Raw genomic sequence first — 51940 nt, forward strand, 5'->3', positions numbered from 1 at the left:
ATTGCATGGATGGAACCGCTGCTATTTCGGCTACTTCGACTGTGCCAATGACGGAGAGGCAGCGGCGCTTCTGCTGGCCGCGGCGGAGGACTGGGGCCGCCGTCGCGGCCATTCGGAGATCATGGGCAACTTCAACCTGACAGCAATGCAGCAGATTGGCGTTACGACCGGCGCCTTTGATCGGGCTCCCTATACCGATCTCATATATAGCCCGCCGCATATGGCACGGCTGCTGGAATCGAACGGCTACCAAGCTGAGTTTCCGATGACCACCTTTGAGCTTGATCTCACGACCGCGGAGGCGCCGGCCATTGGCCCGAAGCAGCAAGCTATTCTCGACAATCCCGACTTTGCGTTCGCACCGCTCACGCGCAAGCAGGTTCCGCAGCGCATGGAGGACGCCCGCCAAATCCTCAACGCGTCATTCGCGAACAACCCGATGTTCGTAGCGGTCAGCCGCGAAGAATTTCACTTTCAATCGCGCGACATGAAATGGGTAATGGACCCTCGCATTTCGGCAGTGCTCAATTACAAGGGAAAACCAGCCGCTTGCATCATATGCATTCCAGACCTTAACCCATTTCTTCGCAAGACGCGGTCCAGGATCGGTTTGACGACGCCATGGCACTTTTTGGTGCATCGTTTTACCTGCAAGCGTGCTGTGCTGATCTTCTCCGGCGTGATGCCGGAACTGCAAGGCAGGGGCGTTAATCCGGTGGTGCTGCGTCGAGTCATCTTGGCAATGAAGGCTGCAGGCTACGAGCGGCTTGGCAACACCTGGATCGGAGATTCCAACAAGGCGAGCCTCGCCCAGAAGGCGAAATCGCATTCTCAACCGCTGCACCGCCTGCACCTCTTCCGCAAGACATTGTAGCCCTCAGGCGACCCAACTATGATAAATGATGAAGGTGAAGAGCGCATCCAGGCGAGCTACGGCGGCAATCGTACGCGCCCTCGCCGCACTAGAGGTCAAGTTCGACTCTTCCAACCGTCCGCACCACCTGGATGAGGTACTAGGACATCTCCAGACTACGGACAACGACAGCATTTGGACGGCAAAACTGGACTTTCAACGGCCAGCTCGTGAATGGCCGCCTCGGGGTCAATTCGGGACTTCGGACCTACCGGATTGAAATGTCTGCATCCTCGCGCGTTCTCACAAGAACCGGTCAGACCGCTTCCGGCCCCTATCCAGACCTTCCGACCTGCTTCGGCGATGGGTGCTGCACATTAGCTTCCGGATCGAATAGGATAGTTGCCGATTGAGAGGGACGAGGCATTGGCCGAGGAGCAGGTTGAGCGACGTCTGGCGGCCATCTTGGCCGCGGACGTGGTGGGCTACAGCCGTCTCATGGAGGCCAATGAGGAGCGCACGCTGAATGCACTGCGCCAGCATCGTCGTGAGTTCTTCGATCCCACCATAGCCAAGCACGGCGGCCGCATCTTCAAGGTGATGGGGGACGGCTTTTTGGTCGAGTTCGGCAGCGTTCTCAACGCGGCGCGTTGTGCCGTTCAAATCCAGCGTGGCATGCCGGGGCGCAACGCGGGAATTCCCGAGGACCGGCACATAAAGTTCCGCATCGGTATCAATGTTGGCGACATCATCGTCGATGGTGAGGACTTCTACGGCGACGGCGTGAACATGGCCGCCCGTCTCGAGGGCCTTGCTGGACCAGGCGGCATTGCGTGTTCGGAGGCGGTACGCAATCACGTCGGCAACAAGGTGGAACTTGAGTTCCTCGATCAAGGTGAGAAGACCGTCAAGAATATTGCCCAGTCGGTGCGTGTCTACTTCATCAATCTGAGATCACCCGACAGCGGCGTCGCTCCGGCAGAAGTTGGGGACGGTCACGTAGGCGAGCGCTCCGACAAGCCGTCGGTGGCGGTTCTACCCTTCGCAAACATGAGCAATGACCCCGAACAGGAGTTTTTCAGCGACGGCATCACCGAGGACATCATAACCGACCTGTCGAACGTTTCGGGGCTATTCGTGCTCGGGCGCAATACGGTCTTTACCTACAAGGGCAAGGCGGTGAACCTGGAAAAGACAGCGAAGGAGCTTGGCGTCGCCTATGTGGTCGAGGGTAGCGTTCGCCGATCTGGGGATCGGGTAAGGATCAATGCCCAATTGATCGAAGGTGCCACCAGCGGCCATGTGTGGGCTGCTCGTTACGACCGTGAACTCACCGATATTTTCGCTATCCAGGATGAGATCACCAAGGCGATTGTGGACCAACTCAAGGTCAAGCTCTTGCCGGATGAGAAGAAGGCAATCGAGCAAGCGCCGACCGACAATCTCGAAGCCTACACGCACTATCTAAGGGGCCGCCAGCTACTTCATGCGACGACGAAATCCTCACTGATATTGGCTCGGCGGATGTTTGCGAGGGCGGCGGACCTTGATCCGCAATTCGCGCGCGCTTACGCGGGTATGGCTAACTGCGATTCGCGCCTCAAGTCCAGGCATGGGGTGAAGGTTTCGACCGACGATCTTCTGGCAACCACCGGCAAGGCCTTGGCGCTCGAGCCCAATCTGGCGGAAGCATTTGCAGCAAGGGCATACGCCTTGATGATCGACAGCCACCCCGAGGCGGCAGCTGCCGCTTTCGAAAAGGCCCTTGCTCTAGATCCCAATTGCTACGAAGCCAATCAGCTGTACGCCGAATTTTTCGTTACAAAGGGCGATTTCGAGCAGGCTGCGGAGCACTACCTTCGTGCAATGGAGATTCGGCCTGATGACTATCAGGCGCCGCTTTTCCTAATTGGTGTCCTTCGGTCCCTCGGACGTCTAGGGGAAGCAGCAAAGTATGCGCGCCTGGGAGTGCAACGAGCAGAGGAGGCGCTTAGGCAACATCCGGAAGATTCAAAGCCTGCGCAGCAGGGAGCCGTCGCGCTGGCATTTCTCGGAGAGCGTGATCGGGCAGAGGAATGGCTGGCGCGTGCCTTGGCTATCGATCCGGACGATAACCTCTGTCGCTACAAATGCCGCCTGCACCTATTCGCAACTTGGCCAAATCGATCGGGCCATCGAACTGCTGGAGATTTGCGTTCAGCAATTTGGAACCGATATGAAACTCTGGGTCAAAAACGATTCAGATCTCGATCCGATCCGCAATCATCCACTGTATCAAAAGTTGCTCAAACTCGCCCGTTAACGCGGCGTCCGGTTGTAGCCCTCCTAGAGCAAAGGTCGACTATTCAGCTCATCATCCCGAAGCTTATGGTGGGCTGCCGCGGCCCCATCAGACGTGGCCAGAGGGACCCGGCGAGCAACTCGCGTTGCGCCTTCGAAACTAGGGCCGGGACTCATAACCAGTAGCTGACGGTTGCGGCGATGCAGACGTCGGCGAGAAAGTTCCGGGCGAGCCGATCATAGCGGGTTTCGGTGCGGCGGAAGTCTTTGATGCGACAGAACATGCGCTCAATGCGTTGCGGTTCCTGTAGAGGAAGGGCGAGAAGCAGTTCTTCCATTTCCGGTTCGCCTTGGGCGGAATATTGGCAAATGCGCCGCGCCCGCGAACCTGCCCCCGGATGGCATTGCTGTCGTAGCCCTTGTCGGCGTGCAGGATCGGCGCCGCTGGCATCTGCTCGATCAGCATCGCGCCGGCAGTGCGATCGGCTACTTGGCCGCCGGTCAGGAGAAAGGCGACCGGCCGGCAGAATCCATCTGTGGATTTTGGTGGTCCGTCCGCCTCTCGATCGGCGATCGCCTGATTTTGCTCCCCCCTTTGCCGCCAGCAGCGCAGCGATGCGCTCTTACCGCAGATGAGTCGATGAGAAGCTCGGCCGGAGGCCCGCCCGCGTTAGCGAGAGCATGGAAAATGGCGCTCCACACGCCTTTGGCCGACCAGCGCTGAAAACGGTTGTAGAGGGTCTTCCGCGGCCCATAGATCGACGGAGCATCAACCCAGCGGCCTCCGCTCTTCACGACGTGGATGATGCCACTGATCACGCGGCGATCATCGACGCGTGGCTTGCCTCGGGTGCCGGTCGGCAACAACGTCACAAGCCGAGCAAACTGATCTTCCGTCAGCCAGAAAAATTCGCGGTTCATCGCTGGTCACCTTTTGGCGATCGTGAATCACGAATCCACGGCCAGCGGAACCCCTTTGTTCGATGGCCTTTTGCGTTAAACTGACTGAGAGTAGTAACCGTGTAGGGGGAACGCGTCATGCTCAATGCCTTTTCTTCTCTCATAGGAATTGACACCCCGATCGTTCAAGCGGCAATGGGCGGAGCGACCTCTCCCCAATTGGCTGCTGCTGTCAGCAATTCTGGCGGTCTCGGCATGCTTGCTCTCGCCTGGAGTCCACCCGATGCGGTGCGCGCCGAGATCCGGGCGACAAAAGCGCTGACCAAGCGCCCGTTCGGCGTCAATCTCCTGAGCCAGCCGCAGGAGGAGCGGTTGGCGATCTGCCTTGCCGAAGGTGTCCCGGTTATCTCCTTTTTCTGGGGTCAGGCTGGCCCGCTGACTGAGGCGGCGCATCGTGGCGGCGCAAAGGTAATTCACACTGTGTCGAGTGCCGACGAAGCGCGCATTGCGGTTGACGACGGCGCTGACGCAATTGTCGCGCAAGGTTGGGAGGCTGGGGGTCACGTGTACGGTACGGTCGCCACGATGGCGCTCGTCCCGGCGGTCGTCGACCGTGTCGCTCCGGTTCCTGTTCTTGCTGCAGGAGGCATCGCCGATGGGCGTGGCCTTGCCGCAGCGATGGCGCTCGGCGCTGCCGGAGCCTGGATCGGAACGCGCTTTCTCGCCAGCAACGAAGCTCCGATCCATCCTCGCTATCGCGACCGGCTATTTGCCGCGAAGGAAACGGACACAGTATACGGTACCCTTTTCGATGTCGGCTGGCCTGACGCTCCGCACCGGAGCCTCCGCAACAAAACGGTTGAAGCGTGGGAAGCAGCTGGACAACCGCCGACCGGCCGGCGTCCCAGTGAAGGTGCGGTGCTTGCCAGGTCCCCGTACGGTGATGTGGTCGCGTATCAGTCTCATACGCCGGGAGCGGGTGACGAGGGCGATATCGATGCCCTTGCCCTATGGTCGGGCCAAGGCGTCAGCCTCGTTCGTCGCGCCCAGCCAGCCGCCGAGATCGTCAGGGAGATAGGCGAAGAGGCAAGAGCAATCCTTGCCCGGCTTGGGAATGGTTCATCCCTCTGAAGCTATGTCGGCCGCACGCAACCCCGTATCGCGATCCGCCAATTTATGGGTCTGGACCCTAGACTGCCTCAGCCTGCAAGAATTTGATCTGTGCGCTCAGTCGGCTCGAAAGCTGGCGCAGCGTCGAAGGTAAGATCACACAAGGTCCGCTGCTGGATTACACGGCTATCGCTATGCCTAGCGTGATAGAATGGAGCGAGCAAGGCATGCGGCTGAGCCCGTTCGATTCGTGGGCCTGGGCCGCGTTTGACGCGCAAGCAATGAGCCATTTGCTGCGCGGCCGTTACGAAGAGGCCTGCCGTGCCGCCTATAAGTCCGTCCAAGCCAATCCGGCCCATAGTATCACCTATGTGCAACTGGCCGCTGCGCTGGCCAGGCTTGGCCGATTGGACGAAGCGAGGGCGGCTGCCGCTAGCGTGCTCGAGCTCCAGCCTGGCTTCCGCTACAGTCGCCAGTTCACAGGCGTAAATTGCGCACCCGCGCTCGCGGAAGCTCTCGGCGGCGCGCTACGGGCTGCTGGCTTACCAGAATAGCTCGCATAAATCTGAGCGACTCCGCCAACGCTCAAATTGGATTTCAGCGACGCAGGGCTCATACTCGCTCTACAACAGGTCGAAATGCCTAGCGCCTTACTGGAGCCGTGCTGTCCGTGAACCTGACCTCCACTGCGACTATCGACGCAGGTCCGCAGCCGACGAAATTTCAACCGCGATGGAATAGTTTCCAGCCTAGATCGGTAGATGCAGCGTTGAGGGTGAGCTTCGACTGTGGCGGGTTGCCTCCAGAAGCCGCTGTCGGAACCGGGGAGCGAAGCAGGCATTGATGACACATGGCTATTCGGCGCCTGCACTTCGGGAGGAAAGCGCTCCCATCTGGCCCAGCGGTTGCGTCCCTGACCGCTGGGCCGGTCTCGGGCGGAGGCTATGCAGAATGGCATGAGCGCGAACTTCGACGTCACACCTTATCTGGAAGATTTATGGCGTTATGCGCGGGTGCTTACGCGTGATGACTCGGATGCCGACGATCTGGTCCAGGAAGCGCTCGTCCGCGCGTTGTCATTGGCCAAGTCCTACGATACTTCGCGTCCGCTGTTACCCTGGCTGATCGCTATCGTTCGGAATACTTTTTTGTCCAGCGCAAGCCGCATGGCGGCCGACCGTCAGCGCCTTGCCTCTTACGCTGACCTGTCCGATAGAACGTCGCCGCCCACGCAGGAGCATTGTGCCGAACTGGCCGACGTTGAAAAGGCGCTCTCTGGCATGCCGGCGGAACAGGCGGAAGTTCTTCATCTGGTTGGCGTTTTGGGTTTCACCTATTCGGAAGCCGCCGAGTTGCTGGGAGTGCCCGCTGGGACAGTCATGTCGCGCTTGAGCCGAGCGCGCGCCGCGCTGAAGCGCAGCGTAGAACATGCAAGGGACCAGGCATCGGGTTCGTTGAAAGTTGTGGGAGGCCGTGATGTGGCCGAATAGCCGGATTTCAGACGAAGAGATCAACCGGTTCCTCGACGGCGAACTCTCGCCTTCGCAGCGATCCGACCTGCAAGCGCGGCTTGCGCAGGAGCCGGAACGGGCGGCCGAGGTGTTTGCGCATGCGCAGCGCATGGAGGCTTTGCGCAATGCTCAACCGCAGCGAACGTTTCCGCCGCGCGCGAGTCTGGAAAAGGCAAGACAGTTGGAGCGGGTGTTCCGCCGAAAGAAGCTGGTAGCTGTCTTAAAATTGCAGGTCGCCGCTGTCGCTCTCATTGCAGTGGGGTGGTCAGCAAATTCACTGACCGTACCGCTTCGCCAGGGCGGCAAGACGGCTGATGAAACCTTCATCCTGGCCGCGAGAGACGCCTTGAAAGTTGCGCAGCTCAATGCAGGTCCGGACAGGGATAACGAGCCGAAACAGGACAAAATTGAACGGCTGGTCGGTGCAGTCAACGTCAGCATGCCGACCTTGCCGTCGGTGTGGGTGGTGAAGGACGTCCAGGTGCAGCCCTGGAACGGAAAGCAGAGTCTTGTAGTGACAGCCGACACGCCCAGCGTCGGCCGGATCACGCTCGTCGCGGCTCCAATGAACGGCGAGGATGCCGTTCCTCCAACCTCCGCCACTGACGGTCGGGTGCCGACGGTCTACTGGCAATCGGGGGGCACGGCTTACGCCTTGATGGGCTCCGCCGCGCCCGACCGGCTCGAAGTCGAAGCAAAGCAAATCGAAGTCGCCACCCGCAGAAACGTTGCGCCAAAGACAAGAGGTTAGCCAGTCGGCAATGCCATCAGAAGGGAACCGAATGCACTCACTCTGTCACCAGTGGAACTCGGAATCATTCGCGTCTCGTCGAAGCGGCACTAGTTGGCCTTCCTCTGGTCGATTGACCGATGCCGCTCGCCAATAGGGGGGAGCCTCGCACCATGAACGTCCTGTCGTTCGAAAGGCGGTACTTTCCGTCCGCTTGCCCGATCTGCACCGGAGCGGCCTTGGAAGCCGAGGTTTCCCTTCGCAAGGTCGAATTCCAATGTGCATCTTGCGGGGCGTTTGAGATCACTTCCGCGGCGCGCTTGGCAATGAGGGGGCTCTCGCAGGACAACCGTGCTGTGTGGTTGTCGCAAGCTAGGCAGGCGGGTTCCACGATTCCTCTGGTCGCCTGCGCAAACGAAACGCTGCACCGAGCCGACCGCTCCGGTGATCACGGCTAGGTTTCAAGGAAGTGCGGCCGCGCGGGCACTTCCTAACGGCCCGGCATCAGGCTGGGGTGATGTCGGGCCGTTTCATCCACCACAGACTCAGCCCCAATGTCTCAGCCTTGAAATTCAGGCGATCACAATGCGCAGATTGGAAGAGTATGAAGAAATAGGCCTGATCGGTTATCCCGGCGACGGAGAATATATTGCAGTCCTCGGCGGCCGAGAGAACCAAAACTGGCTGCTTGGCGGTGAGCTTTGCGGACTGGATGGGACTGTCCTTGCCGACCAAGCGGCTGGCCTGCCTAGATACTACCCGCAGGGTTCGCGCCTCGTGTTGGTGACGATAAGGGACAACTGGATCGTCGCGCTGAGGGACTACGACACGGCCGAGGTCGGCCACAACCCCAACTGAAGTCGCGAGAAGTACTTTGGCTGCAGGGAATACGGATTCAAGCGAGAACCAACGGCTCGCCGATCTCGAAGCGGCGGCGATGCTGCGCATGTCCAAAACCATGACTTTGGATGCCGGTACTGAAATGGCCATCGCAGCTGTCGCCGCTGAGATGAACCTGACCCGGTTGGAGGTCATTCGCCTCGCAATTCGCGAATGGCTGGTCACGCACGAAAGTGCCCGCTTTTCGGCCGACGACAATGCACCATATTAATCTCTGGCGCCTGTGCGTTCGGACGTCCCTGGGTAGATTCTTCAACTAGCGCTGAGCCAGGCCAATGCTTCACAGACATGCAAACGGTAGGTCCGCCTTGGACTTGTACGAGCCAATCAACGTTCTAAAGCCGGTGGCCGCAGATCTATGGATCGTCGACGGATCTGAAATCAGGTTCGGTTTGGGTTGGCTGAAATTCCCTTTCTCAACGCGCATGACGATCTTTCGGCTGCGAAGTGGGGAATTGGTCCTCCATTCACCGGTGGCGTATTCCGCCGCGCTTCGGTCGGCCTCGAGATATTGGGACCAATTCGTTATCTGGTTGCGCCGAATTCGCTGCACTATTGGTGGGTGCCCGACTGGACAGCCGCCGTTCCCGCTGCAAAGGTTCTGGCTGTCCGAGGGCTCACGCGTCGGACGAAGCGTCATATCGATGTTGATACGCTGCTGGTGGGTCGTCATTCGCCCTGGCCTGACGACGTAGACCTGTTGGTGGTGCGCGGTGATATGCTGACGGAGGCTGTACTGTTTCACCGCAGCACCCGAACATTAATCCTCACTGACCTGATCGAGAACTTTGAACCAAGTCGGATTCATAGCTGGCTTTTCAGGCTTCTCGTGAAGCTCGCAGGCGCTGCGGATCCTGACGGCAAGGCTCCTATCGATATGCGAATGAGCTTCTTTAGACGCCGCTCAGCGCTAAGCATGGCCGTTCGCCAGATGCTCGACTGGGATCCGGAACGCGTCATCGTCTCGCATGGACGATGGTATGAGAAAGACGGTCTTTCTGAGCTGCAGCGGGCATTTCGTTGGGCGTTGTGAGCACCCGTCTGCTCAAAAACTTACCGCCCTTTTGATTAGGGCGTGTACTCATAAACGACGACCAGCCGATGAACGGTAAGCGGCTAGCACGTTTCATCAGTTGCCCATGCCCTTTGCTCAATCGCCCCTTGGGACCACCAAAAGTGGCTATTGAGCAAACTAGCCGACGCAGGCTTGAGAACCCATCGATTCAGGGCAGCGGGTTCGGTTTGTCACTGAGCATGCGCAAGTACGCGATCAGGTCGACCCGTTCGGTCTCGTCCCGAACGCCAGGCGTCTCCATGTAAGTGCCCGGCGTAGTGGCCATGGGCTCAAGCAAAAATTTGTTCAGGTCCTCGAGCGTCCACACACCCTCCCAGCCCAGCAGGGTGTCAGAGTAACGTATAGTTGCAAGAGATGCTTTGTCGCGGCCAACGACGCTCCACAAATTCGGTATCGTTCGGTTCCTTCCCTGTGGCTCGGCACCGTGGCAATGGTCGCACCTGCGGACGACGAAGGAGGTTCGGCCTTTGTCCACATCGGCAGAGGCCAACTTCATCGAGATCGGGGCTGGAGTTGGCAAGACGACGCCGTGCGACATGAGATAGTCAGCAACTTCGAGTTGTTCCGATTTTTTTGCCATATGGAGCGGTGTCTTGCCGTCCTCTGCCCTCGCATTTACGTCCGCGCCGGCCTCAACCAGTACCTTCACGCAGTCGAGACAACCGAGATTGACGGCGGCATGAAGGGCGGGTTGGCTGCTGCCGTCGGCATTTGGATCTGCGCCCGCATCCAGCAATAGATTTAACAGATCGATCTTGTCTATCCCCATAGCCGCCATCAGCGGGGAACCAAGAGCCGTCTGAGCGTTGACGTCCGCACCACGTTCTACGAGCAGTTTTGCTGCTTGGATGTGGCCCATAAAGATCGCAAAATAGAGTGGCGTTGCGCTTCCATCACTCTCATTTACATCAGCGCCCGCATCGAGCGCTGCCGTGATAGCCGCGACATTGCCCTCCATGGCGGCGTCGTGGATGGCGGCGGCATGCGATACAATCGGAATGTGCAAGAGCAGCAGTGGAATGAAAAGCAAGGACACGCGCATTGGCATCTCCCAAGGCAAGCCACAGTAAGCGTCACGCTTTCAAGACTGCAAGCGTATAGGCGAATGCCTGAGTTTGATAGTCCTTGAAAGAAGGAAGGTTTTCAGGAACCGCCGACCATACTCGGTCGACCCACCTTGACGATCGAATACCCATATCTGGAGGCGGAGCCAATATTTGAATGTGGGCTTGCCGGCGTGATTCAAGCTCCGAAAAGGAATCTGAACATGCGATACGCCTTTACCGACGCCGAATGGCTATTGATTGCCCCGATCCTTCCTTGCAAGCCGCGAGGGGTCCCCCGCGTGGATGACAGGCGCGTCCTGAATGGCATCTTCTGGGTCTTGCGGTCTGGAGCGCCATGGCGTGATCTGCCCAAGTGCTATGGACCATATACCACCTGTTACAATCGCTTTGTGCGTTGGCGCTGCGCGGGTGTTTGGGATCGTATCCTGGCTGCCATCTCGCATCGAGACGATGCCGAGATTCAGATGATCGACAGCACAATAGTCCGGGCGCGACATGCATCCAAAATGGCTCCGGCGAAGACCTTGGACACTCCCGCGGAGGGCTGACGACCAAAATCCACGCCGTAGTCGACGCGAATGGCCTACCGCTCCACGTCTCAATCACCGGCGGTCAGCGGCATGATAGCCTGGTCGCACGCGCTCTGCTTAAGGGCTTACCGCGCGGCGGGATGGTTCTCGCCGACAAGGCTTACGACGCGACCGGGATACGAACGTTCGTGAGTTCACGTGGAGGGTGGGCGAACATCCCGCCCCGTCGGAACCGGCGTGGTCCAATCTGCTTCAGCCCGCACCTCTATCGCCATCGAAATCAGGTCGAACGGTTCTTCAACCGGATCAAGCACTGTCGGCGCATCGCGACGCGCTATGAGAAACACGCCGCCAACTTCCTCGCCTTCGTTAAGCTCGCGGCCATCCGGCTCTGGCTTCGGGTTTATGAGTCCACGCCCTAGTCTCTCTAATTGGAGTGTCTAGACTGGGCTCCAGCCATGAACAAAACGCTGAAAATCCCACTCTTGATCGCGTTGCTGGCGGCTGTTGCCATCATCTTGTCCGTGTGGCTTTTCGAGCCTCCCGATTGGGGCGGGCGGCTCTGAAGCCCCTAAACAGCCTTGAGGAACTCTCCCGATACCGCCCGCCGCCTCCTGATTGCCTCGGCAATGAACACCCGGGACATCGCATGATAGAGTGGCTCATGCGAAATCAACCGGGCCGTCCCGTAGCCCAGCATCGCCGCGCACATCAGCGCAATGACGTTGTCGTGGTTGCCCGTCATCTCGAGGATGATAACGAAGGCCGTCATCGGCGCCTGCACGACGCCGGCGAAATAGCCGGCCATACCGAGCAGCGCGGCTAGGCTGGTGCTCGTACCGAGGATCAGGCCGAGTGTGCTTCCCAAGCCGGCGCCCACCGCCAGCGACGGTGCGAAGATACCCCCTGGGATGCCCGACACCATCGACAGCAGGCCGGCCGCAAACTTCCCCACGAAGAAGAACGCCGGCAGCGGCGTGCCTTCGATCGCGCCGCGCGCCTGGGTGTAGCCCGTCCCGAAGGTCAGGCCGCCCGAGGCAAACCCGATCACAGCCACCGCCAGTCCGCAGATTCCTGCCACTATCAATGTGCGCCAGAGCGGCTGCAACGCATTCCAGCGGCGAATGCGGCGCATAGCCTTCAAGGCGAGCAACGAAAACAGCGCGCCGACACCGCCGCCGATGACGCCGCATGCCAGCACCAGCGGCCAGTCGCTGGCGAAGGCGACGGTGTCCCTGGCAATGCCGAAATAGGTGTAGTTGCCGAGCAGCCCGAGCGAGGCGAGGCCCGCCAGGATGACCGCCGTGAGCACCAGCCCATTGGTCCGCGATTCATAGGTGCGGCCCATTTCCTCGATGGCAAAGACGATGCCTGCAAGCGGCGTGTTAAAGGCAGCCGCGATGCCAGCTGCCGAACCTGCCAGAATGAGGCCCCGCGCTTGCACCATGCCGCCCCAGCGCGCTGCCTGCAGCATCAGCGAGGCGCCGACCTGGACCGTTGGCCCCTCGCGGCCGATCGAGGCGCCGCAGAACAGGCCGACGACGGTGAGCGCAATCTTTCCCATCGCGAGCCGTAACGAAAGGATGTGGTCCCGATCTTCGTCGTCGCGCAGGTGGCGCGCGGCAATCGCTTGTGGGATGCCGCTCCCCTGCGAGCCCGGAAAGAAGGAATGGGCCAGCCAAGCGCACAGAACGAAGCCCAGCGGTGTTATCACCAGCGGGAGATAGAAACGCCAGCCGCCGGCGGTGCCGATGACGGCGTGGAACAGCGCCTGCGCCTGGTCAGCCAGAATTGCGAACAGCACGCTGATCAGGCCGATCGAGATAGCACCCGCCCAGAAGACCAGGCGCGGCTGCCAAACGCGCCGCGAAATCCACATCGCCTGCGAGCGACGCAGCATCGGATGTTTTCGCGATACGCCTGCCATGTCCGACCCCGTTCTGCTAGGCCCGGCGTAACACATCGGCACAGTCGATCAAACCCATGGTAGCAGGCCAAGCGCTGCTCGGATGACTGCTGCACGGTTGCGCCAATGCATTAGGTGCCACGGCAGACGTCAAATAAGTTCGGGCCTGTCGCGCAATTGTACGATTCCACCAGGGAAGCATCTCCTTCGCACACTTCCCAATGCGTGGCAGCGCCACTGCGCCAGAACCGAAGGTCGAGAAGATGCTTGCCCAGGCGCAAATCCTTTAAGGTGATCTCAGGCAGCTGTGGCGATATAGGTGGCTGGGTTTGGGCGCACGAATACCCGCAGGAAACATGGATACCTCCCGCTCGCAGATGACAAATTATTGTTGTCTTGCAAAGCCTTGGCGACCTTGCGCAAGAGGAGAGACTGCCTGCTTTGTGGCACGAGTGGGGCGATTCTAGCCCTGACCAACGGGGCTCACGAATTGTGCCTATTCGTAATAAGCTGTGATGGCGCCCCGTTCGATTACTCGGCCATGGCGGCGCGGCGACGCGAAAGTCTGAAGAAACTCTGCTTTCGGTGGTGCGCGGCGCAAAAGTCGTCCAATGCTTTTGTCAAAATGGCGAGTTCGACGGAATCAGCCATACCGTCTGGTGACATGCTTGCCTCGCTGTGCCGGGGCGAAAGCCTGATAGCCGCTTCCAAGCGTCCGCTTGCCTCTGTTCGGCACGGGCGACAAATGGGGCCTATGCCTTAAATGTGGCCGGTAGGGGTCATCTCAGAAGGCACCCGAAAAAGTGATAGCCCGGTCGGCACTGGAGGGGTAATGTCCCCAACCTGCTGGCTCCATATGCCTTGAGGAAGCGAGCATGGCGACAACAGCCATCGCCAGCAGGTCATTTTATTGGATTTATTGAAGCCGTGAGAGCATATTGCACCACAGCGTTCCTTTCACGAGGAATGAGTTGATGCATTTAGGCGCGAGAAGCATCCCGATCGAATATTATATTCTCAGGATCGCCGGCCCGGCCGCCCCGCTATCTGGCGTCGGGAGTGCGATTGCGGGCTATCTTGCCGAGCGGCCAATCTTCGCCATAGTCCAAGATTCAGCAGGCACTTGCTACCGTTACGTTGGGCTTGCGGCACGACTGCCTGACGGGCGTTACAATGTTCAATCGCTCGCTCCTGGTGAATGGATCGTCGAGCCGGGGCTGATTTACAGATCGGACGACGTATAGTCCCGCGCGAAGGGAAGGCGTTTCCCTCAACGATGAGAGCGCGTGGCCCAACAGCCGGACGGCCTTGTGAAGCGGATACGACAAGTGATGACGGATGACCTCTGGGCCTTGCTTGCGGCCTTGTTGCTGGCGAGTATTCAGCTCACCATCGCAAGCGTTCTAACGCTGCGTCAGCTTGGAGGAGCTTGGGTCGCGGGACCGCGGGACGAACAGCTCAAAGTAACAGGAATTAGTGGCCGCTTCGTCCGAGCCCATCACAACCTGCTTGAGATTTTTCCGCAGTTCGTCGCCGCGCTGTTCCTCGTGCACGCAGCTAATGCGGCTGGGTCTCTCTCGGCCGTTGGAGCCTGGCTGTTTGTCCTCGCTCGGCTTGTTTACGGCCCCGCATACGCCTTCGCTCCTCCGGGCGTGCGACCGATATGTTGGGTCTCGGCATGGCTCGGCATCGTTGTCATTGTGGCAGACGTGTTCGTTTGATTGGGGCCACGAGATCGGATTGATGTCGCGAGTGGAGGCAGGGGGTTCGGCAGATCCTGAGACGTTGCGTTGTGCCTCGTGATCGTCAGTTCTTAAGGAATGGCCACCGATAGTCGGGTAGCTGTATTTCGTCGGCAATTTCCCTCCCGATCACTAGGCGCGCCAGCCCGGGCACGGCGAATGCTTTTGTCACCAAGTTGCGGGTCAGCAGACCGAGCTGCGTCCTGGGCGCCAAGGCGGCGGCAAATCGCTTGGCACCGTGCTGCTTTTTCTGGATGTACTCCCGCAAGAACGCCTCGTACTTGAGGAAGCCCTCCTGATGCCGTCCGTCGGCTTCCAGGAGTTCGCCTGCCAGCACGTAGGCGGAAATCATCGCCAAGGCTGAACCCTGTCCCGCCAGCAGGGAAACGCAAAACGCGGCATCGCCGGTAAGGGCCACGCGACCTTGTGACCAGCTGTTCATCCTGATCTGGCTGACGCTGTCGAAATAGAGCTCGTCGGTGCGACCCAACTCCTGCAGGATGCGAGGGCATTCCCATCCGCCATCGGCGTACCGCTTGCGCAGTATTTCCTTTTGCAGATCCAACGCCGTTGGTAGAGGACTATCGTCAACGGTGAAAACGAACAGAAAAAGCGTGCGGTTGTGGTGAAGCGTAAAACGGCCGACCATTCGGCCCTCCAGCCCGCACATCAAATAGACGTCCTCGTCGCGTGGCCGGTAGTCCTCCACTTCGAACGCCGCGACTGCATAGCCGAGCTTCTTCTCGAACTCTCGTCGTGGCCCAAACGCGAGCCGCCGAACGGCCGAATGCAAGCCATCCGCGCCTATCACCAAATCAAATTTGCGTTCGTCTCCATGTTTAAATCGAACGCGCACGCCGTCTGACTTGTCTTCAAGCCCGACGACCTCATGCCGAAAATGACTTCGGATGTATCCTTGGCCTTTTCGAAGAGCAGTCGCGAGAGGTCGCTGCGTGCGAGCGTCACATAGCGGCTGTTTGTCAACTCACTGAAGACATCTGTGCCGAAGCCTGCGACACGTTTGCCGCGATCGTTCACGATGCGCATTTCGCGCACATGATACCCTACGCGATTGATATCTGCCTCCAGGCCCATTCTCTCGGCGATCCAATAGCCGAGACCCCAAAAATCAATGACGTAGCCCCCGGTGCGCAATTGAGGCGCCTGTTCGACCAGGGTCGGCCGGTAGCCGGTGGCTGCAAGCCAAAAGGCGAGTGCCGGCCCCGCAATCCCCCCGCCGGAAATCAAAACTGTTCGGTCGGCCATTCAGAGCCACCAGCCTAGAGGACTTCACCGGGGTAGACGCCCCACAGCCCGACTTGTTTCATGAAACCCGTTGTGGGACCGGACGCCACCGCGCACCACCGTCCGTCACACCGGGTCAGCTTGACTTCAACGCGCGGCTCGAGCCAGGCAGCGATGGGGCTGTCCGCTGCCGGCTTCGCGTACAAGGCAAGGTGATCCCTTGACCAGGGGGCGATGATGCCCGTTCTTCGCCCCGACAGGAGCGAATGATAAATCCAGCCGGTGCTTCCGTCCCAATCTCTCACCCGGCGCCAATTGCCGTACTCCTGATAGATCTCCAAGGGGATGCCACGTCGTTTGAAGACCCATTCGATATTGTAGCCGATGCCCGGTCCGACGCGCAGATTGGCGGATGGAGCTTTCAGCGAGGCAAAGCGAGGCAGAGGAAGGGGCCCAGCTTCTGCCCTGACATCTGTGGGCCTGGCGGGTGCTGCGACTAAAGCAACAACCAGAGCAGCATGGATGAGGCCGAGCCACCCCCGACCCTTAATCTGCCGTGGAACCGCTAAGGTGCCGAACGGCGCCCAACGCTCTAACATGACAGCGGGCTATCTACTCGACAAGCATGTGCGCCTCTCGGGCCGCGTCGACTAAGGCGTCCCTGGCGACGTCAGCCCCGATACCACCGTTCATAGCTTGGCGACAGGCTCTAAGAGCCGCCAGATGCTTTGGGCTTCTCGCGTTGCGCCAGTGCTTGGTAAGTACGTCGATTGCTTGATTGGCGTTGGAAAGGTTGCTGATCTCGCCAAATATGCCGGTGACCACCGGCACCGGCCTCGAAAACCACGCTTCATACATCGCTATGCCTCCATTGTGATGGCCGCCCAGCAAAACACTCGCGCTGCCGGGCGAAAACCAAGGGTCGGCGATTAGCTCTTGGTGTTGTCCTGAGCTACGCTGTTCGCCGGGATGGTGTCCATCGCGGCTAGTTTGTCCGCACACAGATCCGCGGCGCCTGGCACATCCTTCTTCACGCCGGCCAGTTTCAGCCACCCGCCATCGCTGATAAAGCTGTCTCTCTGGTATGAGGAAGTTCCCTTGAGCTTAGCCAGATTATCGCTGGCGTTCGACGCTGTGATGAACTTCTCGACACAGAGATTGGCAGCCAGTTCAGCCTTGGCCTTGATGGCGGAGGTCTTCGCCATTTCCGACGCCGTTCCAGCCGTCGTCCAACCGCCGGCCGTGAAGCCGACGATCATCGTCAGCACAGCGGCACCTACTACCGACCAAAACCAGAGTGTCTTGGACGGTTGGTATTCGTCGAAGCGTTGCGACAGTGTTTGATCGTTTGCCATGGTTTCCTCCCTTTGAGATACGCCCATCGTTTCAGGTTGATGCCGGAAATAGACCCATCGATTGACATGTTGAGGCCTCTCCGCAGGGGCGACCCAGGTCAGGAGACAGGGCAAGGGGATGCTGGGTCCGATCGGCAGAACTTTCGGTCGCGAGCACGCCGGCGCTGGTCCTTGAGCGCTCACGCTCGCCCCCCGCACTCTAGCGCCTGTGACGATATGCTGGAGCGTTCGGAAATTTTCCAAAACAGCGAGTGCGGACAAACTTCACCTCAATGCCACATATACCGTGCCCAACCGGAAACTATTCCAGACCAGTCACAACTATGTGAGGGCGCAGTAAGGTTGGCGCTGTCAGCGGCGTAGCAAGGCCCACCAATCAATTTCACAATGTCGCCGGAGCGGATGCATCTCTTCGATTCCGCTGGGCTGCGGGTCGGCTAAGAAGCCGCTTCCCGAAGCGAGGCAGCTGTCTGGATTCGCCGTCCAAAGCCCCGGAGCAGTTGCGCCACGGTGTCGACCAAGGATGCATTCGTCGGCGCCGCTGAACCATCCGGCAGTAGAAGATTGTTCTCGAAGCCGACGCGGACATCTCCACCGAGCAGCGCTCCCGCTGACACGCAGGCGGCCTCGTCGGGACCGAAAGCGCAGACCATGAAGGAACGGAAGCGCGGAATGCCGGGCGAAAGAAACGGCAGCAGATCCGTGGGCGCCGATTGCTGCGATGTCGTATAGCGGCCAAGGACGAAGAGCACGGGAACGTCGTCCCAGGGGATCATGCCCTGCCGCTGCAGATCGCACAGATACCGTGCCTCGTCGGGATCGTAGAGTATGATCTGCGGCAGCACGCGTTCGCGCTTCAGCCAGGCGAGGAACGACGCGAAAACTGGCTCGGCATGTCGGTCGGGAACAAGCTCACGCAGCGCCAGCGAGACGGCCTCGGGTCTGGTCTCGCGCACCACTTCCATCTGCCTGCTGGGCTGATAGTAGCCAAGCGCCTCACTGGTGATTTGGACCACCATCGCGTCACCGACCGCCTCGCGAATGGCAGCGGTGGCGGCGCGATAGGCGTCGGGGTCGAGAATGTGCCGGCCATCCCGGTCGCGCACATGCAGGTGAATCATGGCCGCGCCAGCCTGAAGACACTCCCCCGCCGTCCGGGCCAGTTCGGCCGGCGTCATCGGCAAGCCCGGATGATCGGCCTTGGTGCGTCTGCCGCCATTCGGCGCGACGGCGATCGCGACAGGCCTATCTGAGTGTTGAGACTGCATGCGGAGACCGATGATTGGACAATTGGATCACAAGGATAACTCGTGAAACACTTGTTGCAATCAAAATCGAAGCGCGGCAGACTGCGACGATGGATCAGGGGCCCCTGGCGGAACGCATCGTCGCGGAGTTCGACGGCATGTCGGCGCAGCTGCAGACTGCGGCTCGCTACATGCTCGACCATCCGAGCGACGTGGCCCTTCTTTCCATGCGCGAGCAGGCGCGACAGGCGGGCGTGCAGCCGGCCACGATGACGCGCCTGGCCCAGCACCTCGGCTTCGAAGGCTACGACGTAGTGCGCGATTCCTACGCGGCAGCGGTGCGGAGCGGATATCCCGGCTTTGCCGGAAAAGCGGGGGTTCAGCTGCGCAGCCAGAAGCTCAAAGGCGACCGGGCTCAAGCCTCCGAGATGTTGGACTCGCTTGCCGCCCAGTTCGCCCGGCTTGCCAGGCCAGAGATGCTGGACCGCATCGTGGCGGCGGCGAGACGGCTGTCGGCGGCGCGACGGATCTATTGCCTCGGCCTGCGCTCCAGCCATCCTGTCGCTTGGCACATCCACTATGTCCTGTCGCTCGTTGGCGAGAAATCGGTGCTGCTCGATGGAGTGGCCGGAACCGGTGCCGACGCAATTGGCCGCGCCACCAAGGACGATGTGCTGCTGGTGGCGAGTGTGCTCCCTTACACGCGTCAGACGGTCGAAGTCGCCGAATATGCGGCCGGACGCGGTGTCTGCGTCGTCGCGATCACGGACAGCGAGGTGGCGCCGCTCGCCCAGGTCGCGGCGGAGGTCATCCTCGTTCCGACGCAGACCCCATCGTTCTTTCACACCATGGCGCCGGCCTTCGCCGTTGCGGAAATCCTGGCGGCTGTCGTCGCCGGCCATGGCGGCGAGCAGGCGCTGGCGGAGATACGACGCACCGACGAGCACCATGCAGCACTCAATGTTCATCTGAAACCACGGCTCGGCAAAAAATGACCCATCTACTGCATCGCGCCACCAAAGGTTCGCTTCCAATCGCCGTCGGGGGTAAGGGCATCCAGATATTCGACAGCGACGGCCGCTCCTACATTGATGCATCCGGCGGCGCGGCGGTGTCGTGTCTCGGCCACGGCCATCCAGACGTCATTGCCGCTTTGCATGATCAACTCGACCGCATCGCATATGCCCACACCGGCTTCTTCAGTACGGAGGCCGCCGAACGTTTGGCCGATCGCCTGGTCGAAGACGCGCCGGCTGGGATCAGCCATGCCTATCTCTTGAGCGGCGGATCGGAAGCGGTAGAGGCGGCGCTGAAGATGGCGCGGCAATATTTCGTCGAGAAAGGCGAGCCGCAGCGCCGCCACATCATCGCCCGTCATCAGAGTTATCACGGCAACACGCTCGGCGCGCTCGCCGCGGGCGGCAATGAATGGCGGCGGCGGCAATTTCGGCCGCTGCTCATCGAAACCCACCATATCGATCCATGTTTTGCCTATCGCCATCAATTGCCGGGCGAAAGCGACGCCGATTACGCAGCGCGGGCGGCGCAGGCGCTGGAGGACAAGATACTCGAACTCGGTTCCGGCGAGGTCATCGCCTTCGTCGCCGAGACGGTGGTCGGCGCGACCGCTGGCGCCGTGCCGCCGGTGGCGGACTACCTGAAGCGCATACGGGCCATCTGCGACCGTTACGGCGTGCTGCTCATCCTCGACGAGGTTATGTGCGGCATGGGCCGCACCGGCACGCTTCACGCCTGCGAACAGGAAGACGTCGTTCCCGATCTCATGACCATCGCCAAGGGGCTCGGCGGCGGCTATCAGCCTGTCGGCGCCGTGCTGCTTGGCCAGCAAATCTTCGACGCGTTCGCGAACGGCTCCGGCTTCTTCCAGCACGGCCACACCTATATGGGCCATCCGATGGCCGCCGCCGCCGGCCTAGCAGTCCAGGAGGTGATCCGTCGCGATCATCTGCTCGACAACGTCAAGGCGATGGGCGTGCATCTTCAGCGGCGCCTGGCCGAACGCTTCGGCAATCATCATCATGTCGGCGACATTCGTGGCCGTGGCCTGTTCCAGGCTATCGAACTGGTCGCCGACCGCGGCTCGAAGGAGCCTTTCGATCCGGCGCTGAAGCTCAACGCACGCATCAAGCGCGAGGCCATGAACAATGGCCTTATGGTCTATCCCATGGGTGGCACGATCGACGGCATCCGGGGCGACCATGTGCTGCTCGCGCCGCCGTTCATTTCCACCAGCCAGGACATCGATGCCATTGTCGAGCGGCTTGGCGATGCCGTCGATGCAGCCTTGCGCGCTCCCGACTTGGCGGGACGTGTCTGACCAGAGCCCGGCGCAAGGCCGGGACCAAACCACCAGAGAGGTAGTCGAAATGCGTAGTCTGCTGAAAACCCTGATAGCATCGGGCACGGCGGCGTGCCTGCTTGCCGCCACACCTTCGTTCGCCGAGCAGAAGTTCATCACCATAGGCACCGGCGGAGTGACTGGCGTCTACTATGCCGTTGGCGGCGCCATTTGCCGGCTCATGAACAAGGACAGGCAGAAAACCGGCATACGCTGCTCGACCGAATCGACGGGCGGTTCGGTTTTCAACGTCAATTCGATCAATACCGGCGACCTCGATTTCGGCCTTACCCAGTCCGACGTGCAGTTTCAGGCTTATAACGGCGTCGGCAATTTCGACGGCAAGGCGGTGAAGGACCTGCGGGCGGTCTTCTCTGTCCACCCCGAACCTTTCACCGTCCTGGCGCGGCCGGATGCGGGAGTGAAGGTATTCGAGGATTTCAAGGGCAAGCGCTTCAATGTCGGCAATCCCGGGTCCGGCACGCGCTCCTCGATGGAGGAGTTGTTGAAGCAGATGGGCTGGACGCTGAAGGACTTTTCGCTCGCCGCGGAGCTCAAGGCCGATGAGCAGGGCAGTGCGCTTTGCGACAACAAGATCGACGGCTTCTTCTATGGCGTCGGCCATCCGTCTGCCGCGATTCAGGATCCGACGACCGCCTGCGGCGCCAAGCTCGTTCCGCTGACCGGCCCCGCCGTCGACGCGCTGGTGAAGGCGCACCCCTATTATTCGGTCGCGACCATCCCCGGCGGCATGTACGCCAACAATCCCGATCCGACGACGACGTTCGGCGTGCGCGCAACCGTGGTGACGAGCGGCAAGACCCCCGACGATGTGGTCTACGAAATGGTCAAGGCGGTTTTCGAGAACTTCGACGACTTCAAGAAGCTGCACCCTGCCTTCGCCAATCTCGACCCCAAGGAGATGGTCAAGGTCGGCCTCTCCGCCCCGCTGCATCCCGGCGCGGAGCGCTACTACAAGGAAAAGGGCTGGCTCTGAGCTTCAGGAGGGCCGGGCCGCCCGAGCGGCGGTCCGGCTGGAGAACCGAAAAGACCAAAATGAAAAACAAGATGGTCGAGGGGAGCAATGACAGACCGGTTCCGCAACGCAGGAGCACCTGAGGACGTCGATATCGACAGGCTGAACGAGATTGTCGCGGAAGCGGACACCGGCGGCCGCAAGCCGGCCGGGCTTGCCGCGCATCTGGTCCTGGCGGTTTCGCTGGCCTGGTCGCTGTTCCAGCTTTGGTACTCCTCGCCGATCCCCTACATGCTCGGTTTCGGTGTCGTCAGTGATGGGATTGCCCGCTCGATCCATCTGGCCTTTGCGATGTTCCTGGCGCTCGTCACCTTCCCCGCCTTCAAAAGCTCTTCACGCAGCCGCGTTCCGCTGCCTGACTGGGTGCTTGCCGCGGCCGGTGCCGCCGCGGCCCTTTACCTCGTCGTCTTCTACAGCGAGATCGCCGCGCGGCCCGGGCTTCCCACGACCGCCGACCTCGTCATCTCCATTGTCGGCATCGTGGTGTTGATGGAAGCCGCCCGGCGTGCCGTCGGCCCTGCCATCACCGTCGTCGCCGGGCTGATGCTGATTTACATCTTCGTCGGGCCCTACATGCCCGGCCTGCTGGCGCACAAGGGCGCGACGCTGTCGCGTGCCGCCTCGCAGATGTGGCTCACCTCCGAGGGCGTGTTTGGTGTCGCGCTTGGTGTTTCGACCAACGTCGTCTTCATGTTCGTGCTGTTTGGAACATTGCTCGAGCGAGCCGGGGCAGGTGGCTATTTCATCCTGCTTGCATTTTCCATCCTCGGCAAATATCGCGGCGGCCCCGCCAAGGCCGGGGTCGTCGCCTCGGGCCTGACGGGCATGATCTCTGGATCATCGATCGCCAATGTTGTCACCACTGGCACCTTCACAATTCCCCTGATGAAGCGCGTCGGCTACACGCCGGTCAAGGCCGGGGCCATCGAATGCGCGGCCGGCGTCAATGGGCAGATCATGCCGCCGGTGATGGGCGCTGCTGCCTTCCTCATCGCTGAATATGTCGGCATTTCCTACGCCGAGGTGGTCAAGCACGCCTTCTTTCCCGCCCTGCTGACCTACGGCTCACTTTTCTACATCGTCGACATCGAAGCGATGAAGATGGGATTGAAGGGCCTGCCGTCGCGTAGCCGCCATCCCGCCTTGCAAGGGGCACTGCGCTCGCTGATGGGCATCTGCGCCTTTGTCATCCTGGCCGGGCTCGTCTATTACGGCATCGGCTGGACCAAGACCGTCTTCGGCAGCGCCGCGACCTGGATCATCGTCGCCGCACTTGCCGTCGTCTATGTCGGCCTCGTCGCCTACAGGGCAAGGCACCCCGACCTGCCGCTGGACAGCCTCAAGGGCGATATTCGCGAGATACCGCATTTCGGCGAGACGGCGCGGACGGGGCTGCATTTCCTGCTGCCGGTGGTGCTCCTTATCTGGTGCTTGATGGTCGAGGAGCTTTCGCCCGGTCTCTCTGCTTTCTGGGGCTCCGCCGCCCTGATGGCATTGGTCGTCACGCAGCGCCCGCTGACGGCGTTCTTTCGCAAGCAAGATCTTGCGCCGCGCTGGCGCGAAGGTTTGGTGGATCTGGTCGAGGGGCTGTCGGCGGCCGCGCGAAACATGACCACGGTCGGCATCGCCACTGCGACGGCCGGCATCATCGTCGGCACGGTGCTCCTGACCGGCGTCGGGCTGGTGATGACCGAGCTAGTCGAATTCATCTCGGCCGGCAGCTTCATGGTGATGCTGCTGTTCACTGCGCTTATCTGCATCATTCTTGGCATGGGCATGCCGACCACGGCCAGCTATGTCGTTGTTGCCACGCTGATGGCGCCGGTGATGGTCGATCTCGCGGCGCAGAACGACCTGGCCGTGCCGCTGGTGGCCGTGCATCTCTTCGTCTTCTACTTCGGACTGATGGCCGATGTGACGCCGCCCGTCGGCCTTGCGGCGTACGCAGCGGCCGCGATTTCGGGCGCCGATCCGGTGAAGACCGGCTTTCAGGGTTTCAAATACGAAATCAGGACGGCGCTGTTGCCGTTCATCTTCATCTTCAACAACGGCCTGCTGATGATCGACATCCAGGGACCGCTGGATTTTGTCGTCGTCATAGCCACGTCCGCGCTGGCAATGGTGGCCTTCGTGGCGGTGACGCAGAACTGGTTCCTGGTTCGCAACCGGTGGTACGAGGCCATCGCGCTGTTGCTTATCTGCTTCACGCTGTTTCGGCCGGGCTATTGGCTCGATCTGCTCGATGAGCCCTTTGTTGCCAGACCTGTGTCGCAGTTGAACCAGACTGTCGATGCCACGCCTGCGGGTCAGGCGGTTCGTCTCAAGTTGAAGACGTTCAACATCAATGGTGACGAGATCGAGAAGCTGATCAGGCTCGATCTGGCCGAAGGCAAGAATGTGGCAGAGCGGCTGGAAAGCGCTGGACTGACGGTGAGCGCGCTTGGCGATACCATGACCGTCGGCATCGTGCGGCTCGGCAGCCAGGCGGCTAAGTGCGGCCTGCAGCCAGGCGACGAAATCATCGGCATCATGGTGCCGAACGACCGCCCGTCACGCTACTGGTTCGTGCTTCCAGCGTTGTTGCTGTTCGGGCTCGTTTTCTGGCTGCAGAGGCGTCGAAAAGCGCTTGGCCTACCGGCCAGGGCCGCGCCCTGAGGTGTCAGCCAGTCGGCTCCTGTCCGCCAGCGGCCTTGTCTGTCTCTCGCCAGGCATCGTGGCCGGCAAGGAAGCGGCCGCGTCGGAATTGCAGCGCGCTGAGTCCGAATAGTGCCCCAAGAACGGCCCACAGGAACGTGCTGAAAGTGAATGGACTGGTAAGCCAGTCCAGGAAAGGCACTGCATCGCCAGGCGCCGCGTAGGCGAGATAACCAAGACTGGTCGAGAGCGCTACGCCAGCACTCACAGCCAGGATTGTCTCAAGAATCGATCTCGTCACGGCGGGTAAGGGAACGCAAAAAAGCGCCCATTCAAGCGCAAGGCTATGAAATTCGATTCTTCCGGTCGCCTTGAGTGGCCAAAGCCGCATCTACCGGTCAATTGCCCCCGTACATGACTTTCGGCAGCCACACCACGATCGAGGGGAACACGATGCACAGGCCCACTCCGATCGCTTGCAGGCACAAGAACGGGACCGCGGACCTGAAGATTGTCCCCATCGAGATCTCCGGCGGCGCGACACTCTTCAGGTAAAACAGCGAATAGCCGAACGGCGGGCTGAGGAAAGCCATCTGCATGTTGACCATGAAAATGACGCCATACCAAAGCGGCACGTCTTCGGGAGTTACGCCGGCGAACCCGAACGCGCCGCCGAACTGAAGCGATTTTAGGATCGGCAGAAAGATCGGCACGGTCAGAAGGAGGATTCCCACCCAGTCCAGAAACATGCCGAGGACGAAAAGGATCACCATCATCAAAACAAGAACGCCATAGGGCGCGAGACCCGTTCCAAGAATGGAGTCGGCCACGAAGTTCTGCCCGCCCTTCAGGATGAAAAAGCCGACGAACATGGTGGCACCGAAGAATATCCACATGACCATCGCCGTAGCCTTCAGGGTCGATACGCTGGCGTCGCGGATTGTGCCCCAGGTCAGGCGCCGGTGTGCGGCGCAGACGATGAAAGCACCGAACGTACCGATGCCGGCGGCCTCGACAGGCGTGGCAATGCCCATGAAGATGACCCCGAGCACAAGCAGGATCAGCAGTATCGGCATGAAGGTACGGCGCAAAAGCTTGAGTTTTTCGGCGAAGGCGATGCGCTCGTTCGGCGGCAATGCTGGCCCGAGCTTCGGGTTGATGTAGCAGCGCGCCGTCACGTAAGCGACATACATCCCCGACAGCAGCAACCCGGGAAACACCGACCCGATCAAGAGTTCGCCTAGCGACTGCTGCGCGACGACTGCGTAGACGATCGCCATGACGGAAGGGGGTATGAGAATGCCAAGCGTTCCGCCGGCGAGAAGCGAGCCGCAGGCGAGCTTGGCGTCGTAGTTGCGGCGCAACATCGCGGGCAGCGCGATCATGCCCATCGTCACTTCCGTCGCCCCAACCACGCCCACCATGGCGGCCAGCAGCGTGCAGGAGATCACCGTGGCCGAGGCGAGCCCGCCCTTCAGCCCGCCCAGCCATTTGTAGACGACGTCGAACAGTTCCTCGATGATACCCGCCTTCTCGAGGATCGCGGCCATAAAGATGAAAAGCGGTACCGCCGAGAGCTGATAATCCGTCATGAACGGGAAGACCCGAGACGGCAGCATGTTCAGCATGGCCGAATTGCCGAACAGAAAGAGGAAGAGCACGGCAAGACTGCCGGTGCAAAAGGCCATCGGCAATCCGAGCAGCAGAAGTACGCCCAAGCCCCCGAACATCAATATGCTGAGCCACAGAATAGGAAGTTCGAGACCCATCGCTCAGCCGATCCTTCTGGTGGCAATGGCGATGTCGCGCATCAGCCGAGACAGACCTTGAAGCAATAACAGCGCCGCCCCGATGGGGATGGCGAGCTTTACCGGCCAGTATTGGATACCCCATTCGGTGAAGGAGCGCTCGCCAACCGCCATTGCGTCACTGGCAAAACGCCAGCCTGTGACGAGCATGGTGCCCGTGAACAGGAAAAAGAAGGCCGAGGTGATGATGTCGCAGATCGCACGACCGCGTTCCGAGAGGTGGCTGTAGACGATGTCCACCCTGACATGGGTTTCGTCGCGATAGGCATAGGCACCGGCCAGCATGTACTGGATGCCGAACATGAGAAACATGCTCTCATGCACCCAGTTAGTCGGCGAATTGAAAACGTAACGCGCCACGACCTCGTAATAGTAGGCGATGACCGCGAGGACCGCCCAGTAGGCGACCAACTCGCCTGTCACCCTGACCAGCCAGTCAACGGGCCGGAAGATAGCGAGCGGCCGCTTGACGGGTGTGGCGGGCACGTCGGTCACGAGCGGGTGAGCGTCGGTTGGGGCCGGTTGGCCTTCACGTTCGCGGGCGCGGCGAACCAGGCCGGGGATCAGAAAGATGTCGCCCACGAGAACGAGGCCGAGGAGAATTCCGGCAACTCGCGCAAGGCTCGTCGAACGGGCGAGCCCACCAATGGCGGCGGCGTTGTTGTCACGCGCGGTCGCCGCATCCGCGTCGGCCTTCACAAGGCGATCGGCGGCACCTGCCTTGCCGGATGCAACGTCCGCCTTGGCATGCGTCAAGGTCCGCTCGGCGTGCTCGGCCTGGGACCGTGCCAGCGACAATGTCTCGCGGCCCTCACGCACCTGACCACTCGTCCAAAGCACGGCCACGAAGAAGGGGATGAATAAGAATCCCCAGCGGCTCTTCAGGTAGAAACGGTGCATGCCGAGAAAACCGGCAGTGACCAGGAAGAAATAGGCGAGGAAGAGGTTGGCGCGACCAGCATTGCGTCGTGCCCGCTCGTGGTAGACAAAGAAAACCGCGGCAAGGGGAAAAAGCACGAGGCTCGACCAGTAGAGCCAGTGCGGCAGCACAAAAGTGAGTGAGGGCATCGGCGAACGCCTGTTGAAGAAGAGTGCGCCCGCCCCAGCCAGGACGGGCGCAGAGAGCCTCAAAGATTGATCGACAATCCCTGATACATGTCCGGCGTAACGTAACCGACGGTCGGGTTCTCCATCACCTCAAGCTGTAGCTTGAAGATGCGCGCCGCGTCCTTGTCCTTGTTGGCCCACTCGAACCATATCGGCACGGCGATTTCCTGGAACTTCTGCAGATCGTCTGGTCCTAGCCGATTGATTTCAATGCCGGCATCCAGGAACTTCTGCCAGGCCTCCATGTCGGCCTTCTGAATGGCTCCGAAATGGGTGTTGGAATAGACTTGGATTTCGTCTTCGACGAACTTCTTGAGATTGTCCGGGAGCTGGTTCCAGACATTCATGTTGACGGCAAAGTCCATCAGGTCGACAGGCTGGTATACCGACATCAGTCCGGGCGGGCCCATGGAAATATACTTGGTCACCTGCTGGAATCCGAGCGCCCAGTTCACCGCCGGGCCTGTGTAATCGGCAGCATCGATCGTGCCCTTCTCCAGCGCGGAGAACACCTCGCCGCCCGGCAGCAGCGTCGTCTTGGCGCCGGCCTTGGCGAATGTCTCGGCGATCATGCCGCCCGGCACGCGCAGCTTGAGGTCCCTGAAATCCTCGATCGAACGGATCGGCGTCTTAGAATGGATAATGTTCGGGCCGTGATGGATGCGGTTGACGTAGTAGAGACCTTGAGCGGCATAAAGGTCGCGTGCGGCCTGCAGGCCGCCCTTTGAATAGAAAAAGATGTCCCACTCGTGCGGGTAACGCAGCCCCATCGTGTAGGACGAAAGAAAAGCGGTAGCCGGAAGCTTGCCCGCCCAATAGAGCGAGAACGAGTTCATCGCTTCGAGAACGCCGTTCTTGACGCCGTCGAAAAGCTCGAAATCGCCAACGATGTCCTTGGCCTTGAATGGCTGGAATACGAGCTGGCCGCCCGTCTTGTCCTTGATGGTCCCACACCAGTTCTGAAAGGTTTCAAGTCCGACACCTGCCGGCCAAGAGGTCTGGATTTTCCAGGTAATGGTATCCGCCGCTCCAGCCTTGCGAACCCAGGGAGCCGCTACCGTCGCCGCCGTGAGCCCGGCGACAAGTCCGCTCGACTTCAAAAAGCTTCGCCTTGATTTGGAATGCGCTTCTCCGTCCATTGTCTTTCCTCCCTTTGCGGCAACGGACACATGGTGGACACGCCGCCGACCTCAAATGTTTAGACAATAACGCAAGGGACACCCTTTGCTGGCTGAGGCCTGCCTTCTCGTAATCGTTTCCGGCCGAGTCGCTAGCGCCGTCAAAGATGCGAAAGAAAGTCTGCAGCTTGTATGTAACATAGCACGACGCGAACTTTTCAACCATCACGCGTCCCAGCACACGCTTCCGGCGGCATTCTTCGGCTCGGATCTCGCCGATTGCCCGGCGCATCTGTAATGTTGCCGTGAACCTGTAACGACTGGCCGTGGCGGCACGAATAACGAACTGTTAGCTCATGCCCGGCTGCCGAGCCGGCCGTCCACCACGCTCACGGAGTAGGAAAAATGCTCGACCGCCGTATGTTTCTTATCGCCCTGGCCGTCCTATCAAGCCTCGCCTCCGCCCCGCCGGCGATGGCGGGCGATCGCATGGCCTATAACCAGCAGGCGTTCGAGGAAGCTCAGAAAGCCGGCAAGCCGATCCTGGTCGACATCAGCGCTTCATGGTGCCCGATCTGCAAGGCGCAGAAGAAGGTTTTAGCCAAATTGCTGCCCTCGGCCGACTATGCTGACTTGGCTGTTTTCGAAGTCGATTTCGATTCGCAGAAGGACATCGTCCGTGCGTTCGGCGCCCGCATGCAGAGCACACTCATCACCTTCAAGGGCAAAAGGGAGGTCGGCCGGCTCGTCGGCGTTACCAAGGCGGATGCAATCAAGCAATTGCTTGACAGCACGAGCTGAATAGCGGCGATGCTGCTCGGTCTCGGCCTCGTTCCTGGCAGGGCCATTGTCGACGCTGTCGCCCTGCGTGTTGCCGCTGATCCCGATCGTGCTGGGTGCCGCCGTCAGCCAGCATCGCTACGGCCCTGCGGCGCTGGCAGCCGGCCTGGCCAAATCCTTCACGGCGATCGCACTTTTCGTCGCTGCGATCGGCTTCTCCATAGGACTTAACGATGGCGTCTTTCGCAGCGCCGCTGCGGTGCTGATGCTCGTTCTCGGCGCAATGCTGGTAGTGCCGACATTACAGGCGCGCGCGGCGCTGGCCGCCGGCCCCGCCGGCAACTGGGTCGAGCAGCATTGTGGCGGGTTTTCGTCCATGGGCCTCTCGGGCCAGTTCAGCGTCGGTCTGCTGCTCGGCGCGGTGTGGAGCCCTTGCGTTGGTCCGACCCTCGGTGCGGCTTCCGTCTTTGCCGCGCAGGGCCATAATCTTGGCCAGGTGGCTGCGACCATGGTTCTGTTCGGCATCGGGGCGGCCCTGCCGCTGCTGACCCTCGGTATGCTGTCACGCGAAGCCCTGCTGCGCTGGCGGGACCGCATCGCCGGCGCCGGCGGCGGTCTGAAGATCGTCCTCGGCGCTATGCTCATCCTGACCGCCGCGGCGATCCTTTCTGGATTAGACAAGCGACTGGAAACCGTGCTGGTCGACGCCTCTCCCGAATGGCTGACGGCACTGACAACACAGTTCTGAAATTGCCCTCGGTGTCGGGCGGTGGCCCACCGTGAATCCCCGTGATCTATGGTATTTTCGGAAATTTATGATATTCCTGCAATATGCTCGCTAATGCTCCCGGCGCCACAGTATCGGACACGACCTATCGCCACATAAGGGCAGACATAATCTTTGGCCGGCTTGCACCTGGCGAGAAGCTCAAACTTGACAAGTTGAAAGGCCTTTATGGCGCCAGCGTTTCGACCCTGCGGGAGATCCTCAATCGCCTTTCTTCCGACGGACTTGTCGTCGCGGAGGGGCAGCGGGGTTTTGAGGTCGCGCCGGTCTCGCCCGAGGATCTCAAGGAGATTGCGGCGCTGCGGCTATTGCTGGAATGCCATGCGATGGAATTGTCTTTCGCCGGTGGCGACATGGATTGGGAGGGCAGGGTGGTGTCGGCCCATCACAAGCTGCATCAGATGGAAATCCGGATGATCGGCGGCGATCGGTCGGTCACCAAGGACTGGAAACGTTACGATTGGGAATTCCACCAGTCGCTGATCTCGGCCTGCGGTTCTCGCGCGCTGATGGAAACGCATGCGGCCGTTTTTGATAAATACTTACGATATCAAATGATTTCGCTGACCTTCCGCGGGCAGATCGCGGCCGACGAACACAAGCAATTGCTGGATGCGGCGCTGGCGCGGGATGTGGCGACCGCACAGGCAATCCTTCGCCGTCATGTCGAGGCCGGCGTGAAGCATGGCTTGACCGCCTGACCCGCCAGGTGGCGGCCTGCGCGCCACCGCAACCCGCTCGTGGACGCGCGCGCCTTCTGATGGCGGCGATTACCTTTTGGCGTGCAAAGCCAGCCTCGCCGCAATGAGAGCTGGCCCCAAGGAGCGTTTCCTGGATCGTCCTATGAAATTCGAAATCTCTGATGTCTATAATTTCATGGGTTGAAGCTCGGTTGGCGTCATGCAATGTTCCACTGTCGGGTCCGCGAGCGACGCAGCCCGCAACATGCATTCAGGGAGGAAAGCATGACTAGAACAATGGATCGCCGCAGGTTTCTCCGTGCCACCGCCTTGGCCGTCGCTGCGGCGGGCATTCCTGGCGTTCGAGCGACGAAGGCGCTCGCACAAGACAAGATCACACTGCGGCTGTCGTCACCGGCAACACCGGGCGACCAGCGAGCGGTGGCGCTGACCGAGGTTTTCGCACCCGCGGTCAACGGCTTCGCCACATTCGAGCCGCACTGGAACGCCGAATTGTTCAAGCAGGGCACCGAACTCGAGGCGATTGCCCGCGGCAACCTCGAAATGTCGATCACTTCGGCGCAGGAACTGGCGACGATCTACCCAGAATGGTCGATCTTCACCGCCGGTTACCTGCATCGCGACGCCGAGCACCAGAAGAAAGTCTTCGCTGCCGATTTCATGGAGCCGATGAAGAAGAAGGTCGAGGACGAGCTTGGCGTCAAGCTCCTGACAGTCATGTATCTCGGCCGCCGCCAGCTTAATCTGAGGACCGACAAGGAGATCAAGACGCCGGCCGATCTCGCCGGCGTGAAACTCAGAATGCCGGGTACGGACGCCTGGCAGTTCCTCGGCTCGGCGCTTGGCGCAAACCCGGTGCCGATCGCCTTCACCGAAATCTATACCGCACTGCAGACCGGCGCGATCGATGGCCAGGATAATCCATTGCCGACCGACAAGGATTCCAAATTCTACGAGGTCACCAAGCAGATCGTGCTGACCAGCCATCTGGTCGACCTGAACTACCTAGCTTTCTCCAAGAAGGTCTGGGACGGCCTGACGCCGGATCAGCAGGCGACGGTGCAGAAGGCGGCGGACGATGCCGCCGAATCCGGACGGCAGAAGCAGCTGAAGCTGGAGACCGAGCTCGAGCAGTTTTTCAAGGACAAGGGGTTGAAAGTTTACGCGCCTGATCTCGAGGCCTTCCGCAGCCATGTGCAGAAGGCCTATCTGGAATCGCAATTCGCCAAGGACTGGCCGGAAGGCATGGTCGACAAGATCAACGCTCTCTGACCAGGGGAAGACGGATGTCGGCAACCATCCGCTGGTTGCAGGCGCGGGCCGACAATGTGGCGGTGGCGTTGCTCGCGGCCATGTTCGGCGCCTTCATCCTGCAGATATTCACGCGCTACGTGATCAACGATCCCCTTGGGTGGACACTGGAGGTCTGCCTGACGACATGGCTGTGGCTGGTGTTCTGGAGTTCGGCATTCGTACTCACCGAGCGCGACCATGTGACGTTCGATCTGTTCTACCTGATCGCCAGTCGCCGCACGCAGCGTATCTTGGCGCTGATTTCGGCGGCGGCGATCGTTGCCGGATTCCTGGCGGCGCTGCCGGCGACATACGACTACATCACCTTCTACAAGATCAAGAAGAGCGCCACGCTGCGAATCCGGCTCGACGTCGTATTCAGCGTCTATGGCCTCTTCGCGGTCGCTGTCATCGTCCGATACGCCTTGCGCGCCTGGCAGCTTTTTCGCGGCGCCGCGCCGGAGCCGCATGACGAGGCAAGGCCGCTGTGACCGTCGCCTTCGCCCTTTGCCTGCTGGCGCTGTTCGTCCTTGCCGGGATCGGCACCCCCGTCGCCTATTCCATGATCCTGGCGGCGATTGTCTATCTCGCGGTGAAGGGCCAGGATCTGGGACTTGCCGCCGAACAGATCATCCAGGGCCTCTATGACGGGTTCATCATCCTGGCCGTACCGTTATTCATTGCCGCCGCCAATATCATGAATGCCGGCACGATCAGCGAGCGCTTGCTGCAATTCTGCATGGCGATCGTTGGCCGCCTGCGGGGCGGGCTCGGATACGTCAATGTCGTCGCCAATCTTATCTTTTCCGGCATGTCCGGCTCGGCGGTCGCCGATGCCGCGGGCCTCGGCAAGATCATCATCGAAATGATGACCAGGAACGGCCGCTATCCGCGCGGCTACGCCGCGGCCATCACCGCGGCTGCTTCGACCATCGGGCCGATCATCCCGCCGTCGATCCCGATGGTGATGTACGCGCTGGTTTCCGGCGCCTCGATAGGCTTTCTGTTTCTCGGCGGTATTCTGCCCGGTCTGCTGATGGGCGCTGTGCTGATCGGCCTCAACGCATGGCTGGCGCGAAAGCGTGATTTCGCCGTCGAGGAAGCGGTGCCGCTGCGCAAACTGCCTAAAGTGACGCTCAACGCGTTTCCTGCGCTCTTGATGCCAGTGATCCTGCTCTACGGCATCTACGGTGGCGCGACCACGCCGACCGAGGCCGCCGCGGTGGCTGCCGCCTACGCGTTGATCCTTGCCGGCGTCTTCTATCGCGCGCTGAGCTGGCGCAACCTCTATGCGATCCTCTCCGAAAGCGCGCGCTCGTCGGCCGCAATCGGGTTGGTGATCGGCGGCGCGCTGATCTTCAACTACATCGTTGCCAGCGAGAACATTCCCGCGCAATTGGCCTCCTCGCTGCAAGGTCTCAACATTGCGCCGCTCGCCTTCATGTTCCTGGTCAATGTCCTGCTGCTGCTGCTCGGCTGCCTGCTCGACGCATCGACGATCATCCTCGTCATCGTCCCGCTGTTCATCCCGACCTGCCGGCTGCTCGGGATCGATCTGGTGCATTTCGGCGTCGTCGTGGTGGTCAACACCATGATCGGGCTGATCACACCGCCCTATGGGGTTGTGCTCTTCGTCATCAATGCAACGACGCGCATTCCGCTGCGCGAAATTATCAGTGAGATCTGGCTGTTCATCGGCGTGCTGGTCTTCGCGCTGCTGCTGATGATGCTATTTCCGGAGATCGTGCTGTGGCTACCGAGGCAGTTCGGATACCAGGGATGAGCACGGCTTCGCAGGATATCCGGAGCTCCGGCCTGGCCGATCCGGTCAGGCTTGGGCTGATCGGCGACAACATCAAGCGCTCGCGCTCGCCGGACCTGCATCGTCTCGCCGGCCGGCTCAGCGGCCTCGACGTCAGCTACGACCTCTTCATCCCGCGCGACATGGGCAAGGATTTCGATGCCGTGTTCGATGCCTGCCGTGACAGCGGCATTCGCGGGTTAAACGTCACTTATCCCTACAAAGAGGCGGTGGTTTCAAGGCTGCGGATCGACGACGAGCTGACCAGGCGCATCGGGTCGGTCAATACGGTGGTGTTCGGGCCGCACGGCCCGAACGGATACAACACCGATCATACGGGTTTCATCGCCGCCTATCGCGAGGCGTTCGGCGTTCTGGCGCCGGGCAACGTCGTCGTCATCGGAGCCGGTGGCGTCGGCAAGGCCGTGGCCTTCGGGCTGCTTGCGCTTGGGGCCGAAGCTCTGATCATCATCGACAACGATGCCGGAAAGGCGCGATCACTCGCCGCCGCGATCTCGGCAGTCTCCGAGGGCGCCGTCAAAACGTCATCCGGCGATGATATCTGCTCGGTGATGGACGGCGCGGAAGGCATCGTCAACTGCACGCCGCTCGGCATGATCGGCTATCCGGGATCTCCGGTGCCGGTGGGATTGCTCGGGTCGCAGCGATGGGCGTTCGATGCCGTCTATACGCCGGTCGACACGATGTTCAAACAGCAGGCGGAGGTGGCGGGCCTCAAGGTGCTCAGCGGCTACGAACTCTTCTTCCATCAAGGAATTGACGCCTTCCGCATCTTCACCGGGCGGACCCCGGTCGATCTCGGCGCTCTGCGGAAAATGCTTCTCGAAACATCTCCCAACTGACCAAGGATATCCCCAGTGCTCGACAATCATCCCATGCGCAAGAAGATCGGTGTCAGCGCGGCGCTGACAACGCCGTTCGATGATAAAGGCGCAATCGACTGGCCGCGCTTCGCCTCCCACGCCAGACACCTGCTCGGTCAAGGCATGAGGGTGGTGACTGCGTTCGGCACGACCGGCGAAGGCATTTCCATTTCGGCCTCGGCCCGCGCTCCGCTCTACGAGCGCATGGCCACTGCCGGGATCGACGCCGGCAGCCTAGTCGAATGCGTCTACGGGCCGTCGTCGCAGGACGCCGGGGACCACGTCAGGCGATCGCTCGATGGGGGTTGCGGCGGCATCCTGCTGACGCCGCCTTTCTATTTCAAGCAGCCGACCGAAGAAGGTGTCTATCGCTGGTTTGCGGAGGTGCTGGAGCGCGCGGGCCCGGCCGGCCGCGACGTCATCCTCTACAACATCCCGGGGCTGACCGGCGTGCACATCGGCCCCAAGCTCGTTGCGCGCCTGCGCATCGCTTTTCCGAACCTCATTGCCGGCGTCAAGGATTCCAGCGGTGATTGGAACCAGACCACGGCGCTGCTTGCCGAACATCGCGACCTCGCCATTCTCGTCGGCCATGAAGGCCATCTGGCCAAGGCGGTTAGGCAGGGCGCCAGCGGCGCAATCAGCGGCGTGGCCAATTTCGCCCCGGCGTTGGTGGCGAAGCTGGTACGCGGCAAAGACGATCCGTTGATCGATGCCTTGCTCGACAGGCTGCTCAAGCTGCCCGTCGTGCCGGCAGTCAAGGCGATCTTGGCGGCGCAAACCGGTGACGTCGTCTGGTCGCGGGTCCGCGCTCCGCTGGAACCGGTCGAAGAGGCAAGCGGTTTGAAGGCTTGCAAGGAAATGGCGGCGATGGTTTCAGCCGAGATGACGGATCAAGCCGTGACGGCGACATGAAGACTTCGATCGCGACGGTCTCCATCAGCGGCGATTTGCGGAAAAGCTTTGCGCGATCGCAGCAGCGGCGTTGCCGCCGACCGACGGCGCAGAGCCCTTCCTGGTAACGGCTGCCCTCGGCGGACATGCAGAGTTCCAGCAGGGCGCGCGCCGCTGGCGAAATCCACAAGCACATAGCCATGGTCGAGGATATCCGGCGTTTCGCCGCCACAGCGTTCGTCGAGATGGTTCACGGCCTGTCCCGCGCTCGCCATGACGCGGAACGGTCGGAAGCCGCCGGTCCGATTTCATCTCCCAAATCCACCGCGCTCATAACCTTGGTTGACATCCATTCATCAGCCTTTTTGTGGGAGAAGACAGAGACAACGCCTGTATTGAAAATTTAGTCCTCCTCCCGGCCCTTAGGTCCGCCAGACCATACGAGATCATACGAAGGATATGGGTTGGCTAACCATCCGCTAAACCATTGCTTTTTCTCTATAATCTCCCACCCTCGGCGACTAACATAATCGTTATTTGTCAATGGGTTACGAAGCGGTTCGCCCAAATTGATTCAAGAAGCTGATCCAGCCACTCGTTTCATCTTCTACCGAATGGCAGCGTTGCGCCCAATTCCCGCCAATCGCCTGCAAGTTGGTGCCGCTTCGAAGCAGACATTAGCTCCGAGCACCCGCGGGTCGATGCGTTCAGGAGCATCCGAGCCGTTAGGCGCTCGGAACCGTGGCAGGCAGTTCACACATTGCCTATGGTAGTTATCGGCCTACTGGGCCCGATAGGCCGGTTCGCGCATTTGTCAGATGGCTATTCTGGTAAACCAGCCTTACGAAGCCCGTCGACATAGAGGTCCAGCATCCAGGAGTGCCGAAATGTGCTCCTGCGTGATCGGGACAAGCTTGACCCCGGATGCGCTTCAAGAAGCTCGGCTATCACCATCCCAGCTTCATCGAGCCGGCCGAGGTGAGCCAGTGCCGCTGCGAGGTAGCGGCGGGCAATATGGTAATGTGGGTGCTCACTGAGCACGCGCCTTGCCCAGTACGCAGCCGTTTCAAATTCGCGATTGAAGAAGTGCGCCGAGGCCAGACCGCCCATGGTCTGGAAACTGCGAGGGTCAATCGGATTGATCCGGCGAGCTGCCTCAAACAGCTCGATGGCGCGGTGGGTCTCTCCGCCGTAGCCGAGTGCGCTCCCGCAATTTTTCAAGACAAAGATCGAGTTCGGATTAAGTTGGAGCGCCGCCGCGGCCAGCTCTTCCGATCGTTCGAACGAACCTCCGAATAGTGCCTCGGCAAAGGCACCTGTGGCGAGTGCCTCAGCGCTGGCGTTGTCCAGACGCGCCGCTCGGCGGGATAGTTCCAAGGCCTGTGCCATAGCCTCCGTCAAGGGTTTCCAGCCGTTCAGGCCCGAGTGTCCTATGCTGGTGGCCAGGAGGGCGATTGCCTCAGCATAATCTGGATCTCGATCGATGGCCTGACGCAACAACGCTTCGCCACGCTCAAAGCTCGCCGCGCTGTGCTCATTCAACTCCGCAACGGCCCGGAGGTAGAGGTCATAGGCAGTGAGGTCGCTGGTTGGCTTGGTGCGCGCTCGCGTAATCTCTGCCAGGCGAAGTTTCGGCTCCACCGCTCGCGCTATGCTCTCCGTCAGCCGATCCTGAAGATTGAAGATGTCCGCGACGCTGCCGTCAAACCGATCCGACCATATGAGAATACCCGTAACGGCTTCGATCAGTTGGCAGCTGAGACGGATCTGTTCTCCGGCCCGACGTAAGCTGCCTTCCAGCACATAGCGCACGCCCAGCTCGCGGCCGACTTGGTTGAGCTCAATCTTGCGGTCCCGATATGTGAAGCTGGAACTGGTGGCGATTACGAACAGCCAACGAAGTCGGGATAGTGCTCGGACGAGATCCTCGACCACTCCGTCGACGAAATAATCCTGAGCAGGATCGCCGCTCTGGTTGGCAAAAGGGAGAATCGCAAGCGAAGGCTTGTCCGGAAGAGGAGGCGCTTTTTCTACCCGACTCGGATTCTTCAAAGAGACGTCAGCAAGCCTAAGTGCGTAGACCCGGAGGGGCTCCTCGATGTTCTTAACCTGCTTTGATCCAAGATCCTCGAAAGCAAATGGCACGCTGTTGCGGACGTGCTCGTATGCCATCGCCGACAGGCAGACGCCCCCGGGCAGGGAGAGTCCCTCCAAGCGAGCGGCCACGTTCACTCCATCGCCCAACAGGTCAGCGCCCCGAATGAATACATCCCCCACGTGGATGCCGATCCGGAACTCCATACGCTTTCCTTCTGGAAGCTCGCGGTTCTCAGTGGCCAGTAGCCTCTGAACGGCAGCGGCACATTGTACCGCATCGACTGCGCTTGGAAATGCTGCCAGCACACTGTCTCCAGCGGTATTGGCTATGCTTCCGCCATGCTCCCCAATGAGACTGTCCATTACTTCGCGACGAGCAGTCAGCAGACGAAACGTACCGATCTCATCCGCCCGCATGAGTCGAGAATAGTCGGCCACGTCGGCGGCTAGAATTGCGGCTAGTCGCCGTTCGGTTCGCTTGTCCGTGTTCACGCGACGGTCGCTCCTTCGAGGAAGTGATAAGAGCTAGGCATAAAGCCGACAAACGGATTGCACCAGAACGTTTAGATGACTGCTAATTGACGATGATGGCACGCCGTTTCAACCAGGCCAAGCGACGGCACGTGGGGCAGCTGTTTGGGCTACTGCGCGTCGATCCCCCCTCCGAGGCCGAGATGGCGCAGGCGCCCGGCGGCGAGCTCGACACGATCGGCATGACTTTAGGCAATCTCGAGGCGCATGGCTTCCTCGTCTACGATGTCGAGAATCTGCGCGAGCACTATGCCCGCACCTGCCGGCTGTGGGCCGAACGACTGCAGGCCCGCTTAGACGAAGCGATCGCCGAAGTCGGTGAGGCCAAGGCGCGGCTTTGGCTACTTTATCTCAGCGGCTGTTCAATCACCTTCGAGCGCCCCTCGGCGCAGATTTTCCAGACCGTCGCCACCAAGCGCGCGCGGCGGCCGAGCGGCCTGCCGCCAACACGGGCGGACCTATACCGCTAGCGCGAGACACGCAGGACTAGCGCCCTATTCGGCGATGCAGAGTGAGGCGATGTAAGCCGCCGAAACCGGTATGGACCTCGATGACAAGGCGTTGCGCAACCCACGGGCCCCTCCAGCGCATCAATCCAGCGCCGGGCGTTACAATTCTCGGGGGAGCGAAGGATGGCGCAAATCGTCCGCCGCGCAGGCCGATTCGTTTCGGATAGCGCCGTTGTCTCGGCAGGCGCTTCGTCACTCCATCCAGCGGCTCAGGCGAACCCGCCTTGTCCCGCGCCGGGGTGCCGGATTTGAGAACGAGTGTTTTGAGCGTTCGAAGCTGAGGTCAATGACGGCGCCCTGGCTTCGGCTGGCGTCGTAGGCTCCAGGTCAACGACGTTCTTGCCGAATTGCGCTTCGAGGTCGCGCCAGGTCGATTCTGGCCAGCGGCCGGCATCGATTGATCCACGCGGCGGAGCGAGCATAGACACGGCAGTCGAGAGCTTCATTGCGTTCGCGAAGCTTCTGCTGTTCCAGACGCGAGAAGCCGCGCCTGGTGTGCGCTGTGACCACTGTTCACCAACGAACTGCTTGCACCACTCGCTGCCCACCCAGAAAGGCAGATGGACAGTTCCTGCCGGATGCCTAGTCATTGTCTTGACGATCGTGATCGCCGGCGGCGTACAAAACACCATCGCGTGAGCCTTTTCCTTGCGCCATATCTTCACCCGGCGTTGCAGCGTGCGCAAAAGGAGATCGGGGTATTTCTCTGAGCGCTCCGGCTGCAGACGCTCGAGCAGCTCCCGGCTCATCCGCCACGGTTCTTCGTCAAACCAAGCACGCAACTCCTCGGTAACTCCTGCAAAAGGATCAGGTCGCCGCCGTTCTCGCTTTTGTTTTGGTTTCAGCTCCGCGGTGGGGCGGATTTCGCAGGGCCGGGCTATGTCCCCGGGAACATTTGCTCGGGATCCATCGTTCAGAGCGAAATGGGCGCTCCGAACTGGTCAAGCGGCTCGGACCGGATCAGGGGCTGCATGCATTGGGATCTGATCAAGGTGATCTTCTGCCACGAGTGCAGGGCAGCCGGCCGCGATGACCGGATGCTGCATTTCACGAACCACGCCGCCGGAGAAGAGGAAGGGGCTGGACGGCTTGCCCCTAGCGGTGGGGAATATCCGCGCGGGCCCGCAGGAACATTAGCGCGCCCTAAAGGTTCTCTAGGAGGTCCTACAACTTCCTGGGTGAACCATGGCTGAGTTGGCATTCGCTTTCCTATTTTATTCAGGACTGACCGGCCAGGACATGTTAGGCGCCGTTGTATCTTTGATGGCTGGCCTGCTTCTCTACAACGTTCTTCGCGAGGACCGGCGAAGCCGATAACAAATCCGTTGGGTTGATCAGATGGGCAATCCAGGATTTCAGGGCAGCGGGATCGGCTTGTCACTGAGCGTGCGCAAGTAGGCAAGGAAGACTCGTACGCTGGGGCGCCCGCCCTTCCACTTCGTGCTGGCGCTGGCGTGGCCTTTCAACACGCTCATGTGAACTGCAATGCCGGCATGGCGCATTAGCTAGTGTGGCAGGACTGGTTTTGCCAAGATCACTTTGCTGGCGATGGGGCTATCATATCGGCCTTGCTCACGTCGTCATGGCTCCTGGAGCCGGCAGCCTGGGGGCGCTTCTGACTAGCGCTTTCGAGCTATCTGGCCGCCTTCGTTCATCTGACGTCCGGCAGGCGTTCCTAGGAAAAAGCGGGGCATGGAAGGCGGATTTCCCGGGCTCGGCGTGGTGCAGCCGGGCATCGCGCACCGACGAGACCAGAGCCTGAAGCCCCTGTTTCGCGTCCATGTCTCCAGCGAGGAACCCACACGAAAACAATCGCTTGCAATTCGTGGCGGGAACAATTGCCCGGCCTGCCCGTTTCCTTGCCACAAGGGACGTCAACCGCCCCCTTTTCAAGGAGGAAACCATGAACAGGATCATATCGGGTTTGCTGGCGACAACCCTGTCCGCTTCGTTCGTTGCGGCCGAGATCGTCCCGGTCAATGCCCAGCCGAGCTATGTGCCGCTGGTGCAAGGGCTTTCGTCGGACGTGCAGGCCGTGCAGTACCAGGATTGGCGACGACACCGCAACCTCAACCGCAATCGCAACTTTTCCCGCAATGACGGCATGTATTGGAACGGTCATCGCGGCTACCGCGAATACCGTCGCGGCTATCGCCGTCACGGCGACTTCTGGTTCCCGCTTGCTGCTTTCGCAACTGGTGCATTGATTACCGGCGCAATCATCAACAACCAGAACCGGGTCTATCGTGGCGGCGATGCGCATGTGCAGTGGTGTTACGACCGCTACAGATCCTATCGCGCATCGGACAACACCTTCCAGCCTTATGACGGCCCACGTCAGCAGTGCTATTCGCCCTACTAGGCTCCCGGGCGGATCGAACACGGGAGGCTGATGGAAGCCCGTGCCGGTGACGGTGTGGGCTTTCATTTTGCCGGCAGAACCTACTGCGTGCTCAAGGTCCTGCGCACCGCATTGCGCCAGCCAGGGAGCTTGGCTAAACGGACCGCCGCCTCTGACCCTCAGAGCGCGCTGGTGATGGGCTCCCTTCGGCGGGAAAGACAATTATTGCCCGAGATGTATCGCCTCAAGCGAGGGTGCGAACAGCAAGAAGTGATGGCGAGATAAGGGCGGCGGGCGCAGTGGCGATTCCTTGCCGCCACCGGGGCGCCAAGGCGCGGGGACGCGTCGGCGGAGATGGCGGCGGCGGGAAACGCGCGCTGTCGGGGCCTTTCTGAATCGCTAATACGCATTGCTAGGCTATCATTCGGCCATGGGAATACTTCGACCGCGCCCAAAGCCAAGGAAGGCCTATCCGAACAGCGCCCGCTTCGGCGAAGATGGCCGGCGCATTTACAGCGCGTACAATGGCACAAAAATAGCCCGGCCTCGGCGCCAGATTTCATCGAAGCGCCTACGCGTGATCGCGGTTTCGCTCATGGTGGTGGCGGTTGCGGCGGCAATCTTCGTCATCAACCAGTTGCCGCATTAGGTCGACTTGTTACCAGCGGCTTCTTCCGGGTCCGCCTGTCAGGGGCGATCGTCAGCCGATTTATTGTCTACGCGAAGGACGTCGCCGACCAACTCGATCTGCTCACGAACGAAAGCGTCCGTTCGCGGGCCCTGGGGCACGAAGGCCGGGTCATGTCCGCGGCCCGCAATAACGAAATAGTAGCCCTGTTCGAGAACTGTCAGGAACCGCCCGTGTTCCGCACGCGTTTCAACGCAAGCCTGCCCCTTCGGGCAGGCGATGAATGGGAGGTTTTGATGGATCGGCGATCATTCCTGACGGCAATGTTTGGTGTTGCGGGGGCGGCGGCCCTTGCCAGCACGGTTCGACCACTCAATGCGGTGGCCGGGGTTCCGAATGCCGGTCCCGGCATTCTCGATGAACTCGACGTGCCGGATACGGAGCCTTTCGACGACGATGGCACGCAGCCGCAGCCTGTCTATCATCGCCGGTGGCATCGTCCCCGTCGTAGGCGCCGCGGCTGGAGACGGATCTGCCGCCGCTATTGGCGTCATGGCCGCTATCGCAGGCGGTGCTATCGCCAGCGTGTCTGGATCCGACTTGGGTTTTAGGAGACCCCTTTAGCTACTCAGATCCTGCCTCGGTGGATTGTTCCCCCGAGGCCGGACAGTCGGTGGCCTCTGAATTTTCTTGTCGGCCTCGCCCAAAAGACCACATAACCCAAAGAAGTCAGGCTTCGACTGGATCGATTAGCCGCAACGCGATGAACCGTATGTCCAAGAAATTGCGGGAGGTATTCAAGAAATCGGCTCGGGAGCATGGGCCGAATACGCCCAAACTGTTCCTTAAGCAGGCCACCGGTTTCGAACCTGGCGAAGTCACCCTCCACCACGACGAGCCGTAGCCAAATGGCCGGTGCAGTTGGGATGCTTGGGTTCAGCGCTGCTGCACCGGCCAATGCGGGATTGGGTGAATCCCCCGCGCTGATGAATTTATAAGCATATTAGATATTCCTCAATTAAGACTCGGGGCCCCCTGGGCCTAAAGGCCCAACCGTTGGAAGCCCCGGCGCCGGGACTGGCGCCGGGTGTTGATTGCCAATGAGAACTGACCCGGTAACACGGGATATTTCCACCGAGAATTGACCCATGTTTGAACCTTGCCCCGCGTTTTTTCAGCGGGGGCTACGGAGTGATCGACATGGCATTACTGAGCGTGATCCGACGCTGGCATTTTCGAGAGCATCTATCGATCCGTGAGATTAGCCGTAGGACCGGCCTGTCGCGGAATACCGTGCGCAAATACCTGCGGGTGGGCGAGGTGGAGCCGAAGTTCAAGGTTCCAGTGCGGCCGAGCAGGCTTGACGCATTTGCCGACCGTTTGTCAGCCTGGCTGAGGACGGAAGCCAAAAAGAACCGCAAACAGAAACGCACGATCAAGCAGCTCCATGCCGATCTGCTTAGCCTTGGCTATGAGGGATCCTATGGTCGTGTCGCGGCTTTTGCTCGGGAGTGGAAAGCTGATCTGCCGAGGGAGTTACAGACGACAGAACGCGGGACGTTCGTGCCGCTTTCGTTTGATCCTGGTGAAGCATTCCAGTTCGACTGGTCCGAGGACTGGGCAATCATCGGCCATGAACGCACCAAGCTGCAGGTGGCCCATACCAAGCTCAGCTACTCCAGGGCCTTCATCGTGCGAGCCTATCTGTTGCAGACGCATGAGATGCTGTTCGACGCCCATAACCATGCTTTCCGTGTCTTTGGCGGCGTTCCCCGGCGCGGCATCCATGACAATATGCGGACAGCGATCGACAAAGTCGGCCGCGGCAAGGAGCGCGACGTCAATGTCCGCTTCATGGCAATGGCCAGCCACTATCTCTTTGAGCCTGAGTTCTGCAATCCGGCCTCTGGCTGGGAGAAGGGACAGGTCGAGAAGAACGTGCAGGATGCGCGTCACCGGTTCTTTCAACCGATTCCACGCTTTCCATCACTGGAAGCCCTGAACGACTGGTTGGAGCTTCGATGCGAAGAGTTCTGGCACAAGACCTCGCATGGAAGAATGCGCGGCACCATTGCCGATATCTGGGCTGAGGAAGCCCAGGCTCTCATGCCTGTCTCGTGCATTTAGAGCGCAACCGCTACAGCGTTCCGGCGTCCTTTGCCAATCGGCCCGGGAGCCTTAGGGTCTATCCGGATCGTGTCGTTGTCGCTGCAGAGGGTCTGATCGTCTGTGAACATCGCCGCATCGTCGATCGCTCGTATGATCGGCCAGGACAGACGATCTATGACTGGCGGCACTATCTGGCTGTCGTTCAGCGCAAGCCAGGCGCCCTACGCAACGGAGCACCGTTTGCTGAACTTCCCGATGCATTCAGGTCGTTGCAGCAGCATTTGCTCGAGAAGCCGGGCGGCGATCGCGAGATGGTCGACATACTGGCGCTTGCCTTCAACACGACGAGCAGGCCGTACTTTGCGCCGTGGAAACGGCGTTGCAAGGCGGTGTTCCCACCAAGACCCATGTGCTGAATCTGCTCCATCGCCTGATCGATGGCAAATCCCTCACGCCCCCACCATCGATGCTCCTCAGGCCTTGACGCTGACCAACGAGCCGAAGGCCAATGTCGAACGCTATGATGCTTTGAGAAAGGCCCTGGAGGTGCGCCATGCGTCATAATCCTGCCAGCGGCGCAATCGTCATCATGCTCAGGAGCCTGAAGATGCACGGCATGGCGCAAGCTGTAGGCGAACTCACCGAACAGGGAGCGCCGGCGTTTGAAGCTGCCATTCCGATCCTGTCGCAACTGCTCAAGGCCGAGACGGCAGAACGCGAGGTCAGGTCGACAACCTACCAGTTCAAGACCGCACGCTTTCCAGCCTATCGCGATCTCAACGGCTTTGACTTCGCCAGCAGTGACATCAACGATGCACTCGTGCGGCAGCTTCATCGTTGCGAGTTCGTCGATGAAGCTCACAACATTGTGCTTGTCGGCGGCCCCGGAACAGGCAAAACCCATGTTGCCACGGCCCTCGGCGTGCAGGCCATCGAGCATCATCACAAGCGGGTTCGCTTCTTCTCGACGGTCGAGCTGGTCAATGCGCTGGAACAGGAGAAGACACAGGGGAGATCCGGCCAGATCGCCAATCGCCTCGTGCATTCCGATCTCGTGATCCTGGACGAACTTGGCTATCTGCCGTTCGGTGCATCAGGTAGGCATTGCTCTTCCATCTGCTGAGCAAGCTCTATGAACGCCAGCGTCATCATCACCACAAACCTCAGCTTCAGCGAGTGGGCGAGTGTCTTCGGCGACGCCAAGATGACAACCGCCCTTCTCGACAGGCTCACCCATCATTGCCACATCCTGGAAACCGGAAACGACAGCTTCCGGTTCAAGAACAGCTCCGCACACGAGCCTAAGAAAGCGAAGGAGAAAGCCAGAACCTTGACCCTCAACCCCGAACCGAAACATACATGACAGGCGGGTCAAATCTCGGTGGAAATGCCGGGTCAGTTCTCAGTGAAAATCAACACGCCCGAAAGCCGACATCGCAGGTGACAATCCTGGAGGTCGTGGTCGCGCCAAGGAAGCAGTCATTCACTGCGCTGCTTGCTAGCGGGCGTTTGTTCTAGGCTCGATTTTCCCTCATCCCGGGGCACCGACATCGCAAGCGTGGACGATTTTCGGAAGATAGCCCTGGCAGAAGTCCAGATAGGTCCTGACAATGGTGGATGGGTGGCGATGAGGCGGATAGACCAGATTGATCGACCACTCCGGCAAAGGGTACTGCGTCAGCAACGGCACCAGGCGCTTCTCCCGGATGGGCGCGGCCACCAGGAACGGCGGCAGTTCCGTCACCACGTCGCCGCCGAGCGCGCGGCTGCACAGATGGTGATAATCGTTGGTGGACAGGACCGCCTGGGGCTCGACCACATGGCTGCCCAACTCCCAGCGCACCGCGGCATCGACGCGCGACGCCCATACCGCGCAGGGGAAGCGATGAAGTGCGTCGGGCTCCGCCGGCATGCCGAAGCGCTCCACCAACTTCGGGCTGGCGACAAGAATGTTGCGATACGACAGCATATGTCGCGCCACCATCGCCTCGTGAACGACCGCGCCTACACGAAGGGCGACGTCGATGCCGTCCTCAACCAGGTCCATGCGACGCTCGGTTGAGTAGACGTAAACCTGAACACCAGGGTAGCTGCGCTGGAAGGCGGCGATCAGATCCCACCATGGCTGAAACGTCTGCGGCAAGGACAGGCGCAACCGCCCCTTCAGCCGTGCCTGATCGCTCACCACGGCCTGCTCGGCTTCCAGCAATGCCTCGATCCCGCGGGCGGCCTGCTCGTACAGCCTTGTCCCGGCGTCGGTCAATTTCGTGCCGCGCGCCGAGCGCTCCAGCAGTTGCACCTTGAGTTGACGCTCCAGGTCACGGATTCGGCGGCTCAGCGTCGGAAGCGGCATTCCGAGACGGCCCGCCGCAGCAGAGAGGCTGCCGGCTCTGACAACCGCGACAAACATCCGGGTGGCATTCAAGTCCATGGCATAGCCTACCAGATTCGATAGGCTTGCTGTCAATCTTGGTCGTTAATTTCCATATTTGACCGATCTAGGATGCTGTACGGGGAAGGGCTCATTGTACGGAAAGCATCATGAAAGAGACCACCATGAGGATCTTGGCGGCCATGTCGCTGGCGATAGCAAGTTCCATCGCATCGGCACAGGCAACTGCCGCGCCTGCCAAGCCCGTCACCGTCGACAACTACATCCGCGCCCAGACCGACGTTAATTTCGCCGGGGTGGTCAAGAACGGCGGCTTCGGAAAATTCCGCCATGGCCGCGAGCTTGCGCCTCCCGTGCAGCAAGGCATTCCTCGCCCGAACCGCGACACCTTGTATTCATTCGCGATCGTCGACCTCGACGCCGGGCCGGTGACGATCGCCCCGCCGGACGCCGGCAAGCGCTTCGAGGGGATGCAGGTCGTCAACCAGGATCAATATACTTCGGCCACGTATTACGGCGCGGGTACTCATATCCTGACCAAGGAGATGATCGGCACGCGCTACGCCATTGTCGTCGTCCGTTTCCTTGTCGACTTCTCGCACAAGGACGATGTCGATGAGGTCCACACTCTGCAGGATGCGATCAAGTTCAGCCAGGAACGTCCCGGCACGTTCGAAATTCCCGATTGGGACGAGGCAGGCCTCAAAAAAATACAAGCCGCGCTTGTGCAGCTCGGGACCACGGTTTCGGATACTCGGCGCATGTTTGGCGCCAATGCGAGTGAGGTCGACCCGGTCAGGCACCTGATCGGAAGCGCCATGCTTTGGGGCGGCTACCCGGAGAAGGATGCGCTTTATCTGCCGATCACGCCGGCCCGAAACGACGGCAGCACGGTCCACAAGCTCAGCGTCGGGGATGTGCCTGTGGACGGGTTCTGGTCGCTCACCGTCTACAACAGCAAGGGCTACCTCCAGCCCAACCAGTACAATGCCTATTCGGTGAACTCCGTCACGGCAAAAAAGGGCCCGGACGGCTCGGTCACCATCGAGTTCGGCGGCTGCGACGGCAAGATCCAGAACTGCCTGCCGATCGCGCCGGGTTGGAATTACACGGTACGTCTGTTCCGCCCGCGAGCAGAAATCCTCAACGGCACGTGGGGATTTCCGCTGGCACAACCCGCAAGTTGAAGCCGCTTCTCCGTTTCTCGTTGCGCTCGGCCGGACCAACTCACGGCAAATACCGGATTGGGTCAGGTCACGACGATGCCCACGCCGAACTTAACGTCCGCAATCAAAGATCCACGGCCGAAGCTGTCAGTCCTCTCGCGACCCCTACTAGCCGCCAAATTACCGACAGGGCCGCGGGTTAGCTATCCAACATCGCCATGGCCGGCCGTACCATCCCCTCCAGCAATTCACGCTCTGGTCGAGCACGCACGAGAACGCGAATGCCGACCAGAATAGCCAGCATGTGCCGGGCGAGATCGTCGGCAGACAGAAGGCAAGCGATCGAGCCGTCCTTTTGGCCTTTGTCGACGCAGCGCCGGAAGAAGGCCTCGACCTCGGCGAGGATGTTGGCGATGACGGGCTGGAATTCCGGGTCATGCGGCGCGACTTCCGATGCTGAATTGATCAGCATGCAACCCTTCCGCTGAGGGTCGGCAAGTGAGCGCTCGATGATCTCGCTGAAGAAGGCCCGGATTGCCTCGCGTGGCGGCAAATGTGTCTCGAAGCGACGAACCCTGTCGCCGAAGCTCTGGTCGACGTACCGGTTAAGCGCTTGCCGGTAAAGCGAACGCTTGTCACCGAAGGCGTTGTAAAGGCTGGCGCCGGTAATGCCCATGCATCCGGCGAGGTCCCGGACCGAGGTCGCCTCATAGCCATTCGCCCAAAACTGCTGAATGGCCGCATCCAGGGCCGCCGTCTCATCGAATTCCCTTGGTCTCGCCATGCCTGCTTCAACAAATCCGCGTGAAGTTATTGCCTTTGCTCGCCGTGCAATGCATTTTATATCGAACGATCTAAAATGCAATCCGGGCCAAGGCGGCTCTGAGGAGGAACCATGATCCGCTTCTATTTCCACCCCACGCCCAACCCTGCCAAAGTCGCGCTGTTCCTGGAGGAGGCCGGACTTGCCTACGAGGTGGTGCCGGTCGATACCAGCAAGGGCGAGCAGCATCTGCCGGCATTCCGCGCCATCAATCCGAACGGCAAGGTGCCGGCGATTGTGGACACGGAAGGACCCGGTGGCAAGGAAGCGCGAGTGTTCGATTCCAGCGCCGTTCTGCTCTATCTCGGCGACAAGGTCGGCCGTTGCATCGGCACCCCGGCGGACCGTCCGGAACTGTTGTCGTGGCTGTTCTTCCTCGGCACCGGCCTTGGGCCGTTCTCGGGTCAAGCGGTGCATTTCCAGTATGCGGCGCCGGAAGGCAATGCCTATGCCATCAACCGCTACCGGCGTGAGGTTGAGCGGCATTATCGCGTGCTCGATGATCACCTTGCCGGACGCGACTACATCGTCGGCACCGACTATTCGATCGTCGATATGTCGGCTTGGGGCTGGATCGACCGCGCCTCGCGCGTGATGACGGGTGAGGAAGAGCCGCTGGCGGCATTCCCGAACATCAAGCGCTGGTTCGAGAAGATCGACGCCCGTCCGGCGGTCGCCCGCGCCCGCGCCGTCGGCATGGATCACGAATTCAAGAAGGTGAACGACGAGGAGACGAAGCGGGCGCTGTTTCCGTCCAATTTCCCGGAGGCGGCGCAATGGGCCGCCCGGCCGGCAGCGCAGTCGTGAGGGCGTGGAGCTGAAGACCATGAAGCTGGAAGGCAAGAAGGTTCTCCTCACTGGAGGTTCGAGCGGCATCGGCCTTGCCACAGCGCAAGCGCTGTTGGCAAAAGGCGCGCAAGTGGTGATTTCGGGGCGGCGACAGGATGCGCTGGCGGAGGCTGTCTCCCGGCTCGGCAGCTTTGGCAAGGTCGATTCGGTCGCCGCCGACGTATCGACGGAGGAAGGCCGTGCCGCAACCCTTTCGGCCGCGACGGCCACGCTTGGCGGCCTCGACATCCTGATCAACAATGCCGGCGGCGTGCGGGCTGGACGGCTCGAGGATACTTCGGAGGCCGAGATCCGGGCCATGGTCGAGGTCGATCTCGTGGCACCGATCCTCCTGACGCGGGCCGCCCTTCCGGCCTTGCGGGCAAGCGGAGACGGGCTGGTTGTCAATGTCACCTCCGGCATAGCTTTGGTCGGCACGCCCTTCTACGCCACCTATGCGGCCGTGAAAGCCGGGCTTGCCCGTTTCGGCGAGGCCCTGCGGCGGGAACTGAAAGGCGAGGGCGTGCATATGTTGACCGTCTATCCGAGCGGGACCGACACGCCGATGATGAAGTCGAACCGCGCGGGGCCCGATCTTGGCTTCAGCCGGGAGCCGGCCTCGTCGGTGGCGGACGCGATTGTCGCGGGCATAGAGGCGGACGCCTTCGAGGTGATCCGCGGCGGCGAGGCACGGTCAAAGATGATCGCGCTCAACCGGGAGGACCCGGCTGCTATCGACCAGCGCTTCCTCGACCTTAAACCGGCGCTCGCCGAGGCCGTACGGGATCATTCGGCGCTCTGATCAGGAAGAGACGGTCGAGCGTCATCGTTGATGGCAATGCAGCCCATAGGGAGAAGGATCATGACCGGCGTATCGCTCTTTGTTGAACTGAAGGCAAAGCCTGGAAAAGAAGAAGAGGTCGCGGCATTCCTGGCGGGTGCGCGAGATCTTGCTGTGGCCGAGGCTGGGACAATCGCCTGGTTCGCGATCCGATTAGATACCGATACTTTTGCGATCTTCGACACATTCAATGACGAGACCGGCCGGCAAGCTCATCTCGCTGGACCGATTGCCGCCGCGCTGATGGCTAAGGCTAGCGAACTACTTGCGGCGCCGCCTCAAATCCGCAGAGCAGACGTTCTCGCTGCAAAGCTGCCGGCTTAGAGAGTGTCGATGGCGCCCCGGGTCTGTTGGCCCAGAGCCCAGACCACGCTTCCGATTCGGCAAGAAGCAACCAAGCTCTCAACCTAGAAGCATTATTGCGGTCTTATGTAGCAAACGCACCAAGCACGTTGAACCGCCTCCAAAGGAGGGGACCGTGAGCTAGGCGGCGCGCCGTGTGGGAGCGAGCGGCGTTGGCCGCATTTTGGTGGCGCGCTCAATCATTCGGTATCGCGTGTCTGGAAGGGCTATTGGCAGCGATGCGAGGCATGATCCCGGATGCACCCAAAAAAAGTCAGACACCTTTCCTATCAACCTGAACCTTAAGGGCCTATCGCCGTTGAATGAGGATGGGTGAAGTGACATCGAACAGCAACGAAGGCGAAGGCTTGTGGGTCTTTGACCTTGTCGCGTTGCGCGAGGCTTTCAGAAAGTCTGTCAGCGAAAACAAAATTACGGCCGCCGAATGGGGCCAACACGCCGCACAGTTCCTTGAAATGCAGAGAAATCGCCAGCGCGAACCGCATGATTGGCCGGGATGATGACCGGTGCGACCCGGGTTTTGCTTGGGGGTGCAGGCCGCACCGGTCACTGCGGGTGGACCCCTCTCCCGCACAGCTTAAAATTATCGCATATTAGAAATTGTGCAACTAAGCCGTTTGGCGCTACCCAGCCATAAGGGCATTGCGAGCCTTCCGCCTTCGCCGGACTTTCGCGGTATTGACGCACTGCCTTATCCGCTCGACCAGTGACGGCTCCCAGCCTTTTCATTGCGACAATGCGCCGGGCCGTTTCCTTGTTGGCGTTGCTGCCTTCCGCCTCGCGCTTCAGGATCAGCCGGTAAAGCTCGCCCTTGCGGAAGCGGCCTGGGGTGCGCCGTAGCGGCACGATAAGCGAAGGGTCGCCCTTGTAGCCTAGAATGAGCAGCACGGCGTCTATGTGCTGGAGATCGTCAGCTAGGTCCGCACCCTTGAACCGGACTGCGCCCGATATCTCGGCACGCTTCGCAATAAGCGTGTTGATGGCGTGTTGGTATCGGGTAGATCGTACGATAGGGGCAACTCTTGGCATGCCTACAGGGTATGAAAACGATGCCGGCGGGCTATCGGAAAGTTGGTGCGTTTGCTACATAAGACCGGATTTTTTGTTCAATCTCGCAGATCGACTGCTTCAGCGAGGATGTGCTCGGCAACACATCAGGCCACAAGCCGCGCCACGCCAAGACCTACCGCAACTTCGCCGCCGAATATGAGCGGCTGCACGTGAGCGCATCGCCGCCTATCGCGAGTTCATCTCCGACGTGAAGACCGGCGCCTACCCCGAGCCGCAGCACGTGGTTCAGATCACTATCACTGATGACGAGTTCTCCACCTTTAGGACCGCTCTCAGGCTATAGGAAGCCAAGATACTCAACAGGCCGTGAGATTCTCTTGAAGGTCAGCTATCTCCGCTACGGACACAAAAGCGGACAATCCGCTTCCGGCCCCAAAACTGCCCGTCTGCAACGCCGACCGCTCGGCCGCGACATACACGAGGTCGTGCAAATACATGCCGACTGCCGTGCCACGATCGACAATGTCTGCAGTCAGCCCGACGAGATCGGTCGTTTGGGCTTCGTTTTGATCGCTCAAGTATTCGCTTGCGGCGCGACAATGAAGGTGCGAGCGTTGCGTCAATCAAGATGAGAATGCTGGCGGGTTG

General features: G+C 60.5%; 47 protein-coding genes and 7 pseudogenes (1 of these 54 running past the window's edge). 36 read left to right on the forward strand and 18 right to left on the reverse strand.

What is annotated here, in order from left to right:
- Both ACWGTO_RS09675 and ACWGTO_RS09680 read left to right on the forward strand, forming a co-directional pair.
- Positions 1-874: the 3' portion of a GNAT family N-acetyltransferase gene (locus ACWGTO_RS09675; RefSeq protein ID WP_454574630.1), read on the forward strand. Its footprint begins 233 nt before the window's first position; only the last 874 of its 1107 coding nucleotides appear in the window; its start codon lies off the left edge, out of view; the stop codon is at positions 872-874.
- A 405-nt stretch (positions 875-1279) separates the two neighbouring features.
- Positions 1280-3155 (forward strand): annotated as a pseudogene (locus ACWGTO_RS09680) (adenylate/guanylate cyclase domain-containing protein).
- 151 nt (positions 3156-3306) lie between these two features.
- Here ACWGTO_RS09680 and ACWGTO_RS09685 read toward each other — a convergent pair.
- A pseudogene (locus tag ACWGTO_RS09685) lies at positions 3307-4054 on the reverse strand (IS5 family transposase).
- 117 nt (positions 4055-4171) lie between these two features.
- On the opposite strand from ACWGTO_RS09685, the gene ACWGTO_RS09690 reads away from it, so the two are divergent.
- The 7 genes and pseudogenes from ACWGTO_RS09690 (at position 4172) to ACWGTO_RS09720 (ending at position 9317) form a co-directional block, all read left to right on the forward strand.
- Positions 4172-5164 carry an NAD(P)H-dependent flavin oxidoreductase gene (locus ACWGTO_RS09690; protein ID WP_454574631.1) on the forward strand — a complete coding sequence of 331 codons (993 nt, stop codon included), beginning with the start codon at positions 4172-4174 and terminating at the stop codon, positions 5162-5164.
- A gap of 185 nt (positions 5165-5349) precedes the next feature.
- Positions 5350-5697 (forward strand): annotated as a pseudogene (locus ACWGTO_RS09695) (tetratricopeptide repeat protein); the annotation flags it as partial.
- 390 nt (positions 5698-6087) lie between these two features.
- On the forward strand, positions 6088-6633 hold the full coding sequence (locus tag ACWGTO_RS09700) for a sigma-70 family RNA polymerase sigma factor (RefSeq protein ID WP_454574632.1): 546 nt from the start codon (positions 6088-6090) through the stop codon (positions 6631-6633).
- Positions 6620-7405 carry an anti-sigma factor family protein gene (locus ACWGTO_RS09705; protein ID WP_454574633.1) on the forward strand — a complete coding sequence of 262 codons (786 nt, stop codon included), beginning with the start codon at positions 6620-6622 and terminating at the stop codon, positions 7403-7405. The genes ACWGTO_RS09700 and ACWGTO_RS09705 overlap by 14 nt, the downstream gene beginning before the upstream one ends.
- Positions 7406-7969: 564 nt before the next feature.
- The gene (locus ACWGTO_RS09710; protein WP_454574634.1) at positions 7970-8242 is read left to right on the forward strand and encodes a hypothetical protein; all 273 of its coding nucleotides are present in this window, start codon (positions 7970-7972) and stop codon (positions 8240-8242) included.
- Positions 8243-8321: 79 nt separating this feature from the next.
- Positions 8322-8495 (forward strand): hypothetical protein, encoded by a 174-nt coding sequence (locus ACWGTO_RS09715; protein WP_454574635.1) that lies wholly within the window; start codon positions 8322-8324, stop codon positions 8493-8495.
- 186 nt (positions 8496-8681) lie between these two features.
- The gene (locus tag ACWGTO_RS09720) at positions 8682-9317 is read left to right on the forward strand and encodes a DUF4336 domain-containing protein (protein WP_454574636.1); all 636 of its coding nucleotides are present in this window, start codon (positions 8682-8684) and stop codon (positions 9315-9317) included.
- Positions 9318-9507: 190 nt separating this feature from the next.
- Here ACWGTO_RS09720 and ACWGTO_RS09725 read toward each other — a convergent pair whose 3' ends face one another.
- Positions 9508-10401 (reverse strand): ankyrin repeat domain-containing protein, encoded by an 894-nt coding sequence (locus ACWGTO_RS09725; RefSeq protein WP_454574637.1) that lies wholly within the window; start codon positions 10399-10401, stop codon positions 9508-9510.
- A gap of 225 nt (positions 10402-10626) precedes the next feature.
- On the opposite strand from ACWGTO_RS09725, the gene ACWGTO_RS09730 reads away from it, so the two are divergent.
- Positions 10627-11378 (forward strand): IS5 family transposase gene (locus ACWGTO_RS09730; protein WP_454574683.1). Its coding sequence is split into 2 segments (ribosomal slippage): positions 10627-10929 and positions 10932-11378, totalling 750 coding nucleotides; the frame shifts between segments, so codons are not numbered across the junction.
- Positions 11379-11527: 149 nt separating this feature from the next.
- Here ACWGTO_RS09730 and ACWGTO_RS09735 read toward each other — a convergent pair.
- Positions 11528-12883, reverse strand: a complete 1356-nt coding sequence (locus ACWGTO_RS09735) for a chloride channel protein (protein ID WP_454574638.1) — start codon at positions 12881-12883, stop codon at positions 11528-11530.
- 1310 nt (positions 12884-14193) lie between these two features.
- Here ACWGTO_RS09735 and ACWGTO_RS09740 point away from each other — a divergent pair.
- Positions 14194-14583: an MAPEG family protein gene (locus ACWGTO_RS09740; RefSeq protein WP_454574639.1), complete on the forward strand. Its 390-nt coding sequence runs from the start codon at positions 14194-14196 to the stop codon at positions 14581-14583.
- Positions 14584-14668: 85 nt separating this feature from the next.
- Here the strand turns inward: ACWGTO_RS09740 and ACWGTO_RS09745 are convergent, their stop codons facing one another.
- The 6 genes from ACWGTO_RS09745 to ACWGTO_RS09770 form a co-directional block, all read right to left on the reverse strand.
- Positions 14669-15514 (reverse strand): FAD-dependent monooxygenase, encoded by an 846-nt coding sequence (locus ACWGTO_RS09745; RefSeq protein ID WP_454574684.1) that lies wholly within the window; start codon positions 15512-15514, stop codon positions 14669-14671.
- Positions 15412-15870 carry a hypothetical protein gene (locus ACWGTO_RS09750; protein WP_454574640.1) on the reverse strand — a complete coding sequence of 153 codons (459 nt, stop codon included), beginning with the start codon at positions 15868-15870 and terminating at the stop codon, positions 15412-15414. Before ACWGTO_RS09750 ends, ACWGTO_RS09745 begins: the two co-directional genes overlap by 103 nt.
- A 14-nt stretch (positions 15871-15884) precedes the next feature.
- Positions 15885-16448, reverse strand: a complete 564-nt coding sequence (locus tag ACWGTO_RS09755) for an SH3 domain-containing protein (RefSeq protein WP_454574641.1) — start codon at positions 16446-16448, stop codon at positions 15885-15887.
- A 13-nt stretch (positions 16449-16461) separates the two neighbouring features.
- Positions 16462-16707, reverse strand: coding sequence for a DUF982 domain-containing protein (locus tag ACWGTO_RS09760; RefSeq protein ID WP_454574642.1), 246 nt, complete (start codon positions 16705-16707; stop codon positions 16462-16464).
- Between the two features lie 71 nt (positions 16708-16778).
- Entirely contained in the window at positions 16779-17204 is a 426-nt protein-coding gene (locus tag ACWGTO_RS09765) for a hypothetical protein (RefSeq protein ID WP_454574643.1), read from the reverse strand.
- 437 nt (positions 17205-17641) lie between these two features.
- Positions 17642-18472: a 3-keto-5-aminohexanoate cleavage protein gene (locus ACWGTO_RS09770; RefSeq protein ID WP_454574644.1), complete on the reverse strand. Its 831-nt coding sequence runs from the start codon at positions 18470-18472 to the stop codon at positions 17642-17644.
- A gap of 89 nt (positions 18473-18561) precedes the next feature.
- Here ACWGTO_RS09770 and ACWGTO_RS09775 point away from each other — a divergent pair, with 89 nt between their 5' ends.
- The 4 genes from ACWGTO_RS09775 (at position 18562) to ACWGTO_RS09790 (ending at position 24501) form a co-directional block, all read left to right on the forward strand.
- The gene (locus ACWGTO_RS09775; protein WP_454574645.1) at positions 18562-19446 is read left to right on the forward strand and encodes a MurR/RpiR family transcriptional regulator; all 885 of its coding nucleotides are present in this window, start codon (positions 18562-18564) and stop codon (positions 19444-19446) included.
- Positions 19443-20789, forward strand: coding sequence for an aspartate aminotransferase family protein (locus ACWGTO_RS09780; RefSeq protein WP_454574646.1), 1347 nt, complete (start codon positions 19443-19445; stop codon positions 20787-20789). Before ACWGTO_RS09775 ends, ACWGTO_RS09780 begins: the two co-directional genes overlap by 4 nt.
- Positions 20790-20838: 49 nt before the next feature.
- Positions 20839-21807, forward strand: coding sequence for a TAXI family TRAP transporter solute-binding subunit (locus ACWGTO_RS09785; protein ID WP_454574647.1), 969 nt, complete (start codon positions 20839-20841; stop codon positions 21805-21807).
- Between the two features lie 87 nt (positions 21808-21894).
- Complete coding sequence (locus ACWGTO_RS09790) at positions 21895-24501, forward strand: TRAP transporter permease (protein WP_454574648.1); 2607 nt, start codon at positions 21895-21897, stop codon at positions 24499-24501.
- Between the two features lie 377 nt (positions 24502-24878).
- Here ACWGTO_RS09790 and ACWGTO_RS09795 read toward each other — a convergent pair whose 3' ends face one another.
- From ACWGTO_RS09795 to dctP, 3 genes are read right to left on the reverse strand one after another with little or no spacing between them, the layout of a single operon-like run.
- Positions 24879-26249 carry a TRAP transporter large permease gene (locus tag ACWGTO_RS09795; protein ID WP_454574649.1) on the reverse strand — a complete coding sequence of 457 codons (1371 nt, stop codon included), beginning with the start codon at positions 26247-26249 and terminating at the stop codon, positions 24879-24881.
- A gap of 3 nt (positions 26250-26252) precedes the next feature.
- The gene (locus tag ACWGTO_RS09800) at positions 26253-27356 is read right to left on the reverse strand and encodes a TRAP transporter small permease subunit (RefSeq protein ID WP_454574650.1); all 1104 of its coding nucleotides are present in this window, start codon (positions 27354-27356) and stop codon (positions 26253-26255) included.
- A 59-nt stretch (positions 27357-27415) separates the two neighbouring features.
- Positions 27416-28534, reverse strand: coding sequence for a TRAP transporter substrate-binding protein DctP (gene dctP / locus ACWGTO_RS09805; RefSeq protein WP_454574651.1), 1119 nt, complete (start codon positions 28532-28534; stop codon positions 27416-27418).
- Positions 28535-28918: 384 nt separating this feature from the next.
- On the opposite strand from dctP, the gene ACWGTO_RS09810 reads away from it, so the two are divergent.
- The 9 genes from ACWGTO_RS09810 (at position 28919) to ACWGTO_RS09850 (ending at position 36060) form a co-directional block, all read left to right on the forward strand.
- Complete coding sequence (locus ACWGTO_RS09810; protein ID WP_454574652.1) at positions 28919-29314, forward strand: thioredoxin family protein; 396 nt, start codon at positions 28919-28921, stop codon at positions 29312-29314.
- 46 nt (positions 29315-29360) lie between these two features.
- Positions 29361-30041, forward strand: coding sequence for a cytochrome c biogenesis CcdA family protein (locus ACWGTO_RS09815; protein ID WP_454574653.1), 681 nt, complete (start codon positions 29361-29363; stop codon positions 30039-30041).
- An 83-nt stretch (positions 30042-30124) separates the two neighbouring features.
- A complete protein-coding gene (locus ACWGTO_RS09820) occupies positions 30125-30781 on the forward strand; it encodes a GntR family transcriptional regulator (protein ID WP_454574654.1) in 657 nt (218 codons plus the stop codon).
- Positions 30782-31045: 264 nt separating this feature from the next.
- Positions 31046-32053: a sialic acid TRAP transporter substrate-binding protein SiaP gene (locus ACWGTO_RS09825; RefSeq protein WP_454574655.1), complete on the forward strand. Its 1008-nt coding sequence runs from the start codon at positions 31046-31048 to the stop codon at positions 32051-32053.
- Between the two features lie 14 nt (positions 32054-32067).
- Positions 32068-32565 (forward strand): TRAP transporter small permease, encoded by a 498-nt coding sequence (locus tag ACWGTO_RS09830; RefSeq protein WP_454574656.1) that lies wholly within the window; start codon positions 32068-32070, stop codon positions 32563-32565.
- Entirely contained in the window at positions 32562-33857 is a 1296-nt protein-coding gene (locus tag ACWGTO_RS09835; RefSeq protein WP_454574657.1) for a TRAP transporter large permease, read from the forward strand. Before ACWGTO_RS09830 ends, ACWGTO_RS09835 begins: the two co-directional genes overlap by 4 nt.
- Positions 33854-34738 carry a shikimate dehydrogenase family protein gene (locus ACWGTO_RS09840; RefSeq protein WP_454574658.1) on the forward strand — a complete coding sequence of 295 codons (885 nt, stop codon included), beginning with the start codon at positions 33854-33856 and terminating at the stop codon, positions 34736-34738. The genes ACWGTO_RS09835 and ACWGTO_RS09840 overlap by 4 nt, the downstream gene beginning before the upstream one ends.
- Before the next feature lie 15 nt (positions 34739-34753).
- Positions 34754-35674 (forward strand): dihydrodipicolinate synthase family protein, encoded by a 921-nt coding sequence (locus ACWGTO_RS09845; RefSeq protein ID WP_454574659.1) that lies wholly within the window; start codon positions 34754-34756, stop codon positions 35672-35674.
- Between the two features lie 179 nt (positions 35675-35853).
- A complete protein-coding gene (locus ACWGTO_RS09850) occupies positions 35854-36060 on the forward strand; it encodes a hypothetical protein (protein WP_454574660.1) in 207 nt (68 codons plus the stop codon).
- A gap of 415 nt (positions 36061-36475) precedes the next feature.
- Here ACWGTO_RS09850 and ACWGTO_RS09855 read toward each other — a convergent pair whose 3' ends face one another.
- A complete protein-coding gene (locus ACWGTO_RS09855) occupies positions 36476-38242 on the reverse strand; it encodes an adenylate/guanylate cyclase domain-containing protein (RefSeq protein WP_454574661.1) in 1767 nt (588 codons plus the stop codon).
- A gap of 194 nt (positions 38243-38436) precedes the next feature.
- Between ACWGTO_RS09855 and ACWGTO_RS09860 the strand changes: the two are divergent.
- A pseudogene (locus ACWGTO_RS09860) lies at positions 38437-38751 on the forward strand (class I SAM-dependent methyltransferase); the annotation flags it as partial.
- Between the two features lie 248 nt (positions 38752-38999).
- Here ACWGTO_RS09860 and ACWGTO_RS09865 read toward each other — a convergent pair.
- Positions 39000-39539, reverse strand: a complete 540-nt coding sequence (locus ACWGTO_RS09865; protein WP_454574662.1) for a hypothetical protein — start codon at positions 39537-39539, stop codon at positions 39000-39002.
- Between the two features lie 1154 nt (positions 39540-40693).
- Between ACWGTO_RS09865 and ACWGTO_RS09870 the strand changes: the two genes are divergently transcribed.
- The 5 genes and pseudogenes from ACWGTO_RS09870 (at position 40694) to istB (ending at position 45231) form a co-directional block, all read left to right on the forward strand.
- The gene (locus ACWGTO_RS09870; protein WP_454574663.1) at positions 40694-41152 is read left to right on the forward strand and encodes a BA14K family protein; all 459 of its coding nucleotides are present in this window, start codon (positions 40694-40696) and stop codon (positions 41150-41152) included.
- A 30-nt stretch (positions 41153-41182) separates the two neighbouring features.
- Positions 41183-41416, forward strand: coding sequence for a hypothetical protein (locus ACWGTO_RS09875; protein WP_454574664.1), 234 nt, complete (start codon positions 41183-41185; stop codon positions 41414-41416).
- 69 nt (positions 41417-41485) lie between these two features.
- The gene (locus ACWGTO_RS09880; RefSeq protein WP_454574665.1) at positions 41486-42370 is read left to right on the forward strand and encodes a hypothetical protein; all 885 of its coding nucleotides are present in this window, start codon (positions 41486-41488) and stop codon (positions 42368-42370) included.
- Positions 42371-42959: 589 nt separating this feature from the next.
- A pseudogene (gene istA, locus ACWGTO_RS09885) lies at positions 42960-44432 on the forward strand (IS21 family transposase).
- A gap of 52 nt (positions 44433-44484) precedes the next feature.
- A pseudogene (istB, locus tag ACWGTO_RS09890) lies at positions 44485-45231 on the forward strand (IS21-like element helper ATPase IstB).
- A 168-nt stretch (positions 45232-45399) separates the two neighbouring features.
- Here istB and ACWGTO_RS09895 read toward each other — a convergent pair.
- Entirely contained in the window at positions 45400-46299 is a 900-nt protein-coding gene (locus tag ACWGTO_RS09895) for a LysR family transcriptional regulator (protein ID WP_454574666.1), read from the reverse strand.
- Between the two features lie 110 nt (positions 46300-46409).
- Here ACWGTO_RS09895 and ACWGTO_RS09900 point away from each other — a divergent pair, with 110 nt between their 5' ends.
- Positions 46410-47447, forward strand: a complete 1038-nt coding sequence (locus tag ACWGTO_RS09900; RefSeq protein ID WP_454574667.1) for a DUF1254 domain-containing protein — start codon at positions 46410-46412, stop codon at positions 47445-47447.
- A 178-nt stretch (positions 47448-47625) separates the two neighbouring features.
- Here ACWGTO_RS09900 and ACWGTO_RS09905 read toward each other — a convergent pair whose 3' ends face one another.
- Positions 47626-48210 carry a TetR/AcrR family transcriptional regulator gene (locus tag ACWGTO_RS09905; protein ID WP_454574668.1) on the reverse strand — a complete coding sequence of 195 codons (585 nt, stop codon included), beginning with the start codon at positions 48208-48210 and terminating at the stop codon, positions 47626-47628.
- Positions 48211-48321: 111 nt separating this feature from the next.
- Between ACWGTO_RS09905 and ACWGTO_RS09910 the strand changes: the two genes are divergently transcribed.
- The 4 genes from ACWGTO_RS09910 to ACWGTO_RS09925 all read left to right on the forward strand — a co-directional run bounded on the left by ACWGTO_RS09910 (position 48322) and on the right by ACWGTO_RS09925 (position 50781).
- On the forward strand, positions 48322-49056 hold the full coding sequence (locus ACWGTO_RS09910) for a glutathione S-transferase family protein (protein ID WP_454574669.1): 735 nt from the start codon (positions 48322-48324) through the stop codon (positions 49054-49056).
- A gap of 19 nt (positions 49057-49075) precedes the next feature.
- Positions 49076-49879 (forward strand): SDR family NAD(P)-dependent oxidoreductase, encoded by an 804-nt coding sequence (locus tag ACWGTO_RS09915; RefSeq protein ID WP_454574670.1) that lies wholly within the window; start codon positions 49076-49078, stop codon positions 49877-49879.
- 60 nt (positions 49880-49939) lie between these two features.
- Positions 49940-50242 carry a putative quinol monooxygenase gene (locus tag ACWGTO_RS09920; RefSeq protein WP_454574671.1) on the forward strand — a complete coding sequence of 101 codons (303 nt, stop codon included), beginning with the start codon at positions 49940-49942 and terminating at the stop codon, positions 50240-50242.
- 347 nt (positions 50243-50589) lie between these two features.
- Complete coding sequence (locus ACWGTO_RS09925; protein ID WP_454574672.1) at positions 50590-50781, forward strand: hypothetical protein; 192 nt, start codon at positions 50590-50592, stop codon at positions 50779-50781.
- 46 nt (positions 50782-50827) lie between these two features.
- Here the strand turns inward: ACWGTO_RS09925 and ACWGTO_RS09930 are convergent, their stop codons facing one another.
- The gene (locus ACWGTO_RS09930; protein WP_454574673.1) at positions 50828-51169 is read right to left on the reverse strand and encodes a hypothetical protein; all 342 of its coding nucleotides are present in this window, start codon (positions 51167-51169) and stop codon (positions 50828-50830) included.
- Positions 51170-51408: 239 nt separating this feature from the next.
- On the opposite strand from ACWGTO_RS09930, the pseudogene ACWGTO_RS09935 reads away from it, so the two are divergent.
- Positions 51409-51635, forward strand: a pseudogene (locus ACWGTO_RS09935) (3-methyl-2-oxobutanoate hydroxymethyltransferase); the annotation flags it as partial.
- 13 nt (positions 51636-51648) lie between these two features.
- Here the strand turns inward: ACWGTO_RS09935 and ACWGTO_RS09940 are convergent.
- A complete protein-coding gene (locus tag ACWGTO_RS09940; RefSeq protein ID WP_454574674.1) occupies positions 51649-51870 on the reverse strand; it encodes a hypothetical protein in 222 nt (73 codons plus the stop codon).
- Positions 51871-51940: the final 70 nt, after the last annotated feature.

This window comes from Mesorhizobium sp. PL10, assembly GCF_053714315.1.

Bases quoted from the DNA above. Each gene is read 5' to 3' on its own strand.
- ACWGTO_RS09755 (WP_454574641.1), bottom strand. From the start codon at position 16,448: ATGTTAGAGCGTTGGGCGCCGTTCGGCACCTTAGCGGTTCCACGGCAG.
- ACWGTO_RS09795 (WP_454574649.1), bottom strand. From the start codon at position 26,249: ATGGGTCTCGAACTTCCTATTCTGTGGCTCAGCATATTGATGTTCGGG.
- ACWGTO_RS09690 (WP_454574631.1), top strand. From the start codon at position 4,172: ATGCTCAATGCCTTTTCTTCTCTCATAGGAATTGACACCCCGATCGTT.
- ACWGTO_RS09780 (WP_454574646.1), top strand. From the start codon at position 19,443: ATGACCCATCTACTGCATCGCGCCACCAAAGGTTCGCTTCCAATCGCC.
- ACWGTO_RS09925 (WP_454574672.1), top strand. From the start codon at position 50,590: ATGGGTGAAGTGACATCGAACAGCAACGAAGGCGAAGGCTTGTGGGTC.
- ACWGTO_RS09865 (WP_454574662.1), bottom strand. From the start codon at position 39,539: ATGAGCCGGGAGCTGCTCGAGCGTCTGCAGCCGGAGCGCTCAGAGAAA.
- ACWGTO_RS09870 (WP_454574663.1), top strand. From the start codon at position 40,694: ATGAACAGGATCATATCGGGTTTGCTGGCGACAACCCTGTCCGCTTCG.
- ACWGTO_RS09810 (WP_454574652.1), top strand. From the start codon at position 28,919: ATGCTCGACCGCCGTATGTTTCTTATCGCCCTGGCCGTCCTATCAAGC.
- ACWGTO_RS09775 (WP_454574645.1), top strand. From the start codon at position 18,562: ATGGATCAGGGGCCCCTGGCGGAACGCATCGTCGCGGAGTTCGACGGC.
- ACWGTO_RS09760 (WP_454574642.1), bottom strand. From the start codon at position 16,707: ATGTATGAAGCGTGGTTTTCGAGGCCGGTGCCGGTGGTCACCGGCATA.
- ACWGTO_RS09715 (WP_454574635.1), top strand. From the start codon at position 8,322: ATGCTGCGCATGTCCAAAACCATGACTTTGGATGCCGGTACTGAAATG.
- ACWGTO_RS09800 (WP_454574650.1), bottom strand. From the start codon at position 27,356: ATGCCCTCACTCACTTTTGTGCTGCCGCACTGGCTCTACTGGTCGAGC.
- ACWGTO_RS09820 (WP_454574654.1), top strand. From the start codon at position 30,125: ATGCTCGCTAATGCTCCCGGCGCCACAGTATCGGACACGACCTATCGC.
- ACWGTO_RS09825 (WP_454574655.1), top strand. From the start codon at position 31,046: ATGACTAGAACAATGGATCGCCGCAGGTTTCTCCGTGCCACCGCCTTG.
- ACWGTO_RS09750 (WP_454574640.1), bottom strand. From the start codon at position 15,870: ATGGCCGACCGAACAGTTTTGATTTCCGGCGGGGGGATTGCGGGGCCG.
- ACWGTO_RS09770 (WP_454574644.1), bottom strand. From the start codon at position 18,472: ATGCAGTCTCAACACTCAGATAGGCCTGTCGCGATCGCCGTCGCGCCG.
- ACWGTO_RS09740 (WP_454574639.1), top strand. From the start codon at position 14,194: ATGACGGATGACCTCTGGGCCTTGCTTGCGGCCTTGTTGCTGGCGAGT.
- ACWGTO_RS09700 (WP_454574632.1), top strand. From the start codon at position 6,088: ATGCAGAATGGCATGAGCGCGAACTTCGACGTCACACCTTATCTGGAA.
- ACWGTO_RS09840 (WP_454574658.1), top strand. From the start codon at position 33,854: ATGAGCACGGCTTCGCAGGATATCCGGAGCTCCGGCCTGGCCGATCCG.
- ACWGTO_RS09880 (WP_454574665.1), top strand. From the start codon at position 41,486: ATGGCGGCGGCGGGAAACGCGCGCTGTCGGGGCCTTTCTGAATCGCTA.
- dctP (WP_454574651.1), bottom strand. From the start codon at position 28,534: ATGGACGGAGAAGCGCATTCCAAATCAAGGCGAAGCTTTTTGAAGTCG.
- ACWGTO_RS09920 (WP_454574671.1), top strand. From the start codon at position 49,940: ATGACCGGCGTATCGCTCTTTGTTGAACTGAAGGCAAAGCCTGGAAAA.
- ACWGTO_RS09895 (WP_454574666.1), bottom strand. From the start codon at position 46,299: ATGGACTTGAATGCCACCCGGATGTTTGTCGCGGTTGTCAGAGCCGGC.
- ACWGTO_RS09900 (WP_454574667.1), top strand. From the start codon at position 46,410: ATGAAAGAGACCACCATGAGGATCTTGGCGGCCATGTCGCTGGCGATA.
- ACWGTO_RS09705 (WP_454574633.1), top strand. From the start codon at position 6,620: ATGTGGCCGAATAGCCGGATTTCAGACGAAGAGATCAACCGGTTCCTC.
- ACWGTO_RS09905 (WP_454574668.1), bottom strand. From the start codon at position 48,210: ATGGCGAGACCAAGGGAATTCGATGAGACGGCGGCCCTGGATGCGGCC.
- ACWGTO_RS09790 (WP_454574648.1), top strand. From the start codon at position 21,895: ATGACAGACCGGTTCCGCAACGCAGGAGCACCTGAGGACGTCGATATC.
- ACWGTO_RS09875 (WP_454574664.1), top strand. From the start codon at position 41,183: ATGGAAGCCCGTGCCGGTGACGGTGTGGGCTTTCATTTTGCCGGCAGA.
- ACWGTO_RS09725 (WP_454574637.1), bottom strand. From the start codon at position 10,401: ATGCGCGTGTCCTTGCTTTTCATTCCACTGCTGCTCTTGCACATTCCG.
- ACWGTO_RS09830 (WP_454574656.1), top strand. From the start codon at position 32,068: ATGTCGGCAACCATCCGCTGGTTGCAGGCGCGGGCCGACAATGTGGCG.
- ACWGTO_RS09915 (WP_454574670.1), top strand. From the start codon at position 49,076: ATGAAGCTGGAAGGCAAGAAGGTTCTCCTCACTGGAGGTTCGAGCGGC.
- ACWGTO_RS09850 (WP_454574660.1), top strand. From the start codon at position 35,854: ATGGTCGAGGATATCCGGCGTTTCGCCGCCACAGCGTTCGTCGAGATG.
- ACWGTO_RS09710 (WP_454574634.1), top strand. From the start codon at position 7,970: ATGCGCAGATTGGAAGAGTATGAAGAAATAGGCCTGATCGGTTATCCC.
- ACWGTO_RS09910 (WP_454574669.1), top strand. From the start codon at position 48,322: ATGATCCGCTTCTATTTCCACCCCACGCCCAACCCTGCCAAAGTCGCG.
- ACWGTO_RS09735 (WP_454574638.1), bottom strand. From the start codon at position 12,883: ATGGCAGGCGTATCGCGAAAACATCCGATGCTGCGTCGCTCGCAGGCG.
- ACWGTO_RS09785 (WP_454574647.1), top strand. From the start codon at position 20,839: ATGCGTAGTCTGCTGAAAACCCTGATAGCATCGGGCACGGCGGCGTGC.
- ACWGTO_RS09765 (WP_454574643.1), bottom strand. From the start codon at position 17,204: ATGGCAAACGATCAAACACTGTCGCAACGCTTCGACGAATACCAACCG.